Source organism: Enterobacter cloacae complex sp. 372C4, assembly GCF_050030615.1.
GTDB classification, from domain to species: Bacteria; Pseudomonadota; Gammaproteobacteria; order Enterobacterales; family Enterobacteriaceae; genus Enterobacter; species Enterobacter intestinihominis.
The window spans coordinates 3,273,028-3,330,698 of sequence record NZ_JBLGUQ010000001.1 but is presented as its reverse complement, the minus strand read 5'-3'; the positions used below and the strand labels follow the sequence as shown (position 1 = coordinate 3,330,698).

At 56.4% G+C, this 57,671-nt stretch carries 53 protein-coding genes and 1 pseudogene (2 of these 54 only partly in view); 24 read left to right on the top strand and 30 right to left on the bottom strand.

From position 1 onward, the window contains the following. A protein-coding gene (cstA, locus tag ACQG11_RS16205) for a pyruvate/proton symporter CstA (RefSeq protein WP_022647390.1) crosses the window boundary here: on the bottom strand, nt 1-1,807 show its 5' portion. It extends 299 nt beyond the left edge of the window; only the first 1,807 of its 2,106 coding nucleotides appear in the window; its start codon is at nt 1,805-1,807; its stop codon lies off the left edge, out of view. A gap of 268 nt (nt 1,808-2,075) precedes the next feature. Between cstA and ACQG11_RS16200 the strand changes: the two genes are divergently transcribed. The 3 genes from ACQG11_RS16200 to ACQG11_RS16190 are packed head-to-tail and all read left to right on the top strand — an operon-like array spanning nt 2,076 to nt 4,358. Continuing rightward, on the top strand, nt 2,076-2,771 hold the full coding sequence (locus ACQG11_RS16200; RefSeq protein ID WP_022647389.1) for a nucleoside recognition domain-containing protein: 696 nt from the start codon (nt 2,076-2,078) through the stop codon (nt 2,769-2,771). Then, complete coding sequence (locus ACQG11_RS16195) at nt 2,768-3,232, top strand: YjiG family protein (protein ID WP_063149476.1); 465 nt, start codon at nt 2,768-2,770, stop codon at nt 3,230-3,232. The genes ACQG11_RS16200 and ACQG11_RS16195 overlap by 4 nt, the downstream gene beginning before the upstream one ends. A 13-nt stretch (nt 3,233-3,245) precedes the next feature. Further along, nucleotides 3,246-4,358: a M20 family metallopeptidase gene (locus ACQG11_RS16190; protein WP_058677444.1), complete on the top strand. Its 1,113-nt coding sequence runs from the start codon at nt 3,246-3,248 to the stop codon at nt 4,356-4,358. 98 nt (nt 4,359-4,456) lie between these two features. On the opposite strand, the gene entH is transcribed toward ACQG11_RS16190, so the two are convergent. From entH to entC, 5 genes are read right to left on the bottom strand one after another with little or no spacing between them, the layout of a single operon-like run. Beyond that, complete coding sequence (gene entH / locus ACQG11_RS16185; protein ID WP_022647384.1) at nt 4,457-4,870, bottom strand: proofreading thioesterase EntH; 414 nt, start codon at nt 4,868-4,870, stop codon at nt 4,457-4,459. After that, complete coding sequence (gene entA, locus ACQG11_RS16180) at nt 4,870-5,622, bottom strand: 2,3-dihydro-2,3-dihydroxybenzoate dehydrogenase EntA (RefSeq protein WP_023305663.1); 753 nt, start codon at nt 5,620-5,622, stop codon at nt 4,870-4,872. The genes entH and entA overlap by 1 nt, the downstream gene beginning before the upstream one ends. Further along, nucleotides 5,622-6,476, bottom strand: a complete 855-nt coding sequence (locus ACQG11_RS16175) for an isochorismatase family protein (RefSeq protein ID WP_426728579.1) — start codon at nt 6,474-6,476, stop codon at nt 5,622-5,624. Before ACQG11_RS16175 ends, entA begins: the two co-directional genes overlap by 1 nt. Before the next feature lie 10 nt (nt 6,477-6,486). After that, entirely contained in the window at nt 6,487-8,097 is a 1,611-nt protein-coding gene (gene entE, locus ACQG11_RS16170; protein ID WP_161177734.1) for a (2,3-dihydroxybenzoyl)adenylate synthase EntE, read from the bottom strand. 9 nt (nt 8,098-8,106) lie between these two features. Beyond that, entirely contained in the window at nt 8,107-9,282 is a 1,176-nt protein-coding gene (gene entC / locus ACQG11_RS16165) for an isochorismate synthase EntC (RefSeq protein WP_022647381.1), read from the bottom strand. Between the two features lie 188 nt (nt 9,283-9,470). Here entC and fepB point away from each other — a divergent pair, with 188 nt between their 5' ends. Next, the gene (fepB, locus tag ACQG11_RS16160) at nt 9,471-10,430 is read left to right on the top strand and encodes a Fe2+-enterobactin ABC transporter substrate-binding protein (protein WP_317578864.1); all 960 of its coding nucleotides are present in this window, start codon (nt 9,471-9,473) and stop codon (nt 10,428-10,430) included. Between the two features lie 77 nt (nt 10,431-10,507). On the opposite strand, the gene entS is transcribed toward fepB, so the two are convergent. Next, a complete protein-coding gene (gene entS / locus ACQG11_RS16155; RefSeq protein ID WP_023299557.1) occupies nt 10,508-11,734 on the bottom strand; it encodes an enterobactin transporter EntS in 1,227 nt (408 codons plus the stop codon). Nucleotides 11,735-11,842: 108 nt separating this feature from the next. On the opposite strand from entS, the gene fepD reads away from it, so the two are divergent. From fepD to fepC, 3 genes are read left to right on the top strand one after another with little or no spacing between them, the layout of a single operon-like run. After that, complete coding sequence (gene fepD, locus ACQG11_RS16150) at nt 11,843-12,847, top strand: Fe(3+)-siderophore ABC transporter permease (RefSeq protein WP_022647378.1); 1,005 nt, start codon at nt 11,843-11,845, stop codon at nt 12,845-12,847. Then, nucleotides 12,847-13,836 (top strand): iron-enterobactin ABC transporter permease, encoded by a 990-nt coding sequence (gene fepG, locus ACQG11_RS16145; protein WP_074129344.1) that lies wholly within the window; start codon nt 12,847-12,849, stop codon nt 13,834-13,836. Before fepD ends, fepG begins: the two co-directional genes overlap by 1 nt. Next, the gene (gene fepC, locus ACQG11_RS16140; protein WP_038415628.1) at nt 13,833-14,633 is read left to right on the top strand and encodes an iron-enterobactin ABC transporter ATP-binding protein; all 801 of its coding nucleotides are present in this window, start codon (nt 13,833-13,835) and stop codon (nt 14,631-14,633) included. Before fepG ends, fepC begins: the two co-directional genes overlap by 4 nt. A gap of 88 nt (nt 14,634-14,721) precedes the next feature. On the opposite strand, the gene entF is transcribed toward fepC, so the two are convergent. The 3 genes from entF to fes are packed head-to-tail and all read right to left on the bottom strand — an operon-like array spanning nt 14,722 to nt 19,998. Then, nucleotides 14,722-18,579 carry an enterobactin non-ribosomal peptide synthetase EntF gene (gene entF / locus ACQG11_RS16135; protein ID WP_426728578.1) on the bottom strand — a complete coding sequence of 1,286 codons (3,858 nt, stop codon included), beginning with the start codon at nt 18,577-18,579 and terminating at the stop codon, nt 14,722-14,724. Beyond that, entirely contained in the window at nt 18,576-18,788 is a 213-nt protein-coding gene (locus ACQG11_RS16130; RefSeq protein ID WP_032624700.1) for an MbtH family protein, read from the bottom strand. Before ACQG11_RS16130 ends, entF begins: the two co-directional genes overlap by 4 nt. A 10-nt stretch (nt 18,789-18,798) precedes the next feature. After that, nucleotides 18,799-19,998, bottom strand: a complete 1,200-nt coding sequence (gene fes / locus ACQG11_RS16125; protein WP_426728577.1) for an enterochelin esterase — start codon at nt 19,996-19,998, stop codon at nt 18,799-18,801. A 146-nt stretch (nt 19,999-20,144) separates the two neighbouring features. Here fes and ACQG11_RS16120 point away from each other — a divergent pair, with 146 nt between their 5' ends. Further along, the gene (locus tag ACQG11_RS16120) at nt 20,145-22,385 is read left to right on the top strand and encodes a TonB-dependent siderophore receptor (protein WP_023299551.1); all 2,241 of its coding nucleotides are present in this window, start codon (nt 20,145-20,147) and stop codon (nt 22,383-22,385) included. 519 nt (nt 22,386-22,904) lie between these two features. Then, a complete protein-coding gene (entD, locus tag ACQG11_RS16115; protein ID WP_426728576.1) occupies nt 22,905-23,594 on the top strand; it encodes an enterobactin synthase subunit EntD in 690 nt (229 codons plus the stop codon). Here the strand turns inward: entD and ACQG11_RS16110 are convergent. The 7 genes and pseudogenes from ACQG11_RS16110 to betT all read right to left on the bottom strand — a co-directional run bounded on the left by ACQG11_RS16110 (nt 23,530) and on the right by betT (nt 29,988). Then, entirely contained in the window at nt 23,530-24,369 is an 840-nt protein-coding gene (locus ACQG11_RS16110; RefSeq protein WP_426728575.1) for a metal ABC transporter permease, read from the bottom strand. The genes entD and ACQG11_RS16110 overlap by 65 nt on opposite strands. Continuing rightward, on the bottom strand, nt 24,366-25,214 hold the full coding sequence (sitC, locus tag ACQG11_RS16105) for an iron/manganese ABC transporter permease subunit SitC (RefSeq protein ID WP_032624704.1): 849 nt from the start codon (nt 25,212-25,214) through the stop codon (nt 24,366-24,368). The genes ACQG11_RS16110 and sitC overlap by 4 nt, the downstream gene beginning before the upstream one ends. Further along, a complete protein-coding gene (sitB, locus tag ACQG11_RS16100; protein ID WP_038415616.1) occupies nt 25,211-26,017 on the bottom strand; it encodes an iron/manganese ABC transporter ATP-binding protein SitB in 807 nt (268 codons plus the stop codon). Before sitB ends, sitC begins: the two co-directional genes overlap by 4 nt. A 2-nt stretch (nt 26,018-26,019) precedes the next feature. Continuing rightward, the gene (locus ACQG11_RS16095; RefSeq protein WP_022647367.1) at nt 26,020-26,931 is read right to left on the bottom strand and encodes a metal ABC transporter substrate-binding protein; all 912 of its coding nucleotides are present in this window, start codon (nt 26,929-26,931) and stop codon (nt 26,020-26,022) included. Nucleotides 26,932-27,142: 211 nt separating this feature from the next. Continuing rightward, nucleotides 27,143-27,427, bottom strand: coding sequence for a NadS family protein (gene nadS / locus ACQG11_RS16090; protein WP_003858821.1), 285 nt, complete (start codon nt 27,425-27,427; stop codon nt 27,143-27,145). A gap of 2 nt (nt 27,428-27,429) precedes the next feature. Next, nucleotides 27,430-27,816 (bottom strand): annotated as a pseudogene (locus ACQG11_RS16085) (type II toxin-antitoxin system RelE/ParE family toxin). A 138-nt stretch (nt 27,817-27,954) separates the two neighbouring features. Then, nucleotides 27,955-29,988 (bottom strand): choline BCCT transporter BetT, encoded by a 2,034-nt coding sequence (gene betT / locus ACQG11_RS16080; protein ID WP_022647365.1) that lies wholly within the window; start codon nt 29,986-29,988, stop codon nt 27,955-27,957. A gap of 128 nt (nt 29,989-30,116) precedes the next feature. Between betT and betI the strand changes: the two genes are divergently transcribed. The 3 genes from betI to betA are packed head-to-tail and all read left to right on the top strand — an operon-like array spanning nt 30,117 to nt 33,868. Then, nucleotides 30,117-30,704, top strand: coding sequence for a transcriptional regulator BetI (betI, locus tag ACQG11_RS16075; RefSeq protein ID WP_023299544.1), 588 nt, complete (start codon nt 30,117-30,119; stop codon nt 30,702-30,704). 13 nt (nt 30,705-30,717) lie between these two features. Further along, the gene (betB, locus tag ACQG11_RS16070; protein ID WP_063147982.1) at nt 30,718-32,190 is read left to right on the top strand and encodes a betaine-aldehyde dehydrogenase; all 1,473 of its coding nucleotides are present in this window, start codon (nt 30,718-30,720) and stop codon (nt 32,188-32,190) included. 13 nt (nt 32,191-32,203) lie between these two features. Further along, nucleotides 32,204-33,868: a choline dehydrogenase gene (betA, locus tag ACQG11_RS16065; protein WP_426728574.1), complete on the top strand. Its 1,665-nt coding sequence runs from the start codon at nt 32,204-32,206 to the stop codon at nt 33,866-33,868. Nucleotides 33,869-33,907: 39 nt separating this feature from the next. On the opposite strand, the gene ACQG11_RS16060 is transcribed toward betA, so the two are convergent. After that, on the bottom strand, nt 33,908-34,360 hold the full coding sequence (locus tag ACQG11_RS16060) for an SgcJ/EcaC family oxidoreductase (RefSeq protein ID WP_426728573.1): 453 nt from the start codon (nt 34,358-34,360) through the stop codon (nt 33,908-33,910). 696 nt (nt 34,361-35,056) lie between these two features. Here ACQG11_RS16060 and brnQ point away from each other — a divergent pair. From brnQ to ACQG11_RS16040, 4 genes are all read left to right on the top strand, one after another. Beyond that, nucleotides 35,057-36,361 (top strand): branched-chain amino acid transport system II carrier protein, encoded by a 1,305-nt coding sequence (brnQ, locus tag ACQG11_RS16055; RefSeq protein WP_063201115.1) that lies wholly within the window; start codon nt 35,057-35,059, stop codon nt 36,359-36,361. Between the two features lie 41 nt (nt 36,362-36,402). Beyond that, complete coding sequence (locus ACQG11_RS16050; RefSeq protein WP_063139120.1) at nt 36,403-36,825, top strand: DUF2000 domain-containing protein; 423 nt, start codon at nt 36,403-36,405, stop codon at nt 36,823-36,825. Between the two features lie 744 nt (nt 36,826-37,569). Beyond that, nucleotides 37,570-37,935 (top strand): hypothetical protein, encoded by a 366-nt coding sequence (locus ACQG11_RS16045; protein WP_124304280.1) that lies wholly within the window; start codon nt 37,570-37,572, stop codon nt 37,933-37,935. A 324-nt stretch (nt 37,936-38,259) separates the two neighbouring features. After that, nucleotides 38,260-38,604 (top strand): hypothetical protein, encoded by a 345-nt coding sequence (locus ACQG11_RS16040; RefSeq protein ID WP_063201122.1) that lies wholly within the window; start codon nt 38,260-38,262, stop codon nt 38,602-38,604. A 90-nt stretch (nt 38,605-38,694) separates the two neighbouring features. Here the strand turns inward: ACQG11_RS16040 and ACQG11_RS16035 are convergent, their stop codons facing one another. The 7 genes from ACQG11_RS16035 to ACQG11_RS16005 form a co-directional block, all read right to left on the bottom strand. Beyond that, nucleotides 38,695-39,714, bottom strand: coding sequence for a fimbrial protein (locus ACQG11_RS16035; protein ID WP_426728572.1), 1,020 nt, complete (start codon nt 39,712-39,714; stop codon nt 38,695-38,697). Nucleotides 39,715-39,886: 172 nt separating this feature from the next. Then, the gene (locus ACQG11_RS16030) at nt 39,887-40,423 is read right to left on the bottom strand and encodes a LuxR family transcriptional regulator (RefSeq protein WP_063201127.1); all 537 of its coding nucleotides are present in this window, start codon (nt 40,421-40,423) and stop codon (nt 39,887-39,889) included. A gap of 26 nt (nt 40,424-40,449) precedes the next feature. After that, the gene (locus ACQG11_RS16025; RefSeq protein WP_063201130.1) at nt 40,450-42,933 is read right to left on the bottom strand and encodes a fimbria/pilus outer membrane usher protein; all 2,484 of its coding nucleotides are present in this window, start codon (nt 42,931-42,933) and stop codon (nt 40,450-40,452) included. A 19-nt stretch (nt 42,934-42,952) separates the two neighbouring features. Then, nucleotides 42,953-43,651: a fimbrial biogenesis chaperone gene (locus tag ACQG11_RS16020; protein ID WP_426728571.1), complete on the bottom strand. Its 699-nt coding sequence runs from the start codon at nt 43,649-43,651 to the stop codon at nt 42,953-42,955. A gap of 108 nt (nt 43,652-43,759) precedes the next feature. After that, nucleotides 43,760-44,308, bottom strand: coding sequence for a fimbrial protein (locus tag ACQG11_RS16015; protein ID WP_063201136.1), 549 nt, complete (start codon nt 44,306-44,308; stop codon nt 43,760-43,762). A gap of 42 nt (nt 44,309-44,350) precedes the next feature. Continuing rightward, the gene (locus ACQG11_RS16010) at nt 44,351-44,728 is read right to left on the bottom strand and encodes a hypothetical protein (RefSeq protein ID WP_426728570.1); all 378 of its coding nucleotides are present in this window, start codon (nt 44,726-44,728) and stop codon (nt 44,351-44,353) included. Between the two features lie 709 nt (nt 44,729-45,437). Further along, a complete protein-coding gene (locus ACQG11_RS16005) occupies nt 45,438-45,794 on the bottom strand; it encodes a hypothetical protein (protein WP_045623308.1) in 357 nt (118 codons plus the stop codon). A gap of 222 nt (nt 45,795-46,016) precedes the next feature. Here ACQG11_RS16005 and ACQG11_RS16000 point away from each other — a divergent pair, with 222 nt between their 5' ends. The 7 genes from ACQG11_RS16000 (at nt 46,017) to ACQG11_RS15970 (ending at nt 52,001) form a co-directional block, all read left to right on the top strand. After that, a complete protein-coding gene (locus ACQG11_RS16000) occupies nt 46,017-46,685 on the top strand; it encodes a helix-turn-helix transcriptional regulator (protein WP_058659377.1) in 669 nt (222 codons plus the stop codon). Then, complete coding sequence (locus tag ACQG11_RS15995) at nt 46,675-47,478, top strand: PhzF family phenazine biosynthesis protein (RefSeq protein ID WP_426728569.1); 804 nt, start codon at nt 46,675-46,677, stop codon at nt 47,476-47,478. The genes ACQG11_RS16000 and ACQG11_RS15995 overlap by 11 nt, the downstream gene beginning before the upstream one ends. 113 nt (nt 47,479-47,591) lie before the next feature. Further along, entirely contained in the window at nt 47,592-47,930 is a 339-nt protein-coding gene (locus ACQG11_RS15990) for a DMT family transporter (protein ID WP_165716312.1), read from the top strand. Between the two features lie 14 nt (nt 47,931-47,944). After that, a complete protein-coding gene (locus ACQG11_RS15985; protein WP_045623300.1) occupies nt 47,945-48,268 on the top strand; it encodes a DMT family transporter in 324 nt (107 codons plus the stop codon). Between the two features lie 13 nt (nt 48,269-48,281). Continuing rightward, nucleotides 48,282-50,663 carry a choline trimethylamine-lyase gene (gene cutC, locus ACQG11_RS15980; RefSeq protein ID WP_426728568.1) on the top strand — a complete coding sequence of 794 codons (2,382 nt, stop codon included), beginning with the start codon at nt 48,282-48,284 and terminating at the stop codon, nt 50,661-50,663. Beyond that, the gene (locus ACQG11_RS15975; protein WP_367075363.1) at nt 50,626-51,585 is read left to right on the top strand and encodes a glycyl-radical enzyme activating protein; all 960 of its coding nucleotides are present in this window, start codon (nt 50,626-50,628) and stop codon (nt 51,583-51,585) included. The genes cutC and ACQG11_RS15975 overlap by 38 nt, the downstream gene beginning before the upstream one ends. A 197-nt stretch (nt 51,586-51,782) precedes the next feature. After that, on the top strand, nt 51,783-52,001 hold the full coding sequence (locus ACQG11_RS15970; protein ID WP_063201161.1) for a YgdI/YgdR family lipoprotein: 219 nt from the start codon (nt 51,783-51,785) through the stop codon (nt 51,999-52,001). Nucleotides 52,002-52,048: 47 nt separating this feature from the next. On the opposite strand, the gene ACQG11_RS15965 is transcribed toward ACQG11_RS15970, so the two are convergent. The 5 genes from ACQG11_RS15965 to budA form a co-directional block, all read right to left on the bottom strand. Next, nucleotides 52,049-52,744, bottom strand: coding sequence for a GNAT family N-acetyltransferase (locus tag ACQG11_RS15965; RefSeq protein ID WP_063849601.1), 696 nt, complete (start codon nt 52,742-52,744; stop codon nt 52,049-52,051). Between the two features lie 107 nt (nt 52,745-52,851). After that, nucleotides 52,852-53,325 (bottom strand): cold-shock protein, encoded by a 474-nt coding sequence (locus tag ACQG11_RS15960; RefSeq protein WP_022647360.1) that lies wholly within the window; start codon nt 53,323-53,325, stop codon nt 52,852-52,854. A 131-nt stretch (nt 53,326-53,456) separates the two neighbouring features. Then, complete coding sequence (locus tag ACQG11_RS15955; protein ID WP_426728567.1) at nt 53,457-54,227, bottom strand: (S)-acetoin forming diacetyl reductase; 771 nt, start codon at nt 54,225-54,227, stop codon at nt 53,457-53,459. A gap of 20 nt (nt 54,228-54,247) precedes the next feature. Then, nucleotides 54,248-55,969 (bottom strand): acetolactate synthase AlsS, encoded by a 1,722-nt coding sequence (gene alsS / locus ACQG11_RS15950; protein ID WP_426728566.1) that lies wholly within the window; start codon nt 55,967-55,969, stop codon nt 54,248-54,250. Then, nucleotides 55,941-56,720, bottom strand: a complete 780-nt coding sequence (gene budA / locus ACQG11_RS15945) for an acetolactate decarboxylase (RefSeq protein WP_088581799.1) — start codon at nt 56,718-56,720, stop codon at nt 55,941-55,943. The genes alsS and budA overlap by 29 nt, the downstream gene beginning before the upstream one ends. Nucleotides 56,721-56,825: 105 nt before the next feature. Between budA and ACQG11_RS15940 the strand changes: the two genes are divergently transcribed. Next, a protein-coding gene (locus tag ACQG11_RS15940) for a LysR family transcriptional regulator (RefSeq protein ID WP_023305644.1) crosses the window boundary here: on the top strand, nt 56,826-57,671 show its 5' portion. 51 nt of this gene lie beyond the right edge of the window; 846 of the gene's 897 nt are visible here — the first part of the coding sequence; its start codon is at nt 56,826-56,828; the stop codon falls past the right edge of the window.

The following is a 57,671-nucleotide window of genomic DNA, read 5'->3' as shown; positions in this document are numbered from 1 at the left end:
TGAAGGCTTTCTGCCAGCCTGCTGTCAGGGTACAGATCAGCAGCCACGCCGTTGGCACCAGCGCCACCCATGCGTAACGCTGGCGCTTCATCTTGAACAGGACTACGGCACAAAGCATCAGCGCCATGCCCGCCAGCATCTGGTTGGCGATACCGAACAGCGGCCACAGGGTGTTAATGCCGCCCAGCGGATCGACCACGCCCTGATGCAGGAAGTAGCCCCACGCCAGCACGCACAGTGCCGTCGCCAGCAGGTTAGCCGGGAGTGAATCGGTACGTTTCAGATTCGGGGAGATCACCCCCAGCAGATCCTGCAACATAAAGCGCGCCGCGCGCGTACCGGCATCCACCGCCGTTAGGATAAACAGCGCCTCGAACAGAATGGCGAAGTGATACCAGAACGAGACATCCATCAGCCCGCCCAGCGCACCGTGCAGGATGTAGGCCATACCCACCGCCAGCGTCGGCGCCCCGCCCGCACGGGAGATAATCGACTGCTCGCCGACCTCGTTAGCGATATGCGTCAACGTATCAGGGGTGATCGCAAAGCCCCAGCCGCTCACCACCTGCGCAGCAGAGGCGACCACGTCAACAGTGCCGGCCGGGGCCAGTACCGCCATCGGGCTGTTCATCGCGAAGTACACGCCCGGGTCGATAATACAGGCCGAGACCAGCGCCATAATCGCCACGAAGGATTCCATCAGCATGCCGCCATAGCCAATCAGGCAGGCCTGATTTTCATTCGCCAGCATCTTCGGCGTGGTCCCGGAGGCGATAAGCGCATGGAAGCCAGACACTGCCCCACAGGCGATGGTGATAAACAGGAACGGGAACAGATTGCCGGTCCAGACCGGGCCGGTGCCGTCAATGAATTTGGTCAGGGCAGGCATGGTCAGGGTCGGGCGCATAATCAGAATGCCGATCGCCAGCCCGACGATGGTACCAATTTTCAGGAACGTAGAGAGGTAGTCACGCGGGGCCAGCAGGAGCCATACCGGCAGCACCGCCGCCACGAAGCCGTAGCCCACCAGCATCCAGGTCAGCTGCACGCCGGTGAAGTCGAAGAACGGTGCCCAGGTCGGGCTTTCCGCCACCCAGCCGCCGGAGATAATAGCAAACACCAGGAACACCAGGCCAATGACTGAAACTTCACCAATGCGTCCCGGACGCAGATAGCGAATGTAGATCCCCATGAACAGCGCCAGCGGAATGGTGAAGGCGACGGTATAGGTTCCCCACGGGCTGTGGGTCAAGGCTTTCACCACGATCATCGCCAGCACCGCGAGGATGATGACCATGATCATAAAGGTCGCCACCAGCGCAATCACCCCGGCAGTTGCCCCCATCTCCTCTTTCACCAGCTCACCCAGCGAACGACCGTCGCGACGGGTGGAGACGAACAGCACCATGAAGTCCTGCACCGCGCCCGCCAGCACCACCCCCGCGAGGATCCAGATCATCCCCGGCAGGTAGCCCATCTGCGCGGCCAGTACCGGCCCCACCAGCGGGCCTGCCCCGGCAATCGCCGCGAAATGGTGACCGAACAGCACTTTTTTATCGGTCGGCACGTAGTCCAGACCATCGTTATGACGCACGGCCGGCGTCATGCGCGTGCCGTCTACGCCCAGTACCGTCTTCGCGATATAGCGGCCATAAAAACGGTATGCGATCAGATAAATGCAGACGGAGGCGACCACGATCCAGAGCGCATTGATCTGCTCCCCCCGGTTGAGGGCGATGTAGCCCAGGGCAAAGGCTCCCACAACGGAGAGCCCTGCCCATATAAGGTATTTCCCTGAGTTGTTCATAATGGTTATCCGTTGTTGTGAAACAGTGAGATGTTACATTTTGTTTCTAGAACAACGGATAAAATTTAACAACTTTGAAACGCAATAATGCGTGGTCAAACCAGACATTTACACCACATTGTTAAGCCGATCACTTTCGTAGCGTCACCGTTCACACTTTTACCTTTTTCGGCCAGACACCGCCTTACGGAATGATTTGTATCATTTTTTTTGGCCATAACCTCGCCAGAATGATCCTGCGCAATCGCGTGCATACAAGGAAAAGGATATGAACAGTTCAGTACCTCAGGATAGTCAGGTCGGGCCGGGCGCGTACTTCGCGCTGGCGTTTGCAGCCGTTTTCTTCTCGGGTCTGTTAGGCGGACAAGAGTGGTACGGCGTCTTTGATTTCACCACCCTCAACGGCGCATTTGGCAAAGTGGTCAGCAAAGCCAGTCTGGATGACGGTACGTTAACCACAGCCAGCAGCGCCTTTCGCGGCACCGGCGGCAGCGGCGCGATGGACGGGTTTCTCTTCGCGCTCGGTTTAATTCCTGCGGTGATGTTCGCGCTGGGGATGATCAACGTGCTGGAGCACTATGGCGCCCTGCGTGCCGCGCGCAAACTCTTAACTCCTCTGCTGCGCCCGCTATTGGGGATCCCTGGCACCACCGGGCTGGCGCTGATTGGCAGCCTGCAAAGTACCGACGTGGGCGCGTCGCTTACCCGTAATCTCTCTGATGAAGGGCAAATCAGCGAAAAAGAGAAAGACGTTTTCGCCATGTTCCAGTTCTCCGCCGGGGCGATGATCACCAACTTTTTCTCTTCCGGGGCGATCCTCTTCACGCTGCTCGCCGTTGACGGCACGGCGGCGGTGCCCACCTCCATCGGGGCCTGTATCGCGGTGATGTTTATCATGAAAATTGTCGGCGCCAATCTGCTGCGCCTGATCCTGACGTTTACCCATAAAGGAGACGCCGCATGAGTGCCTCACAGTCCAATCCCGTCATTACCGATGTGTTTATCGAAGGCGCGCGCAAAGGCTGGAGCATTGCCACCAGCAGCACGCTGCCCAACGTGGTGATGGCCTTTATCATCATCAAGGCGCTGGAAATTACCGGCGCGCTGAAAGGGCTGGGCACGATCTTCTCTCCGCTGATGGGCCTGTTTGGCCTGCCGGGCGAAGCGGCCGCCGTGCTGATTGGCGGCTGGATGTCGATGGGCGGCGGGATCGGCGTTGCCATCGGCCTGTTTGATAAAGGCATCCTCACCGGCGAGCACCTGGCGATCCTGGCGCCCGCCATCTACCTGATGGGCTCGCAGGTGCAGTACCTGGGCCGCATTCTGGGGGTGATTGGCACCCGCGCCAAACGTATTCCGCTGATGATCGCCCTCTCGGTGGTCAACGCTTTCTTAGCCATGCTGCTGATGCGCATTATTCTCTGAACAGGACGTGAACATGAATCTTGACCATTATATCGAAGAGCTGAAAACCCTGGTGAACGTAGACTGCGGCACCCAGACGATTGACGGCGTCGCCGCTGTTGCAGGCATCATGCAGCAACTGTGGCAGCGCGAAGGCTGGCATACGGAGCAGGTGAACCTGGGCGACAAGGTGGGCCCCGGCGTCTTCGTCAGTAACAAGCCGCAGGCGGAACGGTTCGACGTGCTGCTGGTCGGGCATCTGGATACCGTATTTCCCGCCGGCACCGTGGCCGCGCGTCCGCTGAGCGAGGATGAAACCCGCCTGTACGGCCCCGGCGTCTCGGATATGAAGAGCGGACTTCTGAATATTTTGTGGGCAATGCGCGCGCTTGACGCCGCAGACAACGATCGTCTCGCGATTGCCGTTGCGATGAACCCGGACGAAGAGACCGGATCTGTCCATTCCCATGAGTGGATTGGCGAGCTGGCTAAGCGTTCCCGCTGCGTGCTGGTGTGCGAAGCCGCCCGCGCCGACGGTTCGCTGGTGAAAGCGCGTAAAGGGATGGCGGGCTATCACCTCACCTTTAGCGGCGTGGCGGCACACGCGGGCAATGACCCGGAAAAAGGCCGCTCGGCGATCACCGCGCTGGCAAAGAGCGTTATCGCCATCAATGCGCTGACGGACTGGGATCGCGGCACTACACTTAACGTCGGCGTAATTCAGGGCGGCAGCGCGGCGAACGTGGTCGCGGACAGCGCTGTGGCAGAACTGGACGTTCGCTTCTGGGAAAACGACGAGTATGACCGGGTGAACCAGGCGCTGGAGTTGTTATGTGAACAAGGCTTTTTAGACGGCGTGACCACCACGCTGACGCGGGTTAATCACAAACCGGCGATGGCCGCGAGCGACGCGACGCAGGCGCTGATGCAGCAGGTTGAAGCGGCGGGTAAAGCGGAAGGCATCGACATTACCTGGCAGGCAGTCGGCGGCGGCAGCGACGCCAACCACACCGCCGCGCTCGGCATCCCCACGCTTGACGGCTTCGGGCCGGTTGGCGCCGGGTTCCACAGCCCGGCGGAATGGCTGGATAAAGCGTCCATTGCGCCGCGAATTCGGCTGTTGAAGCGGGTGGTATCGATGTTGTAACAACCGCCCGGTGGCGCTTCTGTATGACCGGATACATAGGTAACAGTTTCGTAGGCCGGGTAAGGCGAAGCCGCCACCCGGCACTCTCGCCGCACAATCTAACCCAGCACCATCGTACTCAACCGACACGTACAGCACCGCCGCCCCTGCTCGTCGAACACCACAATCTCCCAGCTCTGACTGGAGCGGCCCAGATGCAGCGGCTGACATACGCCGCGCACCTTACCGTGAGAGACCGCGCGGTGGTGCGTAGCGTTCAGTTCCGTGCCCACCACATTCTGCCCGTCGCGGGTCATCAGAAAACCGGCCATCGACCCCAGCGTTTCCGCCAGCGCCGCCGACGCACCGCCGTGCAGCAGGCCAAACGGCTGGTGGGTGCGCGCATCCACCGGCATCTCCGCTTCCAGCGTATCGTCCCCGAGGCGGGTATAGACGATGCCAAGGTGTTCCACCATCGTGTTCTGGCTAGTGGCATTCAGTTCGTCGAGGGATAAATGACGTTTCCAGATCATTACGCCCCCAGCGTGGAGCCGCCGTCCACCACGATATCCTGCAAGGTGATATGGCTGGCGGCATCGGATGCCAGGAACAGCACGGTCGCGGCAATCTCCTGCGGACGGGCAATTTTACCGAGCGGAATGCCGAGCTTGAACTGCTCGCCGAAGCCGCGAATGCGCCGCTGTTCCGCATCATCGCTGGTCCACAACGTGCGCTGCATGTCGGTATCCGTAGAACCCGGCGACACCAGGTTACAGCGTACGCCGCTGCCCGCCAGCTCCAGCCCGACGGTCAGCGCCAGGCTTTTCAGCGCCGCTTTCGACGCGCCGTAGGCGCTCATGCCGATGCGCGGCGTGTGCGCCGCGTCAGAGGCCACCGTCACAATCGCCCCGCCCTGCTGACGACGGAACTGGCCCATCGTCTGCTGGAACAGGTTGAACGCGCCGCCGACGTTGACCGCAAAGGTCTGCTGCCAGTCCTCCTGCGAAAGCTGATCCGTCGCGCCCATACGCAGAATGCCCGCCGCGTTAACCAGCACGTCGAGCCGCTCAAGGCTGCTGAGCAAACGCCCGCAGACATCACTCGCCTGCGCCGCATCCGCCACGTCCAGCGTTTCGGTGGCAAACGGATATTCGCCGTGAGGGAAAGCCAGATCGAACCCGGTCACCTGCGCCCCGGCCTCCACAAATGCCAGCGCGGTCGCATAGCCAATGCCCTTACCCGCGCCCGTCACCCAGACGGTTTTACCGGTAAAATCAAAAGCCATCACTTCACCTCGCGGGAGAGCAGCGCCCACCAGGCATCGAGGGTCGGATTTTTTGCCAGCATCACGAAATCAATGTCGCCGTGCACTTTGCGCCAGCGGGCGGCGAGCGCCATCATCCGTACTGAATCCAGACCGTAGTCGATCAGGTTTTCGTCATCCATCGGCTCGTCGGACTCGTCCAGCAGCGGCAGGATCAGCTCACGCAGCGCGGCTTTCGTTGCCGGAACAGACGGCAGCAGCTCGTCCGTCATCACCACGCGGCCCGAACGTCCGGCCACGTATTTCAGCGACATCAGGTGCTCGTCGCGGGTGAAATCCGCCAGCGCGTCGGCGATAAAGAACGGTTTGATGTCGCGCATAAAGGCGTCGGTGGCGGTGGTCATGCAGCCGATGTGGGCGTACACGCCGGTGATCAAAAGCTGGTTGCGCCCGGTCTCTTTCAGCATCTGCTCCAGCGGCGAGCGGTGAAACGCGCTGTAGCGCCACTTCACCAGCACGGTGTCCGCTTCATCCGGGGTCAGCTCAGCGACGATGCGCTGCTGCTCCGGCGAACGGGTCAGGCCCGGCCCCCACATGTCGTTCAACAGGGCACGGTCTTCATCGCTCTGATCTTTCGGCTGCGCGGTGTAGTACACCGGAATATTGTGCTCTTTGCAGTACGCGCGCAGTTTAGCGATGTTCGCCACTACCTGCTGCATCATGTCGTTATTTTCGCCCCAGAAATTCAGGAAGTACTCCTGCATATCGTGGATCAGCAGCGCGGCGCGTTCCGGTTCAAACGCCCAGCTTACTTTACTGGTCGGCAGTTCGGCGGCGGTTGGCAGCGCATATGCGGTTAATTTTGGAATAGCCATTCTCTGTTCCTCAGCCCCGGGCGCGTTCAGCAAGCCACAGGCGCAACTGTTTCTTATCAACTTTGCCGACCGGCGTGAGCGGAAGCGCATCCACGCTCTCCACGCGGTCCGGCAGCTTAAATTCGGCAACGCCCTGCTCGCGCAGGAAGCGGCGCACCTCCACCGCGCGCAGCGGCTGTTTCACCACCAGGTACGCGCAGCTTTTTTCGCCCAGCAGGCTGTCCTCCATGCTCACCAGCGCGGCGTGGATCACTGCTTCGTGGCGCAGCAGCAGGTTTTCGATCTCTTCGGCGGCGATCTTCTCGCCACCGCGGTTGATCTGATCTTTCTCGCGCCCCTGCACGGTGATGTAACCCTGCTCGTCGATGGCGATCAGATCGCCCGAGCAGTAGAAGCCGTTGGCATCGAAGGCGCTGGCGTTGTGGTCCGGGCTGTTGAAATAGCCGCGGAAGGTGTAAGGGCCGCGCGTCATCAGACGCCCGACCTCCCCGCGCGGCAGCGGGTTACCGTCCTCGTCCGCCACCCACACTTCATCGTCCGGGCACATCGGGCGGCCCTGGGTATTGATGATGCGCTCCGGCGCATCGTCGAGGGCGGTATAGTTCACCAGCCCTTCCGCCATGCCAAACACCTGCTGAAGCTGGCAGCCAATTTCCGCCGGAATGCGCGCCGCAAGCGTGGCGGAGAGGCGTGCGCCGCCCACCTGGAGCAGCCTGAGGGATTTCAGCTGGGCGTTCCCCGCGCCGTCGGCAATCGCCTGCAACCACAGGCTGACCGCAGGCGGCACCAGCGAGGTGACATTTATCTGATGCTGCTCAATCAGCGGGAAGCAGAGCGTGGCGCTCGGATCGTTCGCCAGCACCACGCAGCCGCCCGCCGTGAAAACGCCTAACGATCCTGGCGAGCTCATGGCGTAGTTATGCGCCGCGGGAAGGGCGTTCAGATAGCGGGTGTGCGCAGTGATACCGCAGATTTCGTTGCTGCGACGGATGCTGTAGTCGTAATCGTTATGCGTGCGCGGGATCAGCTTCGGCGTGCCGGTGCTGCCGCCGGAGAGCTGGAAGAACGCCACTTCGTCGGCGGGCGTCGGGTTCGGGATGAAATTGTCCGCCGGGCGCGCAATCGCCGCCTCCAGCGCATGTTCGCCCTTATCGCCACGCAGCAGCACAACGCGTACCGAGCGATGCGCATCCACAAAGGTGTTGAGAAAATCGTCGCCCGAGAACAGCGCGTGGTCGCGATCGGCAATCAGCACGGCGGGTTTTATCTGCTCCGCGTAGGCGTTGAGTTCACTGCGCTGATGGCTAAAGAGCGCGTTGACCGGCGCGACGCCGATTTGCAGTAGCGCGAAGAAGGTGATGTAGAACTCGGCCACGTTGCCAAGCTGCACCAGCGCGGTCTCACCGCGATGCAGCCCCTGCGCCTGAAGGGAGGACGCCAGATTCGTCACCGCCTGATTAAACGCGCGGTAGGTGATGCGGCGATCGCCGTCAATTATCGCGACCGTATCGCTGTCCGCATGGTCCGTCAGGATGTGGGTCAGCGGCAGATCCTGCCAGTAGCCTTTTTCACGGTAGCGGCGGGCAAACTCCTCAGGCCAGCGGGTAAAAGGGATGGTCATGAGTATTCCTTAGTGCAAACCAAACACGTTGAGCATGGTGGAGAGCTTCACGCCCGTCTCGCGCCACTCGCCGACCGGGGAGGAGGCAGGCACAATGCCCGCGCCGGCAAACAGGCGAACGGTATTTTGATGCAGCCGCGCGCAGCGGATAGTTACCACCCACTCGCCGTTACCTTCGCTGTCGCACCAGCCGACGATGCCGCCGAACAGCTCGCGGTCGAACGGCTCCAGCTCGGCAATCAGCTCTTTTGCCGCCTGATGCGGGAAGCCGCTCAGCGCGGGCGTCGGGTGTAGCAGGCAGGCCAGCGTCAGGGCGTTCTCGTTTTCACGTGCCTCACCTTCTACCGGCGTGGCCAGATGCCACAGCGTCGGGGTGGTGATGAGCTGCGGGGAAGCCGGCATGCTCAGATGATGGCTACGCGGTTCCAGAATGGTTTTCATCGCCTGCGTGACCAGATCGTGCTCGTGGCGGTCTTTTTCGGAGGCCAGCAGCTTAGTGCCCGCTTCGCGATCCAGCACATCGTCCGGCTGACGGCGCGCAGAGCCTGCCAGCGGCAGCGAGCTAAAGTGCGCGCCCTCTTTGCGCAGCAGCAGTTCCGGGCTGGCGCCCAGCAGCACGCCGCCGTCTTCCAGCGGTACGTGGAAGTTAAAGCTCGCCGGGTTCTGGGCGATAAGACGCTCCATCAGCGCGCTGCTATCGATCTGTTTGTCGGTAGCGATATCAATCAGGCGCGACAGCACCACCTTATTCACCTGCGGCGTAGCGGTGAGCGACGCGGCGCGAGCAACCATCTCCTCGAAAACCGGCTGCGACGGGATCTCGGTGCGCTGTTGCACGTTCAGCGTCTGCGCGCCGGAGGCATAACGTGCGGACTGCTGACGCGCCGGGCGGGAGAAGGTTTGCCAGCGTTGTGGAATAAACAGCGATGACGGTTTGCGGGTATCGAAGGGGATCGCCCCTACCATCACCGGATGGGCAATGCCGCTGTTTTTCGCATTCTGGAAAGCCTGAGCTAATTTCTGCTGAAAGGGACCCGCCGGATCGTCACCGCCGACGGCGGGTTCAGAAAAACGGGCAAAACAGCCGGACGTGGTAAAACTGCGGTAAGGCGACATAAAGAAAAAGCTGTCTGATTGCAGCGTTGTCGCGGTGTGCTGAACTTCCTCAGCCAGGGACGTGTCCATATCATCCTCCTTAAAATGATAAAAGAAGCAATAATGATTATCATTTATATTTTCGTCGGCTAACCTAATCCCACATCGCCCCGCTGTCAACCGTCGGGCAAATAACTTGTGCGACAAACGCTTGCATCCCTTCCCTACAGCCCTGAAAATGAGAAGCATTATCTTCAATAAAATCAGGATGCCGCTCTGTGAAAATCGCTGCCGTTTGCCGCAATGCCCTTCTTTTAACAGGACTTTTTGTTTTAGGACTAACCTCAGCCGCCGCCGCCGACTGGCCGCGTCAGGTCACCGACAGCCGCGGCGATCACACGCTTGAGAGCAAACCGACGCGCATTGTCTCCACCAGCGTGACCTTAACCGGCTCCCTGCTGGCCATTGACGCGCCGGTCATTGCCAGCGGCGCGACCACGCCAAACAACCGCGTGGCGGATGCGCAGGGCTTTTTACGTCAGTGGGGCGATATCGCCAAACAGCGTAAGGTTGCCCGGCTGTACATCGGCGAGCCGAGCGCCGAAGCCGTCGCGGCCCAGATGCCGGACCTGATTTTGATCAGCGCCACCGGCGGGGATTCCGCGCTGGCGCTCTACGATCAGCTTTCCGCCATCGCGCCGACGCTTATCATTAACTACGACGACAAAAGCTGGCAGGAACTGCTGACCCAACTGGGGACGATCACCGGGCAGGAGACACAGGCCGCAGAGCGCATCGCTGCCTTCGACAAACAGCTCGCCAAGGTGAAACAGCAGATGAAGCTGCCGCCACAGCCGGTGAACGCCATCGTCTACACCGCCGCGGCGCACACGGCGAACCTGTGGACGACAGACTCCGCGCAGGGCAAGCTTTTGCACCAGTTGGGCTTTACGCTGGCCGACGTGCCTGCCGGGTTGCACACCTCAAAAAGTCAGGGCAAACGCCACGACATTATCCAGTTAGGGGGTGAAAACCTGGCGACGGGGCTGAACGGCGAAGGGCTGTTCGTGTTTGCCGGCGATCAGAAAGACGTGGACGCGATTTACGCCAACCCGCTGCTGGCGCATCTGCCGTCGGTGAAGAACAAGCGCGTCTGGGCATTAGGAACCGAGACGTTCCGCCTGGATTATTACAGCGCGATGTTGGTGTTGCAGCGTTTGAATTCAATTTTTAAATAAGTGGCACGTTCCCCGTAGGCCCGGTAAGCGCAGCGCCACCGGGCGTTTTGTCGGGTGGCGGCTACGCCTTACCCGACCTACAGGGTCTGCCTGAACCGACGCAACTCCACCAGAACCGCCAGTAAAATCACGCCAACAACGGCTAACACAAACCCGCTGCTGCTCGCCGACGCCACCGGGGTCATTATCGCCCCCAGCCCGCCGAGGATCGCCGCGCCAATCGCATCGCCCGTGACGTTCTGCGCCGTCCACAGGCCGTTAATGCGCCCGAGCATCCCTTCCGGCGTCTGGGTCTGGATCAGGGTGTACTGTAAAAGAGAGCTGACCGCGCTCAGCCAGCCGAAAATCACCAGACACATCACGCCCAGCGCCCACACCGGCATCAGGCTAAAGAAACCAATGGCGATAAACGAGGCCAGCGTCGCCACCAGCATGATCAACCCCGGTCTCGCGCTCTGCGCCAGGTTGCCGCTGGTCAGCGCCCCGAAGGCCGCACCGAGCGGAATGGCGGCGTACAGCACGCCAATCTCTGAGGCGCTCATCTGCCACTCACCCGCCAGCGCCGGATACAGCACGCGCACGGCGCTCGCCATCGTCAGCAGGCCGCCGAGCAGCGCAATGCCGCCAATCAATGGGTTGCTGAACAGGAAACGAATCGCGGCCATCAGGGACTTCAGCGGATGCTCGCGCGGCTGCGGCGGGGGTGGCAGGAGCGGCAGACGCAGTAGCGTCAGGGTGGTAATAAACGTTCCCGCCGCGGCAAGGCCGTAGTTCCACGCCACGTTGCCGGTCGCCAGCAACAGACCGCCCACCATCGGCGAAATCACCGAGCCGAGACGTACGGTGAGCATGGTGATCGCCCCCGCCTGCATCAGGTTCTCGCGCCCGACCAGCGCGGGCGTGGCCGCCAGCAGCGCCGTCACGCCTAACGAAGCAAAAAAGCCGTCCCACAATCCCAGCACGTAAATGGCCACCAGCGACGGCTCCGGCAGCATGGCGTTCAGACACAGCCCGACAAAGCCCACCCCGCAGGTGCCGCGCGCCAGCAGGATCAGCTTTTTACGCTCGTAGCGGTCCGCCAGCACGCCGCCCACCATCAGGCCGATAAACATCGCCCCGCCGGTTAAGGTGACGGATAACCCCACCAGCCAGCTGGAGTGAGTCATGGTCTGGATTTGCACCGGTACGGCCACACCAAGCAGACCGAGGGACAAAATGGAGATAAAGCGAGCGATAAAAACGGCGCGATACGCCGGGTGTGTTTTGAGCAGGCTGAGGTTAAGCAGCCAGGATTTTTGATTCATGACAAAGCCTTGAGTCTATTTCTACCCATTCCATGGGCGCACATGCTAACATAGCCAAATAAGATAGATAACGATAATCACTATCATTATCAAATCATGGATGTTGCTATGTCGTTTTCCTCTTCTGCGGTGCGCGCCCTTGCCGTGCCCGTTTTATTGCTACTGCTAATCCTTGCGATTGCACTCAGCCTGCTGGTCGGCGCAAAACCGCTGCCCGCGTCCGTTATTGTCGATGCGCTATCCGGTACCTGTCAGAGCGCCGACTGCACCATCGTGCTCGACGCTCGCCTGCCCCGCACCCTTGCCGGATTGCTGGCTGGCGGTGCGCTCGGCCTTGCCGGTGCCCTGATGCAAACCCTCACCCGCAACCCGCTGGCGGACCCCGGCATTCTCGGCGTTAACTCCGGCGCCAGCTTTGCCATCGTGCTCGGCGCAGCGCTGTTTGGATTTACGTCCCCCTCTGAACAGCTGATGATGGCTTTTTGCGGCGCGCTGGCGGCCTCGCTGGTGGTGGCGTTTACCGGCAGCCAGGGCGGCGGCCAGCTCAGCCCGGTACGCTTAACGCTGGCGGGCGTAGCGCTCGCGGCGGTACTGGAAGGCTTGTCCAACGGCATCGCCCTGCTCAACCCGGACGTGTATGACCAGCTGCGCTTCTGGCAGGCGGGTTCGCTGGATATTCGTACCCTTGAAACCTTAAAGGTGGTGGTGATCCCGACGATCGTCGCTGCCGCCGTGGCGCTCTGTTTAAGCCGGGCGCTGAACAGCCTGAGCCTCGGCAGCGATACCGCGACCGCCCTCGGCAACCGTGTGGCGCGCACGCAGCTGACGGGGCTACTCGCCATTACCGTGCTCTGCGGCAGCGCGACCGCCGTGGTCGGGCCGATTGCCTTTATCGGCCTGATGATGCCGCACATGGCGCGCTGGCTGGTGGGGGCGGATCACCGCTGGTCGCTGCCGGTCACGCTGCTGGCGACCCCTGCCCTGCTGCTCTTTGCTGACGTACTGGGCCGCCTGCTGGTGCCGGGTGAACTGCGCGTCTCGGTGGTCAGCGCCTTTATCGGCGCGCCGGTGCTGATCTTCCTGGTTCGACGCAGACGCGGGGGTGGCGCATGATGGCCCCGTCCCGTCGTTTACTTACCAGCGTCGCCCTGCTGGTCGTCGCCAGTCTGCTGCTGGCGGTCTGGAGCCTGCAAAGCGGTGCCGTAACGCTTGATTTCGCGCAGGTCTTTCACGCTCTCAGCGGCAGCGCGCCGCGTAACATCACCATGGTGGTCACCGAATGGCGTCTGCCGCGCGTGGCGATGGCGATCCTGGTGGGCGCGGCGCTTGGCGTCAGCGGCGCGATATTCCAGTCGCTGATGCGTAACCCCCTCGGGAGCCCGGACGTGATGGGCCTGAATACCGGCGCGTGGAGCGGCGTGCTGGTGGCGATGGTGCTGTTCGGGCAGCATCTTACGGCCATTACCTTTACGGCGATGGCGGGCGGCATTCTCACCTCCCTGCTTATCTGGGCCCTGGCCTGGCGCAACGGCATCGACACCTTCCGTCTGATCATCATCGGGATCGGCATCCGTGCGATGCTGATGGCGTTCAACACCTGGCTTCTGCTACAGGCATCGCTGGAAACCGCGCTCTCCGCCGGGCTGTGGTACGCCGGCTCCCTCAACGGTCTGACGTGGGGAAAAACCTGGCCCGCCGCGCCGCTGATTTTGCTGATGTTTATTGGCGCGTTGCTGCTGGTCAGGCGCATGCGGCTACTGGAGATGGGCGACGACAGCGCCTGCGCGCTGGGCGTGAGCGTAGAGCGCTCGCGCCTGATGCTGATGCTGGTGGCGGTCTTGCTGACCGCAGCGTCTACCGCCATCGCCGGGCCGATCTCGTTTATTGCCCTCGTAGCCCCGCATATCGCGCGGCGTCTTAGCGGTACCGCGCGCTGGGGATTAACCCAGGCGGCGCTGTGCGGCGCATTGTTACTGCTGGCCGCCGATCTCTGCGCTCAGCAGCTGTTTATGCCTTATCAACTGCCGGTGGGCGTGGTGACCGTCAGCCTCGGCGGGATTTACCTCATCGTCTTGCTCGTTCAGGAGTCACGCAAGAAATGACAGATTCAACATTCCGCTTGCGCGGCGAAAACTTGACCCTCGGCTACGGCAAAAAAATCATTGCCCGGGATTTATCCGTGTCCATTCCGGACGGCCACTTCACCGCCATTATCGGCCCGAACGGTTGCGGCAAATCGACCCTGCTGCGCACGCTGAGCCGCCTGATGTCGCCGGTTGAGGGTAGCGTGTTCCTCGACGGGGAGCAGATCCAGCGCTTCGCCAGCAAAGAGGTGGCGCGCCGAATTGGTCTGCTGGCGCAAAACGCCACCACGCCGGGGGATATCACCGTGCAGGAGCTGGTCTCCCGCGGGCGCTACCCGCACCAGCCACTGTTTACCCGCTGGCGCAAAGAGGACGACGAGGCGGTGAAGCGCGCGATGCAGGCTACGGGCATCACCGATCTGGCCCAACAAAGCGTCGATACTCTCTCCGGCGGACAGCGCCAGCGCGCCTGGATTGCAATGGTACTGGCGCAGGAAACCTCGATTATGCTGCTGGACGAGCCGACAACCTGGCTCGATATCAGCCATCAGATTGATCTGCTGGAGCTGCTGAGCGAACTTAACCGCACGCAGGGGTACACCCTGGCGGCAGTGCTGCACGACTTAAATCAGGCGTGCCGCTACGCGACGCATCTGATTGCGCTGCGCGACGGCGAGATTGTGGCGCAGGGCGCGCCGAAGGAGATTGTGACGCCGGATCTGATCGCGCGGATCTACGGCATGCGCTGCATGATTATTGACGATCCGGTGGCGGGTACGCCGCTGGTGGTGCCGTTGGGCAAGCGTGCGGTCTGATGCCCTCACCCCGGCCCTCTCCCACGGGGAGAGGGAGCAAACCATCCCCTCTCCCCGTGGGAGAGGGTTAGGGTGAGGGGCATTTGCACTATTCTAAAATTTCCTTCAGTACCGGCCCAATCTTCTCAAACGCCTGCGGTGAAATAATATCCACGTGGGCGCAGTCCTGGCTGTACACCTCCAGCTCACTCACCCACGGCGCCCATGCGGCCTGCGGATCCATGGTTCGCGTGCGTTCGGCGACAAACAGCGTCGCTTTACCGTCGAACCGTGAACTATGCGCGGTGGTGAGCAGCCGCACCGCATCGGCGTAGTTGCCTTCAATAGCGTTAAACAGCTCGCTGGAACCTTGCCCCTGCTGGGCGGCGATAAACGCCTGACGCTCGCGCTCAATTTCCGCCAGCACCTCCGGATCGAGGCCATTAGCCTCTTTCTCCGCCCAGTTCTGGGTTTCCGGCGGCCAGGTATCCAGCAGGCCGAGGAACGCCACCGCTTCCCCCTGCTCGCGCAGACGCGCCGCAATGCCCTGCGCCAGCGTGCCGCCGAGGGAATAGCCGAACAGATAATACGGCCCCTGCGGCTGCTGCTTACGCAACGTGTTCAGATGATGTTCGATCACCGCATCGAGATCTGCACACTGCTCCATCGGCCCCTCAGGCCGGGGAGACTGAATGCCGACGATTGACCAGCGCGGGCTGAGGTAGCGCGCCAGGACGCTAAACTGCCAGGCAAAGCCGGACGCCGGATGGAAGCAGAACAGCGTGGGGCCGTTGCTCTCACGCAGCGGGAGAACGGTTTCATACCCCAGACGCTGCGCCTGCTCGTCGCTCATCTGCGAGTCCAGCAGGGCGCTAAGCTTGCTCACCGTCGAGGCGACCATAATCTGCCCCGGCGTGACCTTGCGGCTGAACGCACGGCTGAGCTGAGCCGCAAGGCGCATCGCCAGCAGCGAGTGGCCGCCGAGGGCAAAGAAATCGGCCTCGATATCGTTCACCGCGCAGCCCAGCAGGGCAGAAAACGCCTGCGCCACGGTGACTTCAGTTTGCGTCTCGGGCGCGCGACCGGAAGTTTTGCTGGTCAGCTCCGGCAGCGGCAGCGCCTTGCGATCCAGCTTGCCGTTGGCGCTTAACGGCAGCGCGCTGATTTGCAGCAGCACCACCGGCACCATATGCGGCGGCAGCTGGGCTTTGAGTGATGCAAGCAGCGCGTCGCGATCCAGCGGTAAGCCGGATTCAGAGACAACGTACCCCACCAGCTGGCGGGCATCGCCACCTGTCGCCGCTGCCTGGTTGAACACGCAGGCGTGCGCCACGGCCTGGGCCACATCCGGCAGCGCAAGCATGGCCCGGTCGATTTCGCCCAGCTCAATGCGCTGTCCGCGGATTTTTAACTGGTCATCGCTGCGGCCCAGATATTCCACCGCGCCGTTGCCCAGCCAGCGGGCAACGTCCCCGGTGCGGTACATCCGCTCGCCGGGGGCAAAAGGATCGGCGATAAAGCGGCTGGCGGTAAGGTCGGGGCGTCCCAGATACCCCTGCGCCAGCTGGATGCCGGTGAGATACAGATCCCCCGCCACGCCGAACGGCACCGGGCGCATCATCGCGTCCAGAATGCGCAGCTCCGTATTCCACACCGGGAAGCCGATCGGCACGCTGTTCCCTTCCACCGCCGCCAGCTCGGGGCCGTACGCCGGATACCAGCTGACGTCCACCGCCGCTTCGGTCGGGCCATAGAGGTTGTGCAGCGGCGCATGGGTGAGCTGTTCCCACTCGCGGCACAGCGCAGTCGGCAACGCCTCGCCGCTACAGAACACCTGCTTCAGCGTCCTGCAACAGTCGACGTTTTCCGGCGTCAGCGAGGCGACGAACGCCGCCAGCATCGACGGCACGAAGTGGGTGGTGGTTACGCCATATTGTGCGAAGAAGCTCTGCATCGCCTGCGGATCGCGGTGCGCGTCCGGCTCGGCCATCACCAGCTTCGCCCCGGCAATAAACGGCCACCAGAACTCCCACACCGACACGTCAAAGCTGCACGGCGTTTTCTGCGCCACCACGTCATGCGCCGCCAGTGAATAATGATCCTGCATCCACTTCAGGCGGTTAACGATGGCGGTATGGCCGACCATCACGCCTTTTGGTCGTCCCGTCGAACCGGAGGTAAAGATGATGTACGCGGTCTGCTCCGGCTTCGCCAGGCGCAGAGGTTCAGCATCGGTGCCCGGTAATAGTGTGTTGTAACTAAAGGTGGCGATCGGCAGATCGTTAAAGCGCGGAAGCTGCTCGTCGGTAGTAATGAGCAGCGACGGCTTCGCGTCCTCCAGCATCATCCGCAGACGGTCGTCCGGGTAACCGGTATCCAGCGGCAGCCAGGCGGCGCCAGCTTCAACAATCCCGTGCAGCGCCAGGGTCAGGAACACCGAGCGCGGGAGCGCCACCGCCACGCTGTCGCCCGGCTTCACGCCGCGCGCGCACAGCAGGTTTGCCAGCGCGACCACCTGCTCGCGCATCTGGCGGTAGTTCAGCTCAGTATGGGCATCCGCCAGCGCCGGGGCGTCCGGCGTTTTGCTCGCCTGCTCCGCGACCAGATCCGCCAGCGTGGTAGACGGCAGCGCCAGCCCGGTATCGTTTATTCGCGCCAGCCGGCCGTATTCCTGCTCTGATACGGTTTCCACGTCGCCACAGCGCAGGTCCGGGTTGGCGGCAAACTGCGTCAGCATTGCGTTCAGCCGCGCCGCGTGCCCCTTCAGCGTCGCCTCGTCGTAACGCTGCCTGTTGGCGAGGATCTCAATGCTTAGTCCGCCCTGCTCGTCCGGGAACAGCGCCAGCTCCAGATCGTTCACCGGGCCGGTCGCCAGCGTGTGGGTAATGGCCTCCACGCCGTCGATATCCAGCTGATAATCGAACACCTTGACGTTCAGCACCGGACCAAACAAGGGTTCGTCCCCTGCTGCCTGCCCGCTGTCGCGCACGATCTGCTCGGCATCGTAGCGCTGATGGCGGCGCATCTTTTTCAGCTGGTTCGCCAGGCGCAGCGCCAGTTCCGGCAAGCTCTCGTGCGGGCGAATATTCACCGCCATCGGCAGGACGTTGAGCACCGGTCCGGTCGCGGTCAGCGCGGCGGAGCCCATGCGGCGCATAAAGATAAACCCGGCGGCGTAGTCCAGCCGTCCGGTCAGGCGGCCCAGCCACAGCGCCACCAGCGCAAGCGCCAGATCGGTTCGCTGCGTTTGTCCGGCCGCCTGTGCAAGCTGGCTGAACGCACGGCCGTCCATCGCCATTTTCAGGCGCAGGATGTCGGTGGTGGCGGCACGTCCCGGCAGGGGCGCGGAAGAGAGCGAGACCGGAGAAGGAAGCTGTTGGCGCTGTTCGGCCCAGAAAGCACCGTCGCGCTGATACGCCTCGCTGTCGCGATAGCGCTGATACTCCACCACCACCTCGGCGAACGGAGTAAACGGGGAGGCGGGCGCAGGTTCACCTTTCTGCCACGCAGCGTAAATGGCGGCGATTTGACGGGTAATGGCCGGGAAACTGAAGCCATCTACCACCAGATGATGATACCGCTGATACCAGTACCAGTGGTTTTCTCCCACCTGAATCAGCTGGTGAAACGCCAGCGGCTGACCGCTGTCGACGCGCAGGTTCTGGTTGAGATCGGCCTCCATCAGCGCCACGGCGGCGTCGTGGGAGTTAACGCGCACAATGGACGGCTCCGGCAGGATCATGGCCTCATCGACCCACTGCCACACCTCGCCGTTATCCTCAGTGAAACGCATCCGCAGGGTGTCGGCCTGCATCATGCCTTCAGCGATGGCTTTTGCCAGCAACGGCGCGTCGATAGCGCCTTTCAGTTCGGTGTAGTGCGCCACGCTCCAGGCGTTTGGCAGGGAGGAAAGCTGCTCTGCCATCCAGATCCCCGGCTGGGCGGCGACAAGAGGGAGACGGTTCATGCGCGCTCCCCCGCAAAGTAAGACGGCTCAAGCGTCTGCCACTGTTCCGCCAGCCACTGCTGGCACGCCTCCTGAGATTGCGGTTCGCACACCACGCGCCAGCCCGCGGGCAACTCGCACTCCTGCGGCCACAGGCTGTACTGCCCCTGGTCATTTTGCAAAATGGCGAACTGTCCCTGCGGATTATCGAAAGGATTGCTGAATTCCATACAGACTCCGTTATTGAATAAGCGGCTGCCAGAGGGTCATCAGCCCCTGTGTCAGCCCACCGCGCCAGCAAAGCGCATCGTGTCCGCCGTCAACCTGACGCCAGAAAACCGGTTGCTGAGTGTGTAGTTCGGCGAGGATCGTCTGGTTTGCGCGTAAGATAAGCGGCTCGTTGCGCCCGGCCTCAAGGACGATGCGCAGCCCGCGAGCGGTTTTTTCACCCGCTTTGAGTTGTTCAATGAGCAGCCCGTCCTGCTGCGCGCCGCGGTGCGGCCACCAGTAGGATCCGGACTGGCTGAGGATGCAGCCAAAACGCTGCGGCCAGTTGAGGCCCGCATAGAGGGAAGAGAGCCCGCCGAAGCTTTGGCCCGCCACCACGGTATGGTCGGCGCGGTCGCTGAACGGGGCCATGCTTTTCACCTGCGGGAGGAGTTCGTCCTGCACCGCCAGCCAGAAATCAGGGTTGCACGGCAGCTCGCGGCTGCGGTGTGCGGTGTCAATGACGTCGATTAAGACATAAACCGCAGGCGGCAGTTTGCCTTCATGGGTGAGCGACGCCAGCGCAGGCCAGACGGGCATGCTTTCGGCCCAGAACTGCCCGTCAAGCAGCACCGCCAGCGGGCGCTCCGGGCTTTCATCCCCGGTGGTAAAAATCCACACGCGGCGATGGTTCTTCAGACGCGCGCTGTGCCACTCAATGCAGACAGGCTTTTTATAGGGCGTATCGGGATGATTCCAGCCGGGCTGTACGGGCGCCTCCGGCATCTCCAGCGCCGAGACGGCGTGCCCGCGCCCGCCGCGCCAGCTCTGCGCATTCAGCGGATCGGAAACCGCGTGCGGCAGCAGTTTGCGCCAGCCTTCGCGCAGCGCCATGCGGTCCGGCTGCTCGCCTTCAAACACTGCGCTGGCAAAATCATCTTCATTGTCGGAGGGGATAAAACAGTAGCTGCCGCGCCATTCGGGGCTGAACTCGCCCTGCCACTGCCAGACGTCGGTATCCGGGATACGTTCAAGGGACTGCGGACGGGCATTTTGATGGTGATCGGTCACGCCGGTGACGTAGAGCCAGACGCGTTTAATCGTCGACGTTTTCTGCGTTCCCGCCGGGTCCCGCCACCAGAATGTCACGCGATAGTTTTCCTGATGACGTTCCCGTTCCGGCCCGTTTTTCGCCTGCCACCACGCTTCACTTCCGGTTGTTAACGCCGTCACCCTTATAACCCCATGTTTAACAGTCTTTTTTGTTTCAGAGCAAATTTTATTGATAATATTATTGATAACTATTTGCATTTGCAATAGCGTAATGCCCGCGCTGTGGGAAGCGCGCTCATTAAATAACCATAAAAGCGGGACGTACAATGAATAAGAAGATTCACTCTCTGGCCTTGCTGGTCAATTTAGGGATTTATGGTGTCGCGCTGCCCGCCATGGCAGACGACAACACCGCCTCCGCGCAGCACGAAGACACCATGGTGATCACCGCCGCCGAGCAGAATTTGCAGGCGCCGGGCGTGTCAACCATCACCGCCGATGAGATCCGCAAAAACCCGCCCGCGCGCGACGTGGCGGAAATCATCCGCACCATGCCGGGCGTTAACCTGACCGGCAACTCCACCAGCGGCCAGCGCGGGAACAACCGTCAGATTGACATTCGCGGCATGGGCCCGGAAAACACCCTGATCCTGATCGACGGCAAGCCGGTCACCAGCCGCAACTCCATCCGTCTGGGCTGGCGCGGCGAGCGTGACACCCGCGGCGATACCGGCTGGGTACCGCCAGAGATGATCGAGCGCATCGAAGTGATCCGTGGCCCGGCCGCTGCACGCTACGGTAACGGCGCGGCGGGCGGCGTGGTGAACATCATCACCAAAAAATTTGACGACCAGTGGCACGGCTCCTGGAACACCTACCTGAACGCGCCAGAACATAAGGACGAAGGTTCGACTAAACGCACCAACTTCAGCCTGAGCGGCCCGCTGGGCGGCGACTTCAGCTTCCGCATGTTTGGTAACCTGGACAAAACCCAGGCCGATGCGTGGGACATCAACCAGGGTCACCAGTCTGAACGTACCGGTGCCTACGCCAACACCCTGCCCGCAGGCCGTGAAGGTGTGGAAAACAAAGACATCAACGGCGTGGTGCGCTGGGACTTCGCACCGATGCAGTCGCTGGAGTTTGAAGCGGGCTACAGCCGCCAGAACAACCTGTATGCGGGCGACACGCAGAACACCAACAACGACAACGCGCTGGTGAAGAAGAACTACGGTAAAGAGACAAACCGTATTTATCGCCAGAACTTCGCCGTGACCTGGAACGGCGGCTGGGATAACGGCATTACCACCAGCAACTGGGCGCAGTACGAGCACACCCGCAACTCCCGTCTGGGTGAAGGACTGGCGGGCGGTACTGAAGGTCTGTTCAACAGCAATAAATTCACCGACACCGATCTGTCCGACGTGATGCTGCACAGCGAAATCAACCTGCCGATTGATTTCATTGTGAACCAGAACCTGACGCTCGGCACCGAGTGGAACCAGCAGCGCATGAAGGACTCGACCTCCTTCACGCAAACCCAGCAGGGCGGCACCATCCCGGGCATGAGCGAAGACCGTAGCCCCTACACGTCAGCGGAGATCTTCTCCCTGTTCGCCGAAAACAACATGGAGCTGACCGACAGCACCATGCTGACCCCTGCCCTGCGCTTCGATCACCACACTATTGTCGGCAATAACTGGAGCCCGTCCCTGAACCTGTCGCAAGGTCTGGGGGATGACTTCACCCTGAAGATGGGCATCGCGCGCGCCTATAAAGCGCCAAGCCTGTATCAGACCAACCCGAACTACCTGCTGTACAGTAAAGGCCAGGGCTGCTACGCCAGCTCCGACGGCGTGGGCTGCTACATGATGGGTAACGACGATCTGAAAGCGGAAACCAGCATCAATAAAGAGATTGGCCTGGAGTGGAAACGCGACGGCTGGCTGGCGGGCGTGACCTGGTTCCGCAACGACTATCGCAACAAGATTGAAGCGGGCTACGCGCCGATTGGCCAGACGTCCACCGGCAAAGTCACCACCGATATCTACCAGTGGGAAAACGTACCGAAGGCGGTAGTGGAAGGTCTTGAAGGCTCCCTGAACGTGCCGGTCAGCGATACCATCAACTGGACCAACAACATCACCTACATGCTGCAAAGCAAGAACAAGGAGACTGGCGATCGTCTGTCGATCATCCCGGAGTATACGCTGAACTCTACCCTGAGCTGGCAGGTACGTCAGGATGTCTCATTGCAGTCGACCTTCACCTGGTACGGCAAGCAGCAGCCGAAGAAGTACAACTACAAAGGTCAGCCGGTGACCGGGTCTGAGAAAGACGAAGTCAGCCCGTACAGCATCGTTGGCCTGAGCGCGACCTGGGACGTGACGAAAAACGTCAGCCTGACCGGCGGCGTGGACAACGTCTTCGACAAGCGCCAGTGGCGCGCCGGTAACGCCCAGACCACGGGTAATACCACGACGGGTGCGTATATGTACGGTGCGGGTGCGTATACGTATAATGAGCCGGGTCGCACCTGGTACATGAGCGTGAATACGAGGTTCTGATACAGGCAGTGACTTCCCCCTCTCCCTGTGGGCTGAGGGATCCCCAGTAATTTTTTTATGCAGAAGCAATAAAGTTGCTTTCTAAATGACTGAGAGCTGTCAGCGATGCCCTGGTCCGGCTGTAAATCGCTGAGGCGTTTGCCTTCCGGCCGGGGCGAGGCGCAGGGATGCGCCGAGAGGGCGGCTTAACAGGGACGTTGCCTCCGCCCGTACCCGATAAGCCGGAAGGAATAAGCCGAGGGCACCGCGAAGCGGCGATTTACCGCCGGGAGCACGGGTCGCCAGGGTGGTGGCGACTGAGCCACCCTGGCACGTTCACCGGTCATGTCGTTACAGAGTAGCAAGGAACATAAAGTGAACGGAATGACCACCACCGCCGTATGTTCCCCTCACCCTAACCCTCTCCCCGGAGGGGCGAGGGGATTGCTCAGTGCTCGCATTAATTTGTGGGGAACCCTCAGCCCTTTGGGAGAGAGCCGGGGTGAGGGCATCAGGCCGCACAATACTGAAGGGAAAACCATGCACACAACCCACAGCACATTTTCTCTCGCCGGCCACACCCTTCACCGCATCACTTTCGACCCCACCACCTTCACCGACGCCGATCTCCTCTGGCTCCCCCATCACGCACAGCTGGCTGACGCCGGACGCAAGCGCAAATCCGACCACCTGGCAGGCCGCATCGCCGCGGCGCATGCGCTAAACGAGCGCGTAATCCCCGGCATCGGCCCCAGCGGCGAACCGCTCTGGCCGCAAGGTATTTCCGGCAGCATCACCCACAGCGGCACGCAGGCGATGGCCGTCGTCACGCATCACCCGGCGCTTATCGGCATTGATTGTGAAACGATCCTTTCCGAAAACGAAGCCTGGGAAATCAAAGACGGCATTATTGATACGCAGGAAGAACCTGTGCTTTCCCGCTCGGGATACCCGTTCGCCCTCGCCCTGACGCTGGCGTTCAGCGCCAAAGAGAGCCTGTTCAAGGCCCTCTTTCCTCAGGTACAGGCCTGGATGGGTTTTGACTGCGCCCGCGTTACCAAGCTCGACGACAAGACGCTCACGCTGGCATTGACCCGTCAACTGGCAGGCTTTGAGGAAGGCACCGCCTTCCCCCTGCACTGGCAGCAGCACGGCGAACAGGTCATCACTCTGCTGTCACACGCTCCTGGCGACGTGCCTTCACGCTGGTCACCACAAACGTCACGATAAACACCATCGCGAACAGGACCACAATGGTCGGCGCGGGCGCGCTGTCGAGATAAAACGAGGCATAAACGCCGCTTACCGACACCAGCGCTGAAACGGCGACCGCCACCAGCAGCGCCATGTGAAAGCGTCGGGTAATCAGCACCGCCACGGCGCCGGGGGCAATCAGCAGCGAAATCGACAGAATTATACCCACCGCTTTCAGCGTCGCCACGATGGTCAGCGAAACCATGCACAGTAAGCCGTAGTGCAGCCAGCGGGTGCGCAGGCCGCTCGCCTGCGCCTGCTGATAGTCAAAGCAGAACAGCAGAAAATCGCGCCACTTCAGGCCAATCACCAGCGCAATCAACCCTGCGACGAGACCGCTTTGCAAAATGTCCATCCCGTTAATGCCCAGCATATCGCCGAACAGAATGTGGTCGAGATGCACCTCAGGTTTGACGGCGATATAGAGGATCAGCCCGGCGCCGAACATGCCGGAAAAGACGATCCCCATGACCGTATCCTGCTTAATTCGGCTGTTATCCTTCAGGTATCCGGTGGCGACCGCGCAGAACAGACCGGCCACGAATGCGCCCAGCGCCAGCGGCAGGCCCATCATCCAGGCCAGCACGACGCCGGGAAACACCGCGTGGCTCATGGCGTCGCCCATCAGCGCCCAGCCTTTCAGCACCAGAAAAACCGACAGCAGCGCGCAGGGCACGGCCACCAGGAGTGAAATCAGCAGCGCGTTGTTCATAAACGCAAACTGGAACGGTTCGAGGATCAGCGTCATCATGGATGTGCCTCCCGCGCCCGACGGCGGCTGGCAAGCAGCCCGTGCTTCGGCGCAAAGACGAACGCCAGCAGGAACAGCAGCGTCTGGGCGACCACGATAATGCCGCCGGTGGCGCCGTCGAGGTAATAGCTGGCCCACGCACCGAGGAAGCTGGTGATGCTGCCAATGGCGACGGCAATCATCAACAGGCGCGGGAAGCGATCGGTCAGCAGCCAGGCGGTCGCACCGGGCGTAACCACCAGACAGATCACCAGAAATGCGCCGACGGTTTGCAGCGCCGCCACGGTAGAGACCGCCAGTAGCGTGAAGAAGAGAATTTTCAGGCGTTCAGGACGCAGACCGATGGCGCGGGCGTGGTTCTCATCAAAAAAGGTCACCATCAGATCTTTCCATTTGAACAGCAGGATAACTATCGACACCACGCCGATAATCGCCAGCTGGACGATATCTTCCGGGGCGATGGCGAGAATATTGCCGAGGACGATGGTCTGAATGTTCACCGAGGTCGGGTTGAGTGAGACCATAAACAGCCCCAGCCCGAAAAACGAGGAGAAGATCAGCCCGATAATGGCGTCCTCCTTCAGGCGGCTGCGCTGGTTGAGAAACAGCATGCTGCCCGCCGCCAGCCCGCCCGATAAAAACGCCCCCAGCGAGAACGGCAGCCCGAGCATGTAAGCGCCCGCTACGCCCGGCACGATGGAGTGCGACAGCGCATCGCCGATCAGCGACCAGCCTTTGAGCATCAGATAGCAGGAGAGAAACGCGCACAGCCCGCCCACCATCGCCGAGACCCACATCGCGTTGAGCATGTACTCGTAGCCGAAGGGTTCGAGAAGCACGTTCATTTGGCCTCCTGTCGGTGCGTGACGAAGGGGCGTTCGTCGTCGGTAATAATGCGATCTTCCGAGCCGCTGAGCACCACGTGGCGCAGCACGCCGCTGAAGGCGCGCTCAAGATTCTCAGCGGTAAAAGTGATATCCGTCGGGCCGCTCGCCAGCACGGTGCCTTTGACCATCACCGTGTAATCGCAGAATTCCGTGACCGAGCCCAGATTGTGGGTTGAGACCAGCATCGTTTTACCCTCGTCGCGCAGCTCCCGCAGCAGGCTGATGATCCTGGCTTCGGTTTTGACGTCCACGCCGGTAAACGGCTCGTCGAGCAGGATCACCTCGCCCTGCTGGGCAATCGCCCGCGCCAGAAACACGCGCTTCTTTTGGCCGCCGGAGAGCTCGCCAATCTGCCGATGGCGCAGCTCAAGCATATCCACGCGCTTCAGGGCGTCGGTTACAATCTGCCTGTCGCGCTCTTTAGGCCGACGCAGAAACCCCATATGCCCGTAGCGGCCCATCATCACCACGTCCTCGACCAGCACCGGAAATGACCAGTCGACCTCTTCCGACTGCGGCACGTAGGCGACCAGGTTCTGGCGCAGCGCCCGGTGAGGCGGAAGCCCAAGAATGGAGATAGTGCCGCTCGCCGCCCGCACAAAGCCCATCACCGCCTTAAACAACGTGGACTTGCCGGAACCGTTCACCCCCACCAGGGCGGCAATCGATCCGCCCGGCACGCTGAACGACGCGTCGCGCAGCGCCGTGTGGCCGTTGCGGTAGGTCACGGTCACGTCGGTTACAACAATCCCCTTCTGCATGGTTACTCCTTCATCCCGTCGCGGATGCCCTGCACCAGCGTGCGGGTGGTGACGTTCAGCAGATCGATATAGGTCGGCACCGGGCCGTTTTCTGCACTCAGGGAGTCAACGTACAGCACGCCGCCGTAATGGGCGCCGGTTTCCCGCGCCACCTGACGAGCGGGCTTATCCGAGACGGTGCTTTCGCTGAACACCGCCGGAATGTGATGTTTTTTCACCAGATCGATAACCTTGCGCACCTGCTGCGGCGTGCCCTGCTGATCGGCGTTGATCGGCCACAGGTACAGCTCTTTCAGGCCCAAATCCCGCGCCAGATAGGAGAACGCCCCTTCGCTGGTCACCATCCAGCGTTTGTCTACCGGGATCGCCGTGACCTGCTTGCGCAGCGGTTCGAGAGTGGCGGTGATCTTCTGCTTGTAGGCGTCGGCGTTACGCTGATAGGTCTGCGCGTTGGCCGGATCGTACTTCACCAGCGCGTCGCGGATGTTATCGACGTAAATCAGGGCGTTGTCCGGCGACATCCACGCGTGCGGGTTGGGCTTGCCGTTATAGGGCCCTTCGCTGATGCCCATCGGGGTGATGCCTTTGGTAACAATCACCTCCGGCACGCCGTTCAGATGCTGATAAAAGCGCTGGAACCACAGCTCCAGATTCATGCCGTTCGCCAGGATCAGCTGCGCCTTCTGCGCGCGTTTGATATCGCCCGGGGTGGGCTGGTATTCGTGAATTTCCGCGCCCGGTTTGGTGATGGAGGTGACCTCTGCGGCATCCCCCGCTACGTTTTTCGCCATATCAGCGATAACGGTAAAAGTGGTGATGACCTGGAACTTTTCAGCCGCCAGCGCGCCGGTTGTGGTCGCGGTCATAAGCAGCGCGCCGAGCAACAGACGCTTCAATCCTTGCCGTGGATGCATCGCAGAAGTCTCCTGAGGTGATTAAATTAAAAGCAAAATTAGCCCGTGCTATAAGGTATAGCACAGGCTATATTTAAATGAAAATAGTTATCATTAAAGTTATGTCAACGGAGGGAGAGCCTGATGGCGCTTCGCTTATCAGGCCTACGGTAAAGCAGTTTTGGAGTTTTGTAGGCCGGGTAAGCGCAGCGCCACCCGGCATAAGGGCGACTCACTGCCCGGCAAGTGCCTTATAAAATGCAGGATTCTCCCGAATCACATTAAGTACCTTCGCCGCCAGCCCGGTTGGGTTGCGACGTTTAGACTCCCAGCTCTTTATCGTATCGACGCTCGTGCCAAGCGCCTTCGCCATTTCGCTTTGCGTGATATTGAGCTGCTCTCTGATGGCGCGCACATCAGCAACTTCATAGCGGGTTACCCGGGAAGCGGCTTTTCTTCCGTTATGGATCTCAACGGCCTCTTCAAGCGAAGATTTTAATTCATTAAAAATACTCATTATCAGCCTCCACCTGCCTGATTAGGGTACATAGTACACCTCAAATTTACGGCACGGGAAGCAGTATTTTTCAGAATGGAAGTCAGCTTTTTAAGTTCTGCTTTCTCTGTCTCTGTCAGGCTGTCCTTTATGCATTTTGGATAGGCCATAATGAAATAGATCACCTCCTCTGTGGCAAGAAAGTAAATCACTCTGATCCCCCCTCTCTTTCCCTTTGAGCCTGCCGCCATCCTTATTTTACGTAAACCCCCCGTCTGCTGGATCAGGTCACCTTTATCAGGCCAGGCAATAAGTTCCTTTTACAGATCCTTTAATTCATCATCCGTAGCAATGCTTTTAATCTGTCGGGTAAAGAGTGATGTTTCGATAAACTCTATCGCATGACTCATCCATAGTTCCTTCCCTAAACGCAGCAAAAGCCCGAATGCTTCAGCATCAGGCTCTTGCTGCATGGTTACTCTTCCTTGAGTAATGCTGCGCCAAATAACTGTATTTATATACAGTCTGAAGGTATTTTAAGAATCCGTTTAGACATCCGGGAACATCACGCTATTCCCCGGCGCTTCCCTGTGGAGATGGATAAAGTTCAGGTGCCGTTCATACTGGTCCAGAATATCCGTAATTACCTGCTCCTTGCTGTAATCCATCAAATCATTCCCCTGGCTGCCTTCCAGCAGGAAGGTCTCCAGCCGGTAGTAGGTCGATTTGCCGCTGCGCGCCCGGTAGGTGAACCCTGGCACCGAATACTGCTGCGGCCAGATCTGATAAACAAAGTTCTGCTCGTCGCCCATGTGCACCAGCAGATCCAGGTGCCCCAGGGTTTCGCCCTCTTCCGGCGGCAGGTTTTTCAGCTCCACGTAGGCGCCACGCAGCTTCAGCTCCTGCGCCACCTCTTCCATCGCCGGGAAGCAGACCGTCTCCATCATCTGGCTGGTGTAGCGCGTGCCCGGGTAGTTCATCAGGCGCGACAGGCGTTTCTTCCAGCTCAATCTGTCCTGCGCGCCCATCGGCCGCGGGGCGGTGTCGCGGCTGGCGCTGACGCGGCGGTAGTCTTCCACCTTAAGCGATTTATACAGCCCGGCCATCACGAAGAAGATCACGAAGCTGAACGGCAGGCCCATGATCACCGTGGTGTTCTGCAACGCAGAGATACCGTTGGTCATCAGCATCCCGAGCGTCAGCAGGCCGATGGCGACGGACCAGAAGATGCGCAGCCAGTTCGGCGCATCGCTGTTGATGTCCTTCAGCTTTGAGGTGAAGTTCCCCAGCACCAGCGCGCCGGAGTCCGCCGAGGTGACATAGAACAACAGGCCGGTAATGGTTGCTACGGACGCGCTAAAAGTAAACGCCGGGTACTGCGCCAGCAGGCTGTAGAAGCCGCGCTCCGGGTGCACCATCGCTTCCTGCGCGAAGGTCGCATTGCCGTGGATAATTTCGTGCAGCGCGCTGTTGCCGAAAATCGACAGCCACAGCAGGGTGAAGGTGAACGGGATGATCAGGGTGCCCATTACAAACTGACGAATGGTGCGCCCGCGCGAAATACGCGCCAGGAACAGGCCAACAAACGGCGACCAGGCCACCCACCACGCCCAGAAGAACAGGGTCCAGTTGTTCATCCATTCCACCGGGCGGTCAAAGGCGAAGCTGTTCAGCGTCATGCCCATAAAGCGGTTCACGTAATCACCTACGTTGAGCACTAAGGCATTGAGCAGGAACGACGTGTCGCCCATAAACAGCACGAACAGGATCAGCCCCAGCGCCAGCGCGACGTTCAGCTCGGAGAGCACGCGAATACCTTTATCCACGCCGGAGGTCACCGAGATGGTAGCGATGATCACCGACAGCGCAATTAGCGCCGCCTTCGCCGCCATCGAATCCGGGATGTCAAACAGCACGCTCAGCCCGTAGTTAAGCTGCACTACGCCAATCCCGAGCGTGGTGGCGATGCCGAAGATGGTGCCGATCACCGCCGCGATATCGACGCTGTGGCCAATCGGGCCGTTGATCTTTTTCCCGAAAATCGGGTACAGCGCGGAGCGGATGGTTAGGGGCAAATTATAACGATAGCTAAAGTATCCGAGCGCCATGCCCATCAGGGCATACATTGACCAGCCCGTCAGGCCGTAGTGGAACAGCGTCCAGACCATCGCCTGACGCGCGGCCTCCATCGTCTGCCCTGCCCCTTCCGGCGGCTGCATATATTGCGTGACCGGTTCCGCCACGGAGAAGAACATCAGGTCGATGCCAATGCCCGCGGCAAACAGCATCGCGGCCCAACTCAGCAGGCTGAACTCGGGCTTGGACTGCTCCGGCCCAAGCTTCACCGAACCGAAGCGCGAGCAGGCAATGCAGACGACGAACACGATATAGAGCGTCGCCGCCAGAAGGTAGTACCAGCCGAAGGTCTTCGACACCCAGTTCAGGGTGCGCCCAATCCACTCGGCAGAAAAATCACGAAAGAAGATAGTCGTCAGGGAAAACAACAAAATCAGCCCGGCGGACGTAAAAAAAACGACCGGGTTGATTTTGTCTTTTTCTCTGTCTTGTGAAAGGTCTGTCATCCAGTATCCCCACTGTTTTTGTAACTATTAAAATCCAAAATCGCAACAATTAAGACACATTTTATATTGAACGTCCAATCAAAAACCGCTTTAATAGATTACCAATGCTGATGAATGGAGTGGCAAAAATGCCCAAAGTGGGGATGCAGCCGATCCGGCGCAGGCAGCTCATCGATGCCACGCTGGAAGCAATTAATGAAGTGGGAATGCATGACGCAACCATCGCGCAAATCGCCCGTCGGGCGGGCGTGTCCACGGGGATCATCAGCCACTATTTCAAAGATAAAAACGGTCTGCTGGAAGCAACCATGCGCGACATCACCGGTCAGTTACGCGATGCGGTATTAAGCCGTTTACGCGCCCTGCCGGACGGCAGTGCAGAGCAGCGTTTGCAGGCGATTGTCGGCGGCAATTTTGATGAAACCCAGGTCAGCGGCGCGGCGATGAAGGCCTGGCTGGCCTTCTGGGCCAGCAGCATGCATCAGCCGATGCTCTATCGTTTGCAGCAGGTCAGCAGCCGCCGGTTGCTCTCAAATCTGGTGTACGAATTCCGCCGCGAACTGCCGCGTGAACAGGCTGAAGAGGCGGGCTACGGGCTCGCCGCACTGATTGACGGGCTGTGGCTGCGCGCCGCGCTCAGCGGCAAACCGCTGGATAAAACCCTGGCCCAGTCGCTTACCAGCCACTTTATCAGCCAGCATTTACCGACCGAATAACCGAGGAGGAAGCATGTCCCGAATGGCAGAACAGCAGCTTTATATCAATGGTGGTTATACATCCGCCACCAGCGGTCGCACCTTCGAGACCATCAACCCGGCCAACGGTGAAGTTCTGGCGAGCGTGCAGGCCGCCGGGCGTGAAGACGTGGACCGCGCCGTAGAGAGCGCAAAGCGCGGGCAAAAAATCTGGGCGGCGATGACCGCCATGGAGCGCTCGCGCATCCTGCGTCGCGCCGTCGATATCCTGCGCGAGCGCAACGACGAGCTGGCAAAGCTGGAAACCCTCGACACCGGTAAAGCGTTTTCTGAAACCTCGACCGTCGACATCGTCACCGGCGCGGACGTGCTGGAGTACTACGCGGGGCTGATCCCGGCACTGGAAGGCAGCCAGATCCCGCTGCGCGAGACCTCCTTCGTCTACACCCGCCGCGAGCCGCTGGGCGTGGTGGCGGGCATCGGCGCGTGGAACTATCCGATCCAGATCGCCCTGTGGAAATCCGCCCCGGCGCTGGCGGCGGGCAACGCGATGATCTTCAAGCCGAGCGAAGTAACGCCGCTTACCGCCCTGAAACTGGCGGAAATCTACACCGAAGCGGGCGTGCCGGACGGCGTGTTTAACGTTCTGCCGGGTGTGGGCGCGGAAACCGGCCAGTACCTGACCGAGCATCCGGGCATCGCCAAAGTCTCCTTTACCGGCGGCGTCGCCAGCGGCAAAAAGGTGATGGCGAACTCGGCGGCCTCGTCCCTGAAAGAGGTGACGATGGAGCTGGGCGGTAAATCCCCGCTGATAGTGTTTGACGATGCGGATCTGGATCTCGCGGCAGATATCGCCATGATGGCCAACTTCTTCAGCTCCGGTCAGGTGTGCACCAACGGCACCCGCGTGTTCGTGCCCGCGAAGTTTAAAGCCGCGTTTGAGCAAAAAATCGTTGAGCGCGTGGGCCGCATCCGCGCGGGCGACCTGTTCGATGAAAACACTAACTTCGGCCCGATGGTCAGCTTCCCGCACCGCGACAGCGTGATGCGCTACATCGCCAAAGGCAAAGAGGAAGGTGCGCGCGTGCTGTGCGGCGGTGACGTGATGAAGGGTGACGGCTTTGATAACGGCGCGTGGGTTGCCCCGACCGTGTTCACCGACTGCACCGACGAAATGACCATCGTGCGCGAAGAGATCTTCGGCCCGGTGATGTCCATTCTTTCCTATGACACTGACGAAGAGGCCATTCGTCGCGCCAATGACACCGACTACGGTCTGGCGGCGGGCATTGTCACCGCCGATCTGAACCGCGCCCACGGCGCTATTCATCAGCTCGAAGCGGGCATCTGCTGGATCAACACCTGGGGCGAATCCGCCGCGGAGATGCCGGTGGGCGGCTACAAACACTCCGGCATTGGCCGCGAGAACGGCGTCATGACGCTTCAGAGTTACACCCAGGTGAAGTCCATCCAGGTTGAGATGGGTAAATTCCAGTCCATATTTTAACCGGGAGGTTTATTTGCAATTTGACTACATCATTATCGGGGCCGGCTCTGCCGGCAACGTTCTGGCAACACGACTGACTGAAGATCCGAACACCACCGTCCTGCTGCTTGAGGCGGGCGGGCCGGACTACCGCTTTGACTTCCGCACCCAGATGCCTGCCGCGCTGGCCTTCCCGTTGCAGGGCAAGCGCTACAACTGGGCGTATGAAACCGAGCCAGAGCCTTTCATGAACAACCGCCGCATGGAGTGCGGACGCGGAAAAGGGTTGGGCGGCTCGTCGCTGATCAACGGCATGTGCTACGTGCGCGGCAACGCAATGGATCTGGACAACTGGGCGAAAGAACCGGGTCTGGAGCACTGGAGCTATCTCAACTGCCTGCCCTACTACCGCAAGGCAGAGACCCGCGACGTGGGGCCGAACGACTACCACGGCGGCGACGGTCCGGTGAGCGTCACCACCTCTAAGCCGGGCGTGAACCCGCTGTTTGAAGCGATGGTGGAGGCAGGCGTGCAGGCGGGCTACCCGCGCACCGACGATCTCAACGGCTATCAGCAGGAAGGCTTTGGCCCGATGGATCGCACGGTCACGCCGCAGGGCCGACGCGCCAGCACCGCGCGCGGCTATCTGGATCAGGCCAAACCGCGCCCGAATCTGACCATCCGCACCCACGCCATGACCGATCACATTATCTTTGACGGCAAGTGCGCGGTGGGCGTCGAGTGGCTGGAAGGCGAAAGCACCATTCCTTCAAAAGCGACAGCGAAGAAAGAGGTACTGCTGTGCGCGGGCGCTATTGCGTCACCGCAGATCCTCCAGCGCTCCGGCGTGGGCAACGCTGAACTGCTGAAGCAGTTTGAAATCCCGCTGGTACATGATTTACCCGGCGTGGGGGAAAACTTGCAGGATCACCTGGAGATGTACCTTCAGTATGAATGCAAAGAGCCCGTTTCCCTCTACCCTGCCCTGCAGTGGTGGAACCAGCCGAAGATTGGCGCGGAGTGGCTGTTTGGCGGCACAGGCGTGGGCGCGAGCAACCACTTCGAAGCGGGCGGGTTTATCCGCAGCCGCGAGGAGTTCGAGTGGCCGAATATTCAGTATCACTTCCTGCCGGTAGCGATTAACTACAACGGCTCGAACGCGGTGAAAGAACACGGTTTCCAGTGCCACGTCGGCTCCATGCGCTCGCCGAGCCGCGGGCACGTACGGATTAAGTCCCGCGACCCGCATCAGCATCCGGCGATCCTGTTCAACTATATGTCCCACGAGCAGGACTGGCAGGAGTTCCGCGACGCGATCCGCATCACCCGTGAGATCATGCACCAGCCCGCGCTGGACAAGTATCGCGGTCGCGAAATCAGCCCGGGCGTCGAATGCCAGACCGACGAACAGCTGGACGAGTTCGTGCGTAACCACGCCGAAACCGCCTTCCATCCGTGCGGCACCTGCAAGATGGGCTACGACGAAATGGCGGTGGTCGATGGCGTAGGCCGCGTTCACGGGCTGGAAGGGTTACGCGTGGTGGATGCGTCGATCATGCCGCAGATTATTACCGGCAACCTGAACGCCACCACGATTATGATCGGCGAGAAAATTGCTGATGCGATTCGCGGGCGCGAGCCGCTGGCGAAGAGCACGGCGGCGTATTACGTGGCGAACGGCGCGCCGGTTCGCCGTTAAGACGTTACCCCTCTCCCCAACCAGGAGAGGGGGCAGGGTTTACCCTTCTGGCATCGCAGAAGAGTGGTGCGATGAGATTTTCCACGCTTTTCCGTCCCATGCGTAGGTAAAGGTATAGCGTGCGGTTACGGATGTTTTATCCGCGAAAGTAAAAGTGTATGTCCCGGTATCAATGGCTTTATTACAGCCGAGACGAATGGTGCGGCTGTCAATTTTACCGAACGGCTTCTTCTTCAGAAAATTCTCGAAGTAATCCACACGCTCCTTATCCGTCAGCCTGACCTGGTTTGATATTGTCGGCAGCAATACCGCATCGCTCAGGTAATTATCCGCCACTTTATGGGCATCGCCTGTCTGAAGCGATGCATTCCATTTATCGAAGAGCGCTTCAATCTGCTGATTGTCAGCTTTTACGCACTCTGGTGCAGTGGCAGCAAAGGCAGAAGCAGAGGCTAGTCCGAGGAGGGCAGTAAGAGAGATTAACGTTTTCATTGACCATTTTCCTTATGTGGTTTTTCCTGAGGGCGCACTATCCTTTTTATTCCACTACGTGACAATATCAATTACTTATCATTACGCTTTTTACATAAAGATAAACAAGGTGAAATGATATACAAACAAGTAAAACACACCCAACAAAAATGCTAATATACAATAAGTTACAATGAAAACTTTATTTACATAAGAATTTACTGCTTCGCTGAAAACGCACAGGTGTGCAAGCATAATCCCTCAGACCTCTCTTGAGAAATCCCTTTTTTTTCATACAAATATGCGTTTTTTGAATCATTTTGTTACGGTTAATTTCAAAAACAAATAAAAGTTGAAAATACAACTTTTTGTTTAGTGGATATCATTGCCTCCCGATCGTAAATCTTCACCGAGAGGACAGCAGTATGCTGAACAGACAGTTATCCCTTAACGTTGCCCTAATTGCCCTGAGCCTCATGCTCAGCGGATGCGTCATTAGAGATCATCATTCTTCCGATCATCATCATCCGGACCATCGCCCATGGCACCATGAACCTTCGCATGCCCACGGCTGGCATAATCATCATGGGGATCACCATCACGAGCACCACTGAGCCTCACGTTCGCCCCGGTCCGGACTGTTTCAGAATGTGCTTTATACTTAACCGCACTCTCGTTCCTGGCGCTTTACGGCAAAGAACTGATGAAGACAACAACATGACTACTTTTCGCGTCAGAGACATTTTTATTCTGGGCTTTCTCAACTTTGCTCTGTTTGTCGGGGCGGGTAATATCATCTTTCCGCCGTTGATCGGGCTACAGGCAGGCACATCCGTCTGGTTTGCGGCAATGGGTTTTCTGTTGACGGGCGTCGGATTGCCGGTGATTACCGCCATTGCCATGGCGAAAGCGGGCGGTTCGCTGTCGGCCATCACCCGTCCCACCGGGCGCATCTGCGGTATGGCATTGACTCTTGCCTGTTATCTTTGTATCGGTCCGATCTTTGCTATTCCACGTACCGCCACCGTCTCTTACGAACTGGCATTGCAGCATTATCATGTGAATAAAAGCGGGTTGCCCCTGTGGAGCTTAATCTTTTTTAGCCTGGTGATTCTGGTGTCCCTCTATCCCGGACGTCTTCTCGATACCGTAGGGAAATTTTTATCACCCTTGAAAATCATTGCCCTGCTGGTCCTGACGGTCACGGCCGTGCTCATCCCGGCAGGAGCGCCAATGCCACCCCAGGGACTGTACGCAACCTCCCCCTTTTCTCAGGGGATCACTAACGGTTATCTGACGATGGATACGCTGGCGGCTCTGGTCTTTGGGCTGGTGATTGTCAGGGCAATTCAGTCCAGGGGCGTGACCTCCCCACGTCTTATCACCCGCTACGCGCTATACTCCGGTCTGATTGCGGGTGTGGGGCTGGTCGTCGTTTATGCAGGCTTGTTCCGTCTGGGGCTAAGCAGCAGCGGGCTGATTGAGGGCGCAACGAACGGAGCACAGGTCCTCAGCGCCTATGTGCATTTTAGCTACGGGGCTGCCGGAGATATTTTTCTGGGCGTGCTGATGACCCTTGCCTGCCTGGTCACCGCGATCGGTCTGACATCGGCCTGCGGCTCCTGGTTTAGCGATCACACCCGCTTCAGCTATCGCACCTGCATCTGGTTTTTTGCCATCGTCTCAATGCTGATCTCCAACATTGGGCTTACCCAACTGATTAATCTGTCAGTGCCGGTCCTGACGGCAATTTACCCGGTATTCGTGGTGCTCATCCTGACATTTTTCTTTCGTGAAAAATTCCATTCCACGACCCTGGTCATTATCCCCGCCGCGTTCGTTACCTTCCTGTTCGGTCTGGCAGAGGCGCTCAACTCTTCAGGCGGTCCACGGTGGCTGGCCTCGCTCACCGCCAGCATGCCGCTGCATAATCAGGGGCTGGCCTGGCTGCTTCCCGCCGCCAGCATAGTTTTCGTCATGTCCATTATTGACCATGTCCGGTATAAACGAGAATCTCGCTAGCAGGCTATGCGGGGTGAGTAAGTTGCCATTGAGGAATCGCGATGTTTGAAGACAATCAAAAAAAACTCTATATCGTTGTTAACCGTATGATGGAGCCGGCTTTACTTTTGAATGCCACCGCCCACCTCGCAGCTGGGATCATGCGTAAAGCGGATGACGCGCTCTTTCATGACTATTCGAATGAAGAAAGCGGTTTACAGGCCTATCTTAGCCATTATCCGGTTGTCATCCTTCAGGCAAAAAACAGCAATCAGCTCAAAACAGCGCTGCTAAAATGTCAGGGCGCGGACATAACGTTTAACTACTTCAGCACGACGATGCTTGGCGCGTCGTCTGAAGCCCAGATTCAGGCGACGAAAGAAACCTCTCTGGAGTCTCTGGAGTTTATAGCCATTGCGCTTTACGGGGATACCGAACGAATGTTGCCCGTCACGAAAAAATTCTCCGTCTTTAAAATGGTATAACCCCGCAAAAAAAATATTTGAGCCGCGCACGTTGTCTCATGCCAGGCATACCGCCTGGCGCTTCTCGTTCTTGTTTTTCCACTCAAAAGCCTTTTCCAGAGCAAACAGCTGCCAGACACGTCGCGTCACAAGAAGGTGCGCTGGATCACAACAACCACACCATTAGTTTAATTTACAACAAAATGTTGATATTATTTATTTAGGCGATAGACAGGTATGGGACTCATCCTTATCAGCGCGCTGGTTATTAACTTACTTTTAACAAAAATAACCTATTGAATATATTTATTTTTTTACATGAAGCAATTAGACGTAAGCCATGATCAAAAACCTTTTCATATTTTTTATTGTATTTCTCGTTTTAGCTCTCTCACTTGAAATCTTTTTTATCGAAAAACACCACATCAATTATTTCCGTGATGGGGTAAGAAACGTTGAGGAGGTATTATCCCTGTGGGAAGAGCATTAAATAAAAAGGGAGGAACCAGACAATACTTACTTAACTTAAAACTAAGGGTGATTTTTTTTGCGCAGAATGTAAAATTTACTTCCGACCTGTCTCAATCGTAAATATTAGTATTATTAACCATTTTAAAGTAAAGCATTGTGTAAGTATTTGACATAACATCTTTTAGATGCTTACCCGTGCTTATTCTATATATAGGCAATATCTATTATGTACTTATCACAGAGAACGATAGACTGTTTTAAGGGAGTATATTCTTTGTAAAAAAAGGTAGATGAGTGGAAACAACAAAATTATGGATTTCATTAGGCACTATTGTCAGCCCTATTACTGGAACGTTTTTCACCAAGATAATTACGCAATATAACCATAAATACCTGCTCTGGTATAATGGAGAATATCTTATCAAACCCGGTGATAACATTAAGGTTAACAAAAACGGAATTGTTATATCAGAAAAATTACGGAAGATTAATATAATACAAATTGACAAGTATAGCCCGACGCTCTGGCGAGTCATGCACAACATGTCCAGCTGCCCTGGCGATAAAGAACCTGAAAATTCATTTTGTACATCCTCCGTCCGCTGTATTTTCAAAACCTGCCCTTACGGTAAGAAACGGAGAAACGCATGTAAACGCTGAGAATGAGATTCCAAGAGCCTCTATAATCGGAGGCCTTTACTGCCCCGGCAGAATACCGCTCTGTCATTCGATGATATTTAGTCAAAAAAACTCAGTCATTACCGACAGAATAATCCCCGTCCTCTCCTTGCATCTCTCTCTTCAAACCACATATACCAGCATGGAATAGTAACAATAATAACAAAATGGCTATTTTTATCTGAAAATGCTCGTTATAAAAAAGAAACAAAGCCATCAGATCACAAATTGCCCTCCCTGTTCACCTCCTCTAAAATACGTCAGCAGAAACATTTCATTATTAAAATAGATTAAGAGGCATCGACAATGCGTCTGGCATCATATGCTATTGCGTTACTATTCATCACTTCACTGACGGGCTGTAAACCGGAAAATGGAAAGGCTTTTGTTGGAAATTGGATTGAGGAAACAAATTCAAAGATCCCGGCTAAAATTTCTATAGCAGACATGAAATCAGGGCAACGTCATTTCTATGCGGTAAAAATAACCGATCTCATATGGGATAAAGAAACGGGCGTCCATTACAACACGAAAAAAATCAATGCCATGCTGGATAAGGAAAACTTCCTGTGGGCGAATAATGGGGATAACTTCATCATTTTTGACGATCATCTTATGTACAACGGAGATCGCTACAAACGCGTTCAGTAGTACGGTTGTGTTTAAAACGCTGGAATGCCCCCCATCCGCGACAGCCCACATCGCAAATGAGGGGGCTAAAGGGCAGGAAATATCAGAACACTACAGATAATTTAAAGTGTAAACCACCTTTCCCGTTATGTTACCTGCCACAACAGAATCTTCGGTCTGAATAATACGCGCCGATAATGGAATGACATATGACGTTTCTCCCGTTGTAGGTAACGTTCCGGTTATTGCACTATCACTGATTTTTATAAGGTTAGTTCCTGCGCTGTCAGGTAGACCCTGGCTGAGCTGTATCCCTACCCCTTGTGCAGCATCTGTTGCTGACGTGTCCGTAGCGATGATGCCGTTATCAGCATCAATAACGCCGCTGACGGAAGTAAAAGAAACAGTCCAGGGGTTAGGCGTCAAGGCTCCTGTGGTTATGCCTGAAGCGTTTTCCGACCAGACATTTCCACTCGTTGCATTTCCAACTGCCCTGGTACAGTTCGTTAAAACAATACTGGCGGGCACCCACGGGCTGCTAGATCCTTTACTCTTAAACCTCGTTTGCGACCAGTTCCCCAATGAGACGGTATAATCAGGTGTCGTACAGGTTGAAGTATTAATCTGAATGCTGCCAGTAAAAGAGTAAGTTGCAATTTTTACATAATTCTCTGTTTGCTTCCCAAGACTTATCGAAACCGCTGGCAAATTCGTAGCATCAAGGAGTCCTGGGGTGATATCGCCCGTTTTTATAAGTGTTATATCAAAGGCGTTAGTACTATAAGGATTATCTACTGTACAATTTATATCATCACCACTGAGACATATAATTTCTTCATAAGGCCATATGACTTTTGAACCATTCCATATACTAATACCCACTCCAGGAATACCCGTTTCGTATACTGTTGTATAGACGCTTCCAGAATACCCTGACACTGGTTGAGGGGTATAATCAATCTGTCGTTTAACTCTAAAATAACCGTTAGTACTTGCACAGGTTACCTTGTAGGGACTTAGTCCCGAGCGGTAAGTTTGCCTGTATATTTCAGAACCTACGGGCATATCCTGTCCAACCGATATAATCTGATGTATTAAGGGTATTTGAACTGTTTGTTCCTGTTGTAACATGCTTGTATTACTCGTATTCAACACACATGTGGCAAAGGTTGAAAATGGATACAAAAGCAAAACAGTTAACATAAGCCTGTACATATCACCACCTACTTCCTTTATACAATAATGCCCATTTAACTACTCCTGCATCGTTACGCTTATTACGCAAGGCCGTTACCCTCTTCATTTAACTAAAATGATTGCGATACGTTTGATAGGTGACCCCCACCTTAAAAAGCTCGGCATCGGATTTAATGCAAAGCTTATCCATCAGGCGCCTCTTATAGGTACTGATCGTTTTAATCGATAAACCATAATATCTTGACATGCTATGAGGAGATAATCCGAGCATAAACCATGACATCACCCTTAACTCCTGTTTCGAAAGCCTCATGGTTTTCCTTGCCCGAACAAGATTCGTCCTTCTCTCATGATGTCGAATTGTACCCTGAACCAGAAAACTCTGTATTTCACTGGCATTAAATCTGGTCGTAAAATAATCCAACTGTTTATCAAGGCAAAAAGCCCTGACCAGAGGCTCCATGTCAGGCCCGGCCATTATCATATTCTGGCTATCTGCCGTACGCATCCACGCTACAATTTCATCTGAACGGATTTTGCGTAGTCCATATTTTTCCGCTAAAAGCGGATGGGAGGAGAGCAATTCCACCATTGCTGAAAATAAAAACTCATTATCAGTAAATACACAGACTAAAACTTTCATTAGCTTCCTGACGTTTTTACGTCGTATTAATTACAAATTGAATCGAAGATGAGCAATTTTTTTCCCGATGTGGACGGAAGTGAATACTTCATTTTGCAGCGTGACCCTTCGCCTTCAGCCCAGCGTAGCTCCAGTATCCCACTTTGCTGCGCCAGACGGGCATACAGGCGGCCCCCCTGCCCCACATACCCCACGATATTATTGCTGGCATCTGTCGCACGAGCAGAAAAAGGCACACCCTCACCGTTACTCCTGCGTACTTTTATCAGTACCGGTACGCCCTCAGTGGCGCGATATTTCACTTTCACTACGGCGCCAGCGTATGGGATCACTTGCTTGCTGGTGCTGTCGAGATCGAGATCATCCTCTACCGAGGTGGTATCTATCGATACGGCATTTTTCTGATAGGGCATCAGGTTTGGTACCAACGCATAGCCCAATCCATCCACGCGCGTTCCGGCATAGCCGGGAATTTCAGCACCTTCCGCACCCTTCGCCTCAACCAGCGCAAAGGTGTTGCCTGTCCAGGGTGAGAAAGTGACCCCGCCGGAATGCGCGACGGCCGTACCGCTCACCCCCACTGAGCCACTCTTCCATGCTTTCCCCTGAGCATAGTTTGCTGTAAGGGTAGAAACTGGCCCGGTCCAGCTCCCGCCTATTTGCCCGGAATCCCCTGAGTGATACTGATGCGACGCCCCGGCATTCCAGCTGAACTGCTGTCGCTCGCCGGCGCTGCCGGAAAGCGCAACCTGCTCGCTGAAATGTCCTTGCCCGTCTCGCGACACCTGCCCGGTAAGCAGCGGTGTGCTGGCGCTACCCAAAGGCATGTTAAAACTCAACGTCCAGATATTCTGAAATTCTCCCCCCGCCGAGCGGCTTCGGTTGACACCCAGGCTCCAGTTCACCCTGCCCGTTGTCAGGGTATAGCCCGCCTGATACTGCTGGTCATAGCCTTTCCGCCCCCAGTAGTCCTGAAGAATGCCCGTCACATAAAGCTGTCCCCACTTGTCAGGCAGCCCCTGGTTGAGGGTCAGCGTCACCCGGTTACGGGTTCTACCGGTTTGACCGTCTGTTATCTCATCAGGCCGCTGCTGATGTAGCAGGGTGGCATCCATCAGAGAAAGATAATTCCCCGTTGAGTATCGCCAGGTGGCCAGTGAAAACTGCGTCCGGCTTGCGGGAATATATTTGCTGTAGCTCAGCCTGATGCTTTCTCCCCGGAGTGTTTTTTCTCTTAGCCGGGTTTGCGACCATGTGGTATCGAGAGACACTGCTCCGACAGGTGTTCCCACAGCAAGGCCTGCCTGCATAGCCTGATAAAATGACGTGGCTTGAATGCCCCCAGAACCGGTGACGCTATTTGTCAGCCCCCGCTGATACGTCACTTCACTAAATGCCGGGCGCTCGCTGAGATAGTCTCCCCTCAGCCTGCCCGCCGTCGCGCTGTAACGGCTTGTTCCCGGGCGGAGCAGCTGTGCAACCGATGCATAGGGGACGTCAAAAAAATGCTGCGATCCGTCAGCCTCCAGCACCGTAACGTTCAGATCGCCGCCATACCCGCTCGGATAGAGATCGTTGATAACAAATGCCCCGGGCGATACTGTTGTTTCATAAATGACTTTTCCGTTCTGACGGATCGTCACTTTCGCGCTGGTTTGCGCGACCCCGCGGATCTCCGGCGCATAGCCCCGACGCGAAGCGGGCAGCATCCGGTCATCACTGGCTACCGATGCGCCGGTAAATGACACGGAGTCAAATAACTGTCCGGAGGTGTTTGATTCACCCAGAATCAGGTTCCCTTCAATCCTCGCCAGCGGATGCTGGACGTAGCTGTTAAGCACCGTATATTTTTTCTGCTGCGTACCATTCTGCTGCTGCCAGCTTAACGTCCCGTTATGCCGAAAATACCAGGCACCGATATTCAGCCCGCCGTTCAGCGCCGCGTAGAGGTTGTTATATTCCCCACTGCTATTTTCGCTGCGATAGCCATTCACGTTATACCCCAGCAGCAGCGCGGGGATCCCAGCATCCCAGAGCACCGGGCTCACGCTGCCGCGTGCGACATGCTGCAACATGGCCTGGGGGATACTGACATCAAGGCGCTGTCTGCCTCCGTTAAATTTCAGCTGGCTTTCTGGCAGGACGGCCTGGAGATCGCACCACTGCCCGGCATTACTGGCGCACAGCCTGCTTTTTTTTAACTGCAATCCTGTGACGGTCGCCTGCGATAGCAAAATGCGCTGAGAGCGGGCATCTTTTCCGCTGATGCGAATATCATCGATCATGACAAGCTTATCGTTCAGATAGATATCGGCCCGGTATCTGCCGGCAGGCATCGCATTATTCATATAAGCCGAGAGATCAACGTTTTCAGGATGGGAGATGCGCAAAAAATTACTGTCAAACTGTATGTCATCATCAGCATGAACTCCGAAAGCGTAAAACAGTGCAGAGAAAACCCCATAAGCCACGGTTGAAAGCGCAGGCCATACCGATAATCCCTTTTTCATAGCATTCCAGTCCTGTGAATTAATTATTCAAGCGACCTCTTGCGGAACGTTCAGCTCCATAATCGTTGATGTACGTCCAGGTTATGTCGCCATTAGATGACAGAGAAGATCCGCGTTTAACCGTGAAATTTTTTTTACCGTAAGCGGGCACTAAATCCCCCATAGCCTTCCAGCGGCCGGAAACTACCCCGGCAAGGGATACGTTCCATGGGGTATTATTTACCGCTTCAAGCTGTGTGGAGGATATTCGTCTCCAGGTGAGTTGCTGCGCTGCTGACTCCGGTTGCCCTGCGAGTCCTTCCGGCCGATAAAATAATTTAATGCGCGTACGGAAAGCCATCTGAAGTTTATTTTCCGCCATTTTATTGACGGCAGGAATTTCCAGCACGTTTACCCAAAAAACAGATTCCTTATCCCGCGGCAGCATGTTCTCCAGAACAGAAATGCGCAACGTTTGCCCCTGTTCAGGATTAATTCTGGCAATGGGTGGCGTAATGACAAAAGGTATATTCAGTATATCGGGTGACGCATGAATATTTCCGTCATCAATCCAGTTTTGAGTCAATACCGGTTGGGGACCGTGATTTTTAATCTCCAGCGAAATCTCTTTTTTACCCTGCGGATAAATTACTCGCGTTCCGGAAAGCGAGACAGCGGCCACAGTGAGATGGCTAAAAAAACAGAGTGATATAAACGTACAGAAAATTTTAAATTTCATACTGCTCCATTTTGGAAAAAAACGGCCTGATTCCTCAGGCCGACGACAGACCTCAAGAAGAACACTCTCCCTGTTTAATTATTGTTATATCCGTATCGAGCAAAAAGATTAGAGATAAATAATACTGTACGTCACTGAGCTGGCTACTGCACCGGATGTCGCCGCACCGGTAGCATAATAACGGACGGCATAATTCAGCGTACCAGTACCGGACGAGGCATCCACTGTAGTTCCGGAGGTAGACTGTGAAGCATAATCACCGGCAACAATAACGGAGCTGTTGTCATCCACATCAAGGAGCTCCAGCTCAACGTTTGTCGCCCCGGCAGTATTCGAGTTATTTAAACGTCCGGTACTGTTAACCTGTCCCCCTGCTTCAAAGTATGCGCGGGTTTTGGTATTTGCTGCATCACAGCCCGTTAAATTAATCGTAAATGTGGTTGCCCCCGCTGTCGCTCCTGCCGCACTTAATGCTGATGTTGGTACGGCGGGTAATGTTACTGTCGCATCTGCATTACCGTTATTTACCACCGCCGCACAGGTTTCACTGTTCACCGAACCGGTAAAGGTGATCGTACCTGAACTGGCCGCATGGGCGAGCGTACCAGTGAAAACAAAAGAGCATAACGCCAGAAATACTTTAATATATTCAGACATATGTATATATCTCATCTAAAAGAGTTAACATCTTAAAAATTATTAATATGCATCATCATTAATATCGGATTGCGTAATAAAGAAAACCTTTATTTTTTCCAGTGAATAGGTCTTACCTTTATTCGACTGAATAAATTCGTAAGGAATACCTAGCGTAAACAGACTCAGTTTAAGCTGGCCAATTGCATGCCAAAGTTGTCTGCTGGATGACTTAAGGCCATATTTTTCCCATACCTGATGTAATATTTCATCACGGCTGACCTCTTTTCGAACAGCATGTTCAAGAAGATAAGCAAAGAGATTCATCTTTGTCTTCTGAAAGCGCATCCTTCCCTTTTGAGGCACCTGCGGATTGTCGAACCATCCGACCAGCAATGTTTCCCGATTTATCCAGAGACGGGACCCATTATTAAATTCCACAATATACCCGCTATACGCAGCCTGACAGGCGACAAGTTCCTTATTCTTTTCTATACCTACACCTCCCTGATAATGACTTCAGGATTAATACCATTGGTAATGTGAGGTTATATTGTGTTTAGTAACGATAAATGTGTCAATCAGTGAAAAAGCCAACCTCTTTAACCACACAAAATGCAAAAAAGTAGTTAAAAAGACTATTTACGACCACCAATGCAAATTAAAAAACCACTCCCATCTATAATTCCACAGTTTATAAATGATAATGTTGAATTGTAATAACCATTCAGTTTGTGAGTTTTTTTGTCTAAAAATTTATTCTTTTTAGAGTTTTATGCCAGAAACGCAAATGAGCCTCAGCACTCAGGATCTTTAATAAATTTTTGTCAGGGTAAGGGCTTTGTATTTTTCGTAGCTTTCACAACGAAAACAGACGGCTTCAAGCAGAAAATATGCGGAAGAGTTGATAAGCATAGTTAATGATGCAAAACATAATGACGGTGAAGACCAGGCCTCGCTCCGTCCACTTGCCCCATTCAGTGTTTTTTTTACGATCAACGTTCATATAACCCCCTTGACGACAGCCAGTAGAACTACACTATCAACGTAAAGCTAGATAATCAACTTTTTGTTGAAATTAGGGGGTATGATTGCAAGCAGGATCAAGGCGTCCCTGTCCTGCGCCTCGCATGTTTTTCGTTCTGGTTGATCATCTGCTGACACAATGGGCTATGACACGGGCAAGATCTTCATTGGTCTGTTTCGAACCGGAGATAAGCGTAATATCCAGAAAGTTTGCCCCGGTGGTATGATACATATCGACCTGGGCAATCAGCCTGTGCTCTCTGGAGATATCAAAAAAGTTAGGCGTATCGCGTTCCGGGAAGATGTATTCCACTTCGTAGCCTTCAGCGTCAAGCGTGCTTCGCATACAGTGATACCGTCCCTCCAGTCCGGGATGCGCTGAAACGGTAAATGGTTTATAGGTGGTAGCATCGCCAAAAGGGCGTACCAGCTGGCATGCCGTCAGGAGTGTTATAGCCACAATCACAGTCAAAAATTTCATTTTATTCCTTAAATATTATACTGTTACGTTATTTTTAATCACATTGCATGACATAAAATCTACGCGCCCCTGCCCCTTTTATCAACTTTTTGTTGATAATTAAACATTATCAATATACTTTAACGCTACCAGGACTCTCGCCAGGGCAGAAAAGGCCAGCTAAAGAATGTAAGCGAGGTTTTATACAGGACCTTTGACCATGCCGAACATAAAGGAAAAACGATGAAATCAGATTACGCCAAACAGATTGAACTGATTTCCGGGCCGCTGGAAGCGGCAATGGAAGCACTCGCAGGTACGTTGTCAGCGAACCAGGAGATAGTCCTGCATAACCTCACCACGCCAGAGCAGTCCGTGGTAAAAATCATTAATGGGCACGTCAGCGGCAGAAAAGCGGGCGACAATCTTTTATCTGGTCCTGAAAAAGACAAAGGATTCGCTCTGCTGCTTAAAAACAATAAGGACAGCACCCCGGTTACGGTTAAAAATTATAAAACCACTACGGCGTCCGGACGGATCCTGAACAGCGCCTCGACAATTTACTACAGCGAGGAAGGGGTACCGTTGATGGCTTTTTGCATCAATATCGATACCTCTCCTTATGAGCAAATGCGCAAGTGCCTCGACGCAATAACAGGCAGCCCGCTTGCCGATTCAGACCCGCAGGATATGAACCTGGGCGGCATCATTGAGCAGTCAATCCAGGAAATCATCGATAAACATTCGGTTCCGGGCAAAAAGGTACAGAAAGCGCAGCGGCTTAAAATAGTCGCTGAAATGCACGCTAAAGGCATTTTCAAAATGCGGGGCGGCGTCCAGCACGCGGCGCAGGCCCTGGGCGTAACCCGCTATACGGTGTATAACGATCTTGAGGTGATGGGTGAAAAATAACAGTCCCCGGCGCATTCCGTTTTACCAGGTTGACGCCTTTTCTGACGGCCCCTTTACGGGTAATCCCGCGGCCGTCTGCCTGCTGGACGCCTGGCCGGAACAAAAAGTGCTCCAGCATATCGCGACGGAAAACAACCTTTCCGAGACCGCATTTGTGGTTCAACAGGATGGCGGCTTCGCGCTTCGCTGGTTCACCCCTGCAGTGGAAGTGGATCTCTGCGGCCATGCGACGCTTGCTGCCGCGAGCGTTCTCTTAAGCCGTGACGACGCCGGCGAATGCGTGCATTTTTTCACCCGCAGCGGCGAACTGACCGTGACCTCGCATGGTGAGCAATATACGCTCGATTTCCCCCAGGTGCTCCCATCCCGAATTGCCGCGCCGGAAGGATTGCTTAAGGCCCTGGGTCTGGAGGAAAACGACGTAGAAGTCTGGCAGGCGTCCGACCTTATTGTCGTCATCGATGATGAAGACAAGCTGGATGCCCTGAAGCCTGATTTCAACGCGCTGGCAAGGTTTAACACACGCGGCGTGGTGGTGACTGCGTCCTCAAGCACTTTTGATTTTCGCTCCCGCTGGTTCGGCCCGCAGGTGGGGGTAAATGAAGATCCGGTGACAGGTTCGGCTCATACCTTTCTGGCACCGCTTTGGAGTGAAAAACTGTCGAAAAAGAGATTACACGCGCAACAGGGCGGGAGCCGTAAAGGCGAACTGATTTGCTTTGTTAAAGATAACGGACGTATCGAACTTTCGGGCAAAGCGTGCCTGATGATTGAAGGAGTCTTTATTCTGTAAGCACAAGGATGTGTTGCGTAAACGTGAGCGGAATTGTTCAGTCGGGTTACGACTCTGCATTATTATACTAATAAACACGCTTTATATTTTATTAAATAGTGTGAGATTTATTAATGACGTTAACGAAAAGCTTTGCTGCACTCATGGTTGCAGTATCCATTGAAGTTATCGCCACAACCTTGTTATCGCTATCAAACAGTTTTCAGCGCCCCGTTGTGGGACTGTCAGCGATAATAAGCTATGGCATAAGTTATTATTTTTTATCGATTGCATTACGCCGAATTCATCTCGGCGTGGCCTACGCTATCTGGTCAGCGGTCGGCTTATTCAGCATTACCGTTATACAATCCCGCTTTTTTGACTATATTGTATCGCAGAGGGCATGGCTGGGTTTGGGGATGGTTATCGCTGGAACAATCACACTCAACCTGGCGATCAAGCAAAACAAATAACACCGTAATAAAACATGTATATCATACTGAACTGCCTTTGTTGGCTGATTATTTCTGTCACCATGGAAGTCACTGGCACGCTATTACTCCCTGAGACCAGACATTTTAAAAATATTCCATTAACAATTCATTGCCTGATTTGCTACGTTATTTCTTTTTATTCTTTATCAATGCTTATGGGGTATATTTTGCCAGTCATTGCTTACTCCATCTGGGCGGGGCTGGGGATTGTACTGATTACCGTGATGAGCAGCTTATTTTATCGATTAAAAAGCAGCATTCTGGAAAAGATCGGGATTGGCTGCATCGTGACCGGGCTGGCGATCATCGCCTTTTAACAGGAGAAACGGCATGACAACAGAGATACTTTCCTTGCGCTTGGTGCAGCTTCGTGAAGCCTATCTTCAGGCAAAACCTTTCGTCTCGGCACATCGGGCCATGAGCGTAACCCAGGTCTATAAAGACAATCCGGGAATGAACAACAGTCTGCTCAGGGCCCTGGCCTTTCGGCGTACCTGTGAGACTGCGCCTCTGCATGTGGCGCAAAATGAACTGATCGTCAGCCATCCGGCTGGCGGCGCACGCGGGGGAGAAGTTTCGCCTGAAATCAGTTGGCGCTGGCTGGCCGAAGAGCTGGAAACCCTTCCCACGCGAGCGCAGGATCCTTATCAGATTGATGAGAAAACAAAGCGTCTGCTTCGCGAAGAAGTATTCCCATACTGGCAGGGCCGTTCCCTCGATGAAATGGCGCAAACGCAGTTAAAGACTCACGGCCTATGGCAGTGGTGTCATGATGATGGCATCTGCGATGTCACGATCAAAACGCAAAACGGTGGCGGCGATTCCTGTCCGGGTTATGACAATATTTTACTAATCAAAGGAATAAAGGGGATCCGTGAAGAAGCGGCAGCACTGCTGCTCGCGCTTGATCCTGCTACCCCCGAGGGCTGTGATGCCTTTAATTTTTATACCGCCATGCTGCATACCTGTGACGGGGTGGTGACTTATGCCCGACGTTATGCTCACTATCTGAATGCGCTTGCGGAAAAAGAAGGCGATCCGCTGCGTCGCGATGAGCTGCTGCAACTGTCCGGGATATGCAGCCGTGTGCCTGAACAGCCACCACAGCATTTCCATGATGCGTTGCAGGCGATATGGTTCGTGCATTCTCTCTTTATGCTGGAAGAAAATCAGACCGGCATATCACTCGGCCGCGTCGACCAATATCTTTGGCCACTGCTGGAACGCGATCTGAACGACGGCACGCTCAATCTTCAACAGGCTGAGGAACTCCTCTGCTGCTGGCTCATAAAAATGGCCGAAACCCTGTGGATTTGTAGCGAATCTACAGCCATGTATTTTGCTGGCTACCAGCCGTTTATCAACCTCGTGGTGGGCGGCCAGAAACGTGAAGGTGGCGATGCAACCAACCCGCTGACGCTGATGATAATGGATTGTTCAGCCCGTTTAAAAATCTACCAGCCGGGTTTAGCAGTACGTATACATAATCAGTCCCCCCAGCCGTTTATGCGCAAAGTCGTCGACGTGGTACGCAGTGGCATGGGTTTTCCAGCCTGTCATTTCGACGATGCGCATATCCGGATGATGCTTCATAAAGGGTTTAGCTATGAAGATGCCCGGGACTACTGTCTGATGGGCTGCGTCGAGCCCCAAAAATCAGGGAAAATGTACCAGTGGACGTCGGTAGGCTATACCACCTTTACTGCGGCTATCGAGCTGGCTTTGCATAATGGTCGAACCCAAAATGGCAAGCAGTGCGGCCCCGCCACTGGCGATGTATCTCAGTTCAGTTGCTATGAAGACGTTGAATCCGCGGTTCGGACTCAGCTCTCTGCTATCGTCAGAAAAGCCGCAGAGGCGACGCTGATCGTACAAAAGCTACATGCGGAACATGCCCGAAAACCCCTGATGTCATGCCTGATTGAGGGATGTATTGCCACAGCTAAAGATGTCACGCAGGGAGGCGCGCGCCTCAACGCGGGGCCAGGTCTCATCTGGACCGGGCTTGCTGATTGTGTAAATTCGCTGATGGCCATCAGGACGCTGGTTTTCGACACCGCTCGCTTCACGCTGCGGCAGCTCGTGGAGGCTCTCGAACATAATTTTGTCGGCTATCGGGAAATACTTACTGCCTGCCAGCGAGCACCGAAATATGGCAATGATATTCGTGAGGTGGATGATATCGCCCGCGAGCTGGTGCGTTTTCTTGAGCAGGAGCACCGCCAGTACCGGATGCTGTATGCGCCGTTTGCGTTCGGCACACTCTCTATTTCAAACAACACCCCGTTTGGGCTTATCACCGGTGCGCTGCCCTCTGGCCGACTGGCGGGTAAGCCGCTGGCTGATGGCATCAGCCCGGCTCAGCAAACGGATTACCTCGGACCTACTGCAATAATCAACTCTGTTAGTCGGATCAACGTCGAAGAGATGGATATTGGCATGGTGCATAACATCAAGCTCATGTTCGGCATGCTTGAAACACCTGAGGGTCAGAACAGCCTGATCCACCTGCTGCGTACGGCGAGCATTCTGGGAAATGCTCAGCTCCAGTTCAGCTACGTGGACGACGAAACATTGAAAAAGGCACAGCAACATCCCGCCGACTATCGCAACCTGATGATCCGGGTGGCGGGCTACAGCGCCTTTTTCGTTGAATTAAGTAAAGAGGTGCAGGATGAGATCATCAGCAGAACGACGCAGCGGCACTTCTGAACAGGCATATGGCTGGATCTCAAACATTCAGCGATTTTCGTTACATGACGGGCCGGGTATCCGCAGCATTATCTTTTTTAAAGGCTGCCAGATGCGCTGTGCCTGGTGCGCAAATCCGGAAGGACAAACTGCCGAACGGGATGTTTTTTTCCATGCCGACCGCTGTCTGCATTGTGGCAACTGCGCCGACCTGTGCCCGACGGGGCTCCACAGCATGAATCACGATGTGCATGTTCTTGAACGTGACCGCAAATGCGTTGGCTGTCAATTATGTGAAGCGCGTTGTCCTGCCTCCGCGCTCAATATTGTCGGAGAACATGTTAGCGCACAAAACGCATTTGAAAGGGTCATGGCTGATGAAATCTGGTTTCGCCAGTCCGGAGGCGGTGTGACGCTCAGTGGCGGCGAGGTGGCAATGCAGCCTGAATTTGCTCGCGTTTTAATTGAACAGCTCAGAGCGGAGGATATTCACACCGCCATTGAAACCGCTGGCTACGCTTCCTGGCACGCTATTCATCAGGCAACGGCGGGCTGCAATCTGATTCTGTACGATTTAAAGAGCGCGGAAGATGCGCTGCATACCCGTTTTACTGGTGTCAGTAATAAAACGATTCTGCGGAATCTTGCACGGCTATTACAGGGAGGGCAACAGATTATTATCCGTATCCCCGTGATCCCGCATTTTAACGATGCACCGGATCAGGCTGATAAATTACTGGCGCTCATTTCTGCACTCACACAAGGAAAAAAGAATTTTCAGGGTGTGGAATTACTCCCCTATCACCTTTTTGGTACAGGAAAATACAAATTACTCAACATGGAGTACGACTGGAACAGAGGTTCAGCAAATGTCGATAACTTCTTATGTATGGCACATCACTATCGTCTGCCATTAAAAGTGTCGGGTACGCTCGCAGGTTAATTGAGAGATAATTATGTCAACAAAACCAGATGAAGAATCTAATTCAATCGTTACGCCACTCGAACGTCGCGTTGTGATTATGACGCTATTGTTCATGTTTTTAATATATGCAGTGTTATTGATATCTCCCTTTAAATGAAGGACTTTTCAGTAACGTCATTTGGCCCAAAGTGGTCTTTTAAGGTATAGGCATTAAGATGAAAAAATTGGTTGCAATAATGAGTCTGGCACTGATGACCCTCACGGTTGCAGGGTGCTCCAGCGACTATGTATTACAAAAGAAAAATGGGGAAATGATTATTACCCATGGAAAACCGGAAGTGGATGATGATAACGGTCTTATAACTTATGAGGATGTTGCTGGTAATGAACATGCTATCAACCGCAATCAAATTATTCAGATGATCGAGAAATAACGTTCGTGGGCAGAGTTGCCATAATGCACTCTGCCCGCAACGCCTATCTAGCGAAATTCCTCTAACCGCTTAATCTGCCGCCCTTCCGCGTCAAAATTCTCCGCCGCCAGCCAGGCGCGCAGCTCCGTGTCCCTTTGCGGCCACTCGCCGTCAATAATCGAAAGCATATCGCTGTCGCGGTTGCGTCCTTTGCGCACCAGCTTCTGGCGCAGACGTCCCTCCCAGACGAACCCCAGCCGCTCCGCCGCGCGGCGTGAGGCGGTGTTCATCGAATCGCATTTCCACTCCAGCCGACGATATTTATGCTCAAAGGCGTTTTTCAGCAGTAGCCACACCGCTTCGGTGCCAATGCGGGTGCCTTTCATCTTGCGCGACCAGGTGACGTGGCCAATTTCCACCGATCCCAGAAAGCGTTCAATCGCCATATAGCTCACCAGCCCTACCGCCTTTTCGGTGCGCAGATCGATAACGGCAAAGGGCACCAGGTCGTCATCCAGCACCTTTCCGAGCACCCAGTGCGCAGTAGCCTCAACGCTCACAGGCTGGGTGCTGGCAAGCCACGTCCAGTCGCTGTCATCGCCCAGTGCGTAAGCTTCAAACAGATCCGCCGCGTGGCGTTCTGCGTCCAACGGTTCCAGACGACAATACTGGCCGGTTAGCGGCGTGCGAGTTAGCGCTCGGGCACATTTCCAGTCGGGGACGATATCGTTAACGGTTTGACCATGTTGATTGATTTCGGGCACGGCGGTGACTCCCTGCAAGGTAAGGAGTTTGTTATAGCAGGTTAAAAAGCGGTCGAAAAGGAAGAACGTGCAGGCCGGGTAACGCGTAGCCGCCACCCGGCATAAAATTACTTCAGCAGCTTAACCGTCGCGTCGATGTCGATTTCATCTTCGGTGAAGATCATCGTCGTGTTCTGGAAGGTGGTGATCGCCAGCTTCTTCACCGTGCGCATCTCGCCCGGTTTTTTCTCACTTTTCGGCTTGATGCTGTTCATCAGTAGCCCCACCGACAGCACCGCGTTCTCTTTGTCGATTTTGGTCTCAACGGGCTCTTCTTCGCTGAACACCACGAAGGATTTGATCGAGGTGAGCTTCACGCGCTCGCCCGCGATATAAAGATGCTTGCTCTCCGGGATCACCTTCACCGCATACGCGGAAAGGCCTTTGGTGTTTGTGGTGGGTTCGAAGGTCACCGCCGCATCTTTCTTAATCAGATCAGGGTTGGCGACCTTAATCACGTGAAAATAGCGGTTGTCGCCGTTTTCATCTTTGATAAATCCGAAGCCTTTATCTTTAAACCACGTTGTGATTGTACCGTTCATCGCTGTTACCGCCTGTCAGATCGTAATGACTAAAGTTTTGCAGCGCGCAGTGTAATGCACAATGGCTGAGGAGACAAAAAAAAGCCCCTGCACGGGAGCAGGGGAAAGTTCATGTCAGAGCTTATTAGAATTTAGTTGAACACCATCCCACCATCAATCAGCAGCGACTGACCGGTCATGTAGTCGGAGTCTGGTCCGGCGAGGTAAGAGACGCAGGCGGCCACATCTTCCGGTTCGGACAAACGGCCAAGCGTGATGCGTTTGGCAAAGGTTTCCGTTCCGTAGCCGAGCGGTTTACCCGCCGCCTCGGAGACCTGACGGTCGATTTCCGCCCACATCGGCGTTTTGACGATGCCCGGGCAATAGGCGTTAACGGTGATCCCCAGCGGCGCGAGATCCCGCGCGGCGGTCTGGGTTAAGCCACGCACCGCGAACTTGCTGGAGCTGTACACCGCCAGTTCCGGGTTGCCGGTATGGCCCGCCTGGGAGCAGGCGTTGATGATTTTACCGCCGTGCCCCTCTTTACGAAACGCGTCAATCGCGGCCTGAATGCCCCAGATCACCCCTTTCACGTTGATGTTGTAGACCTTGTCGACAATTTCCGGCGTGATGGATTCGATCGGCGTGGACGGCGCGACCCCGGCATTGTTGACTATAACGTTGAAGCCGCCCAGTTCGGTGCGGGCTTTCTCCACCGCCGCAAACACCTGCTCGCGGTCAGAGACGTCCACCTTCACAGCGACAGCCTTCCCGCCGCTGCGGGTGATTTCTTCGGCAACCGCTTTCGCCGTCTCTTCGTTGTAATCGGCGATAGCGACGGCAAAACCATCCTTCACCAGACGAAGCGCGATCGCTTTGCCAATCCCCTGGCCGGAGCCGGTTACGAGAGCCACTTTTTGCATTTCTCTGTCCTTATATTGATTCACAAAATCTGGCTGAGATGGAGCTGGCCCATCAGCAGCGGGTTATCGCTGTAGTCGACGGGAATGGCCACCACGGCCGGGCCATCGACATCCATTGCGGCACGCAGCGTCGGTTCGAGCGCGTCGGCGCTCTCGACGGCAAAGCCTTTCGCACCGAAGGCGTCGGTATAGGCTTTAAAATCGACCGGGCCAAACTCCACGCCGGAGAGACGCTGGTATTTTTTCTCTTCCTGGATCGCCACCATGTTGTAGGCGTTATCCACCCAGATGATGTGCAGCACGTTGGCATTGAGGCGCACAGCGGTTTCCAGCTCCATGCTCGACTGCAAAAATCCGCCGTCCCCGGAGACCGACACCACCTTGCGCCCCGGGTTGACCAGCCACGCGCCAATCGCCCACGGCAGCGCCACGCCCATGGTCTGCTGACCGTTGGAGATCATCACCTGACGCGCGCGGAAGCTGTAGAGGTAGCGGGCGATCCAGATGTGGAAGCTGCCCATGTCGACGGTGAGCGTTACGTCGTTATTCACGATGTCCTGCATGGCGCGCACGATGCGCAGCGGATGCAGGGCAAACTGGTTTAGCGATGCGCCGCGACGGTCGAGGAGGTCACGCTGATGCTGGCGATCGACAAGAATTTCCGAGGCGCGCTGGCTGAGTTCAAGTTTGTGCTCAATTCGGCTGGCAAGCAGATTCAGCGTGGCGGCAATATCCCCGACCAGTTCCAGATCGGGAACATACTTGCGCTCCTCATAGGCGGGCAGCACGTCAATGTGCACCAGCGTGGCATCGCCGCTGTTCCACATGGACGGCTCGTACTCCACCGGGCTGTAGCCGATGCAGATAATCAGGTCCGCCAGATGCAGCAGCCGGTCGCCCGCCTGGTTGTTAAAGAGGCCGACGCGTCCGGCGAAGCGGGTGAAGTGCTCCTGGTTCACCGCCCCGGCGGCCTGATAGGTGCTGGTCACCGGAATGCGGCTTTTCTCCAGCAGCGTGCGCAGCGCGGCGCTGTTCGCGGGCTGGCTGGCCATCAGGCCGAGCAAAATGACTGGATTTTTGGCGTTTTCGATAAGCTTCGCCACGTCGTTAATGGCGGATTCCGGTGCCGGGCCCATCAGCGCCGGGCCGCTGGCGGGTAAAATTGCCCCCGTGGCGGGCTGGTCAACAATATCCTGCGGCAGGCTGACGAACGCGCCCCCCGGCCTGCCCTGCTCGGCGGCGCGAAACGCGTTCGATACCACCTCGGCAATCGCGTCCGGTGAATTCACTTCAACGGCGTATTTGGTCACCGGGCTGAACATGGCGACAGTGTCCATGCTCTGGTGCACCAGCTTGGCTTTATCCGCCCGCTTCACCGCCCCGCCCAGCGCGACGACCGGGTCGCCTTCGCTGTTGGCGGTGGCGATGCCGGTGATCAGATTGGAGCAGCCCGGCCCGGAGGTGACCAGCGCGACTCCGGCCTTGCCGGTTAACCGCCCTACCGCTGCCGCCATAAACGCCGCGTTGGCCTCGTGACGCACCGGGATAATCTCGATGGAGGAGTCCAGCAGAGAGTCAAAGACCTTGTCGATCTTCGCGCCCGGGATCCCGAACACCTGCTTCACACCCTGCGCTTCCAGCTGGCCGACAACCATATCGGCGCCGTGCGCCCACTGACGTGACTGTTTCTCACTGTTCACGATAGTTCTCCTGTTAGTTTTCGACGGCGCGGATAGCCGCATCAAGGTTGCTGGGGTGCAGGTTGGCCTGTAAAAACGCGCTGTCGGCGGGCAGGTCAATCATCAGCTTGTGGATTTCGCCAAAGGTGAGCACGCCGCTCTCCAGCTGATAGTCGAGCAGATGTCCCCCGCCCTGACGGTCGTCGGTGATAAAGTGCTCGTGATAGCCCGCCACGTTGATGCCCTGCATATGCTGCGGGGTGCGGAACCCGACCAGAACGCCCTCGCGCTGGTTAAAGCGGAACACCGGCTGGTCGTCCAGCACGTCGGTCATTGCCCGGTACGGCGGCGTCTGGCGCGGAACGGTGCGGGTATGCGCATGGCGGAAGTTGCCATCGATGCGCAGCGCGCAGAACAGGTTATCGGAGGGGATCTGCTGGTCGATCACGTCGTGGATCTGCTGACGGCTGACCGGACCGTTAAAGGTTTTGCGGTACTGCGGCTGGAACCAGGTCATCACCGCGAACGGCGTTTTTTGCTCCGGCTTAGCGGCGCGGGCGCTGCCGTCGGCGCGCAGCTGGTACACCTGGCTGCTGAAGGCAATCATTTCACCGTCCAGCTCGTTAAAGGTGCCGAGACCAAAATCACCGTGTGCCAGCAGGTCGGCGATCGTCGTCTCCCCTTCGTAGACGCCGCTTAGCAGGGCGCTCATTAGCGATGTCTGATAGATCACGCTGTCAGGATGCTGAGCCGAGAACCCACGCAGGGTCTCGCATAAACTCGCCTCACAGTCGCATGCAGATGAATGCATCATCATGCCCGTCCTCTTCAACTTTATTTATAAAGGTTAAATAAATGTTGACCCGATTCAGCAGAGAGTTCCAATATAGAATCCATGCTGGTTTGAGACGTTTTTGATATGGAACTTCGTTATCTGCGCTATTTTGTCGCGGTTGCACGCGAGCGACACTTCACCAGGGCGGCCAAAGCGCTGGGTATTTCACAGCCTCCACTGAGCCAGCAGATTAAACGGCTTGAGGAGGAAGTGGGCACACCGCTGTTCAGGCGCCTGACGCGGGGCGTGGAGCTGACCGAGGCGGGAGAAGCCTTCTATGAGGACGCCTGTAAGATCCTGGCGCTGAGCGACGCCGCGCTGGAGAAAGCCCGGGGCATCGCGCGCGGCCTGAACGGCAGCCTGTCGATTGGCATCACCAGCTCCGACGCCTTTCATCCCAAAATTTTCGCGCTGATTCGTCAGTTTCAGGTGCAGAACATGGCGGTGCAGGTTCACCAGGTGGAAGCCAATATGTCTTCGCTGACGACAATGCTGGCGGAGGGTGAACTGGATATCGCCTTTGTGCGCCTGCCGTGCGAAAGCAGCAAGGTGTTCGAGTTGAAAATCCTCGACCGGGAGCCGATGGTGGTGGCGTTGCATCGCGATCATCCTCTGGCTGCGTGCGATTCGCTGGCGTTAGAGCAGCTTCGGGATACACCGGTGGTGCTGTTCCCCCAGGAGGTCGCGCCGGGACTGTATGACCGCGTTTACGGCAGCTGCGAGCGGGCCGGAGTCGATATGCAACACACGCTGCAATCTTCACAACTTTCCTCTTCTCTGAGCATGGTCTCCGCTGGCGGCGGGTTCGCGCTGGTGCCGAAATCGATGGCCGCTATTTCTCCGCCGAATGTCACCTACCACGCGCTGAGCTCACCGGAGCTTTATACCGATATCGCGCTCTGCTGGCGGCGCTTTGAACGCTCACGGACG

Coding starts and splice junctions, on each gene's coding strand:
- ACQG11_RS16015 (WP_063201136.1), bottom strand. CDS start 44,308: ATGTCTGAATATATTAAAGTATTTCTGGCGTTATGCTCTTTTGTTTTC.
- ACQG11_RS16190 (WP_058677444.1), top strand. CDS start 3,246: ATGAATCTTGACCATTATATCGAAGAGCTGAAAACCCTGGTGAACGTA.
- brnQ (WP_063201115.1), top strand. CDS start 35,057: ATGACTACTTTTCGCGTCAGAGACATTTTTATTCTGGGCTTTCTCAAC.
- ACQG11_RS15985 (WP_045623300.1), top strand. CDS start 47,945: ATGTATATCATACTGAACTGCCTTTGTTGGCTGATTATTTCTGTCACC.
- alsS (WP_426728566.1), bottom strand. CDS start 55,969: ATGCGGCTATCCGCGCCGTCGAAAACTAACAGGAGAACTATCGTGAAC.
- entS (WP_023299557.1), bottom strand. CDS start 11,734: ATGAATCAAAAATCCTGGCTGCTTAACCTCAGCCTGCTCAAAACACAC.
- fepD (WP_022647378.1), top strand. CDS start 11,843: ATGTCGTTTTCCTCTTCTGCGGTGCGCGCCCTTGCCGTGCCCGTTTTA.
- ACQG11_RS16200 (WP_022647389.1), top strand. CDS start 2,076: ATGAACAGTTCAGTACCTCAGGATAGTCAGGTCGGGCCGGGCGCGTAC.
- ACQG11_RS16060 (WP_426728573.1), bottom strand. CDS start 34,360: ATGAAAACGTTAATCTCTCTTACTGCCCTCCTCGGACTAGCCTCTGCT.
- fepG (WP_074129344.1), top strand. CDS start 12,847: ATGGCCCCGTCCCGTCGTTTACTTACCAGCGTCGCCCTGCTGGTCGTC.
- ACQG11_RS15955 (WP_426728567.1), bottom strand. CDS start 54,227: ATGCAAAAAGTGGCTCTCGTAACCGGCTCCGGCCAGGGGATTGGCAAA.
- ACQG11_RS16130 (WP_032624700.1), bottom strand. CDS start 18,788: ATGGAATTCAGCAATCCTTTCGATAATCCGCAGGGACAGTTCGCCATT.
- budA (WP_088581799.1), bottom strand. CDS start 56,720: ATGATGCATTCATCTGCATGCGACTGTGAGGCGAGTTTATGCGAGACC.
- entE (WP_161177734.1), bottom strand. CDS start 8,097: ATGACCATCCCTTTTACCCGCTGGCCTGAGGAGTTTGCCCGCCGCTAC.
- ACQG11_RS16095 (WP_022647367.1), bottom strand. CDS start 26,931: ATGCATCCACGGCAAGGATTGAAGCGTCTGTTGCTCGGCGCGCTGCTT.
- entC (WP_022647381.1), bottom strand. CDS start 9,282: ATGGACACGTCCCTGGCTGAGGAAGTTCAGCACACCGCGACAACGCTG.
- betI (WP_023299544.1), top strand. CDS start 30,117: ATGCCCAAAGTGGGGATGCAGCCGATCCGGCGCAGGCAGCTCATCGAT.
- ACQG11_RS15990 (WP_165716312.1), top strand. CDS start 47,592: ATGACGTTAACGAAAAGCTTTGCTGCACTCATGGTTGCAGTATCCATT.
- ACQG11_RS16000 (WP_058659377.1), top strand. CDS start 46,017: ATGAAATCAGATTACGCCAAACAGATTGAACTGATTTCCGGGCCGCTG.
- ACQG11_RS16035 (WP_426728572.1), bottom strand. CDS start 39,714: ATGTTACAACAGGAACAAACAGTTCAAATACCCTTAATACATCAGATT.
- ACQG11_RS16110 (WP_426728575.1), bottom strand. CDS start 24,369: ATGATGACGCTGATCCTCGAACCGTTCCAGTTTGCGTTTATGAACAAC.
- nadS (WP_003858821.1), bottom strand. CDS start 27,427: ATGAGTATTTTTAATGAATTAAAATCTTCGCTTGAAGAGGCCGTTGAG.
- ACQG11_RS16050 (WP_063139120.1), top strand. CDS start 36,403: ATGTTTGAAGACAATCAAAAAAAACTCTATATCGTTGTTAACCGTATG.
- ACQG11_RS15975 (WP_367075363.1), top strand. CDS start 50,626: ATGAGATCATCAGCAGAACGACGCAGCGGCACTTCTGAACAGGCATAT.
- entD (WP_426728576.1), top strand. CDS start 22,905: ATGCACACAACCCACAGCACATTTTCTCTCGCCGGCCACACCCTTCAC.
- betT (WP_022647365.1), bottom strand. CDS start 29,988: ATGACAGACCTTTCACAAGACAGAGAAAAAGACAAAATCAACCCGGTC.
- ACQG11_RS16120 (WP_023299551.1), top strand. CDS start 20,145: ATGAATAAGAAGATTCACTCTCTGGCCTTGCTGGTCAATTTAGGGATT.
- ACQG11_RS16020 (WP_426728571.1), bottom strand. CDS start 43,651: ATGAAATTTAAAATTTTCTGTACGTTTATATCACTCTGTTTTTTTAGC.
- ACQG11_RS16195 (WP_063149476.1), top strand. CDS start 2,768: ATGAGTGCCTCACAGTCCAATCCCGTCATTACCGATGTGTTTATCGAA.
- ACQG11_RS16040 (WP_063201122.1), top strand. CDS start 38,260: ATGCGTCTGGCATCATATGCTATTGCGTTACTATTCATCACTTCACTG.
- entF (WP_426728578.1), bottom strand. CDS start 18,579: ATGAACCGTCTCCCTCTTGTCGCCGCCCAGCCGGGGATCTGGATGGCA.
- ACQG11_RS16175 (WP_426728579.1), bottom strand. CDS start 6,476: ATGGCTATTCCAAAATTAACCGCATATGCGCTGCCAACCGCCGCCGAA.
- sitB (WP_038415616.1), bottom strand. CDS start 26,017: ATGCAGAAGGGGATTGTTGTAACCGACGTGACCGTGACCTACCGCAAC.
- ACQG11_RS16030 (WP_063201127.1), bottom strand. CDS start 40,423: ATGAAAGTTTTAGTCTGTGTATTTACTGATAATGAGTTTTTATTTTCA.
- entA (WP_023305663.1), bottom strand. CDS start 5,622: ATGGCTTTTGATTTTACCGGTAAAACCGTCTGGGTGACGGGCGCGGGT.
- ACQG11_RS16005 (WP_045623308.1), bottom strand. CDS start 45,794: ATGAAATTTTTGACTGTGATTGTGGCTATAACACTCCTGACGGCATGC.
- cutC (WP_426728568.1), top strand. CDS start 48,282: ATGACAACAGAGATACTTTCCTTGCGCTTGGTGCAGCTTCGTGAAGCC.
- ACQG11_RS15970 (WP_063201161.1), top strand. CDS start 51,783: ATGAAAAAATTGGTTGCAATAATGAGTCTGGCACTGATGACCCTCACG.
- fepC (WP_038415628.1), top strand. CDS start 13,833: ATGACAGATTCAACATTCCGCTTGCGCGGCGAAAACTTGACCCTCGGC.
- sitC (WP_032624704.1), bottom strand. CDS start 25,214: ATGAACGTGCTTCTCGAACCCTTCGGCTACGAGTACATGCTCAACGCG.
- ACQG11_RS16025 (WP_063201130.1), bottom strand. CDS start 42,933: ATGAAAAAGGGATTATCGGTATGGCCTGCGCTTTCAACCGTGGCTTAT.
- entH (WP_022647384.1), bottom strand. CDS start 4,870: ATGATCTGGAAACGTCATTTATCCCTCGACGAACTGAATGCCACTAGC.
- ACQG11_RS15960 (WP_022647360.1), bottom strand. CDS start 53,325: ATGAACGGTACAATCACAACGTGGTTTAAAGATAAAGGCTTCGGATTT.
- betB (WP_063147982.1), top strand. CDS start 30,718: ATGTCCCGAATGGCAGAACAGCAGCTTTATATCAATGGTGGTTATACA.